This is a genomic window from Pseudoalteromonas sp. BSi20311 (assembly GCF_000239875.1).
Lineage (GTDB): Bacteria > Pseudomonadota > Gammaproteobacteria > Enterobacterales > Alteromonadaceae > Pseudoalteromonas.
Genome location: NZ_BADU01000157.1, coordinates 1 through 57671, shown reverse-complemented (window position 1 = coordinate 57671; position 57671 = coordinate 1). Strand labels below are relative to the sequence as shown.

The window sequence follows — 57671 nt, the reverse complement described above, 5'->3', positions numbered from 1 at the left end:
TTCGTTCAAACGCTTTAGGAGGCGGAGCTTTAGTATTTGGATCAGCAGTAAGTCCTTTGCCACTGCTGCCTTTAGGCTTATTTGCCAAAAGTAGGCTTTTCATGGCTTCAATATTATTTGAAACCTCTTCTTCAATTAATTTCGTTTTGAGAATAGTTCTAACTAAAAACTCAAGATAAGAAGCTATCTGACTCATTCGGTTTGAAGCATGATCGTTAGATACTTTTTGTATTGGTGTTACGCTAGCTGTCGATGCCGCAGCAAACTTAACGACATTCTTCTCGGATGTCTTTAGCCACTTCTTTAAACTCCTTGTATCTAATGTGCAATGATCTCGTATGGAATAAACATCCTCGTCATTTAATAAGCGGCCTTGCTCAAACTCAGAGACAAGATTTCTATCATTAATATTTTCCCAAAGCTTTAGATGGATTAGATGACCAAGTGAATTAGATATTGCTGACTGTGTGTGGGATGTTCTCAATTTTTCAGTAACGTACAACGTCACCCAATAATTAGGTAACCCATTTTCTTCCATTAAGATTGGATATCGCTCACCGTTACTAAAAATCAGATCTCTAATTTGTGACATTGAACACCTCTTTATCAACATTTTATTTATGTATAGTGCCTAGAGAGGTCATTGTCAACATAAAAATTTACAAATACAAAAAAGGGCTTGTAAAAACAAGCCCTTAATAATTTTAATCTACAATTTTTATTTATGTATTCCTCAGAACGGGATATCGTCATCAAAGTCGATTGTTGGTTCCATAGGGTTTGATGCGCCACCTTGCGGTGCATTTTGTGGCTTAGGTGCAAACCCGCCTTGCTGTTGTGGTGCACTATTTTGTTGTGGTGCAAAACCACCTTGCTGCTGTGGCTGGTATTGGTTGTTTTGCTGCGGTGCTGGCTGCTGAGCAGGTGCAGATTGCTGCTGTGGAGCATAACTGCCTTGCTGGCTATTTTGGCCTTGGTTATTTTGACCATAACCACCGCTTTGTTGCCCGCCTTGATAGCCACTACTTTGTTGACCACCTTGGTTACCTTGATAGCCACTACTTTGTTGATCGCCACCGCGTGCACCTAGCATTTGCATTTGACCCGTAAAGCCATCGACAACGATTTCTGTGGTGTATTTTTCTTGGCCTTGTTGATCAGTCCATTTACGGGTTTGAAGTTTACCTTCTACGTAAATTTGTGATCCCTTGCGGCAGTATTCACCCACAATTTCAGCTAACTTGCCAAAAAATACCACACGGTGCCACTCAGTTTTATCAACCATTTGGCCAGTGTTTTTATCTTTATAGCTATCTGAAGTTGCTAAGGTAATATTTGCTACACCATTACCATTAGGCATGTAACGAACTTCAGGATCTTGCCCTAAATTACCAACCAAAATTACTTTGTTCACACCGCGTGCCATGGAACCATCTCCTATAAACGTTAGATTAAACCAGCCACTCTTCGGGCTTGGTCTAGGTCAAATTCTTTATCATTAATCTTTAAGTAGCTACGACTTTCATCGCGAACTACGGTTGCTTCTATTACGCCGGGTAAAGCAACTAACTGAGAAGCCAGTGTTTGTGCCTGCTCTTCAGAATCTAATTGGGTCATTAAACTAATAACTTTGCTTTTCGGTGGGACTTGCATTTTCCACGCAATAATAAGCCATATTACCCCAACAAGTGCCGCCGCCGCAAACACAGCTTGCGTACTGGTGGTTTGTGCTACATACCCACCCAACATACCGCCTAAAAAAGCACCTAAGAACTGGCTCGATGAATACCCCCCCATGGCTGAGCCTTTTTGGCTTGCTGGAGCAATACGCGACACAAGAGCCGGCATAGTGGCTTCTAAAAAGTTAAACGCAACAAAATATAACAGCATACAAACCGCAATGCCAACAACGCTATTGGCCCATATCGACATACTTAACATACTGACTATTAAGACCATCACTGAACCAATAAAGGCTTGTTTTTCTTTCTCTTTTTTAATCGCCACTATCATTACTGGCACCATCAAAAAAAACGCTAAAAATAAAACCGGAATATAAAGCTGCCAATGGTTTTCAGCCACAAGTCCATCTTTAATTAGTTGACTTGGTAATACTACAAAAATAGTCGTTAATGTTAGATGCAGCAATAATACGCCTGCATTTAAACGTGCCAGCTGTGGGTGTTTAATCAATTTTTTGATGTCACTAAAGCTGGCAAGCGTATCGCCTTTAGGGGCTTTATTTATTGCACTGGGAACGAGCATAGTGACTATAAAAATACCACACACAGCCAAAATAGCCGTTAGCCAAAATACGCCTGCAATGCCCCACGAAGCTGCCACTATCGGCCCTAATAACATCGCAAACGCAAAACTCATACCGATGCTCATGCCAATCACCGCCATGACTTTGGGGCGCTGTTCATCTCGGCTTAAATCTGATGCAAACGCTAATAATGCGCTGGCTATAGCTCCCATGCCTTGTAACGCACGCCCTACCGTCACCATTTGAATAGACTCTGCCAAAGCGGCAATTACCGAACCTAAAGCAAACACCGCCAAACCACCGACAATCACTTTTTTACGACCTATTTTATCGGAAAGTCTCCCCATTGGGATTTGTAATACGGCCTGAGTTAAACCATACGCACCAATTGCAAAACCAATCCAGATAGGTGAAAAGCCTTCAAGCTCTTGACCATAAATAGCTAAAACAGGCATCAGCATAAACAAGCCGAGCATTCTAAATGCAAACACACTCGCTAACGATACGGCGGCGCGTTTTTCTCGTGAATTAAGTGAAGATGCGGTCATTATTTGCGTGATCTTACTGTGTTAAAAAATTAGGCAAGGATTCTATCACAAGCTTGGCAATAATTAATCGTCTATAACTAAGGATTTTTTCGATGATCAAGGATTAATATTGCAGCGTATTATGCGATACTGAGCAAATAATTTTGGCAATAAACGAGATAGCATGGAAAACATTGAAGTCCGAGGCGCCCGCACGCACAATTTAAAAGACATCAGCCTAACCATCCCACGTGATAAACTAATTGTTATTACTGGCTTATCTGGTTCAGGAAAGTCATCACTTGCATTTGATACGCTGTATGCAGAAGGGCAACGCCGGTATGTTGAATCACTCTCTGCTTATGCAAGGCAGTTTTTGTCATTAATGGAAAAGCCCGATGTAGATCATATTGAAGGCCTTTCTCCTGCTATTTCCATAGAACAAAAATCAACCTCGCATAACCCACGTTCAACCGTGGGAACTATTACTGAAATCTACGATTATTTACGCTTGATGTTTGCACGCGTTGGCGAACCTCGCTGTCCGACTCATAATTTACCGCTCGCGGCGCAAACAATCAGCCAAATGGTCGATACTGCGCTGGCACTGCCTGAGGGCACAAAGCTAATGCTCTTGGCGCCTGTTATTAAAGACCGTAAAGGCGAACATGTAAAGCTATTAGAGCAGCTTGCAAGCCAAGGCTACATTCGCGCACGTATTGATGGCGAAGTGTGCGACCTATCTGATCCACCACCACTAGATCTACATAAAAAGCACACAATTGAAGTCGTGGTTGATCGCTTTAAAGTCAAAGACGGCCAGCAACAACGTCTCGCGGAATCATTCGAAACAGCACTTGAAATGTCAGGCGGCGTTGCCAACATTGCGTTTATGGACGATAGCAATGCTGAAGAAATGCTGTTTTCAGCAAATTTTGCCTGTCCAACCTGTGGCTATGCGATGACAGAGCTTGAACCGCGTCTATTTTCGTTCAACAACCCAGCCGGGGCTTGTCAAAGCTGTGACGGTTTAGGTGTAAGGCAATACTTTGACCCTAATCGCGTGGTTCATAACCCTGAAATAAGTTTAGCTGGCGGTGCAATTAAAGGCTGGGATAAACGCAGCTTTTACTATTATCAAATGTTGCAAGCAGTTGCACAGCATTACGAGTTTGATTTAGATGTTCCTTATCAAGAGCTTGCAAAAGAACATAAAAAAATTATTTTAGATGGCTCTGGTGATACTAAAATTGCATTTAATTATCGTAATGACCGCGGCGATTTAATTACACGTAATCATGTATTTGAAGGCGTGTTAAACAATATGAACCGCCGCTACCGCGAAACTGAATCAAACTCAGTGCGTGAAGAACTAGCCAAATATCAAACCAGCCAAGCATGCCCTAGTTGTAAAGGCTCACGTTTGCGCCAAGAAGCACGCAATGTATTTATTGGTCAAACTAACTTGCCAACCATTACGCATATGAGTATTGGTGAGGCGATGAGCTTTTTTGAAGGTTTGCATTTAACTGGGCAAAAAGGCCAAATCGCCGAAAAAATTCTAAAAGAAATTCGCGACCGGTTATCGTTCTTAATAAATGTAGGCCTAAATTACTTATCACTTGAGCGCAGCGCCGACACACTTTCTGGCGGCGAAGCACAACGTATTCGTTTAGCGAGTCAAATTGGTGCTGGGTTAGTGGGTGTTATGTATGTACTGGATGAACCTTCAATTGGTTTGCACCAACGTGATAACGACCGTTTATTGAAAACCTTAGTTCATTTACGCGATTTGGGTAACACCGTTATTGTTGTAGAACACGATGAAGACGCTATTCGCGCCGCTGATCATATTATTGATATTGGTCCAGGTGCTGGCGTACATGGCGGCCATGTTATTGCTCAAGGTACGCGCGATGATATTTTAGCAAGCAAAGACTCGGTTACCGGCCAATTTTTATCGGGGGTGCGTAAAATTGAAGTGCCTAAAGAGCGCCATGCTACTAACGATAAATGGTTAGAGCTGTTTGGCGCTACCGGTAATAACTTAAAAAATGTTGATTTAAAAATACCCTTTGGCTTAATGACCTGTATTACCGGTGTATCGGGCTCAGGTAAATCTACACTCATTAACGACACCTTATTTAAACTCGCTCACACCGAGCTTAATGGTGCCACAACCGCAGAAGCGGCACCTTACAAGTCAATTGCAGGCCTTGAACACTTTGATAAAGTGATTGATATTGACCAAAGTCCTATTGGCCGCACACCGCGTTCAAATCCTGCAACTTATACCGGTATTTTCACCGGTATTCGTGAGCTGTTTGCGGGTACTCAAGAAGCCCGTTCACGTGGTTACAAAGTAGGTCGCTTTAGCTTTAATGTTAAAGGTGGGCGTTGTGAGGCATGCCAAGGTGATGGCGTTATTAAAGTAGAAATGCACTTTTTACCTGACGTTTATGTACCGTGTGATGTGTGTAAGGGTAAACGTTATAATCGCGAAACCTTAGAAGTACAATATAAAGGCAAAAACATCAACCAAGTGCTCGACATGACCGTTGAAGATGCCCATGACTACTTTGATAAAATACCGGCTATAGCACGCAAACTTAAAACCCTAATGGATGTTGGACTTTCTTATATCCGCTTAGGCCAAGCCGCTACAACACTTTCTGGTGGTGAAGCACAGCGAATTAAGTTAGCACGTGAGCTTTCTAAGCGTGATACCGGTAAAACGCTATACATATTAGATGAGCCAACAACAGGCCTGCACTTTGCAGATATAGAGCAGTTATTAGTAGTACTGCATCGTCTGCGCGATCATGGCAATACCATTGTAGTGATTGAGCACAATTTAGATGTCATCAAAACAGCCGACTGGATCGTTGATTTAGGCCCTGAAGGTGGTGCTGGCGGCGGTGAAATACTGATTGCAGGTACACCAGAAGAAGTGGCTGAATGCCAGCGCTCTCATACTGGGCACTACTTAAAACCGTTATTAAATAAATAACGGTAATACGCTTTAGATAAGGAAAGTCGGTGTTAAGGTATTTAAAAATTGCAAAATGGCGTGCTAATAAGCAGTTTAAGCAACAGCAAAAAAGCTGGCAACCACACCAAGTTAAACTGCTTAGCCATATAAAAAGCATATGGTTTAACCTTAACACCGCGCAAAAACTTTATCTGCTTGCGTTTATAACTCTAGCCATTTTTAAGTTAACGTGGCTATGTGCCACTATTACTATTATTGCGCTGATCATAAAATTTTGGCCTAAGTTTAATCAACTATGGAATTCACTCGCCGGTAAAGCACTTATTTTGGTATTTTATGCCAGTATTGCTAACTTTGTTTGAGCAAGTACTAGTGGCATTGTAAATGAAGTCACTTAGGTATCAGCTCATCACTTTAATTACACTCGTAACTTTGCCACTTTATTATATTTACCGCCTTAGACACTAGGAATAACTCTGGCAACACTGCTCGGCTTACAACTTATTTTGCCTTTTTACATCATAGTGTTATTACTAATCAAGCCATTTGGATCTGATCGCATAAAGTTTATTAGCCAAAGCTACTCACCACTTCTAACTGTATTAACCCGCTTTTTTTAGCGACGGTAGTGTTTGTAAGTCTGATTGCATTTATTGATGAAAAACCGCCTGAAAAAGTATTAAACGATATAGTAAATAGCTTTGAAAATAGCCAATCGCTCGCAAATAAATCCCCCGCTGAACAAGAGCAAGCCATAGAAAAGTTGAGTGAGCAAATAGAGAAAAAACTCCCCTCTTCAGACAATGACGGCGCTCAGACAAAAACATTTGGTATTCACTTAGAAGGCGAAGATGAGAACACTCAAACGGTTAGGCAGTTTTTAGATACTAAAGGCTACTTTGAACGTAGTAAGCGCTTAATTGCCATGTTTGCCTATAGTTATGAAGCAGACAGTTATTCACGTTGTAAGAAATTAACAGAGAGTAAGTCAATCGAGCTCAATGATTACGAAATTATTGAAATAACGCCTGATCAAAGCATGCCTTACGGTTATAAATTTATAGTTAGAGCCTGTGAGTCTGCGGGTATTTCTGCTACAAACATTAAAATATAAAAAATGCCGCTAAATTAGCGGCATTTTTGTATCTGCAAATTAACGCGCTTATGGGCGTGGAATAAACCCAACCGCATCATAAACTGCTTTTAATGTAGTTTCTGCACGCGCGCTGGCTTTTTCAGCCCCTGTTCTCATGATGTCATTAAGAAGTGTTTGATCTTCACGAATTTCTTTAAAACGTGTTTGAATTGGCTCAATCATGCTGACAACAGCTGCTGCGGTGTCTTTTTTCAAATGGCCATACATTTTGTCTTCGTATTCAGGGACTAACTCTTCAATTGAGCGCTTAGTTGCCACACTTAGTAGCGTAAGTAAATTAGATACACCTGGCTTTTCTTTGCGATCAAAGTAAATACGCGCTTGCTCGTCAGAATCGGTAACTGCTTTTTTAAGCTTTTTCTCAATCTTTTTCGGCTCGTCTAACATCATAATAAAGCCATTTGGATTTTCATCTGACTTAGACATTTTCTTCAGTGGATCTTGCAGGCTCATTACTCGCGCACCAAACTCTGGAATATACGGTTCTGGCAGCGTAAAAATATCGCCGTAAACATTATTAAAGCGAGTTGCAATATCACGCGTTAGTTCAAGGTGCTGTTTTTGATCTTCACCTACAGGTACTTTGTCTGCTTGGTACAGTAAAATATCAGCCGCTTGCAAAGCCGGATAAGCAAATAACCCCACATTAATATTATTAGCATGCGTTGCCGACTTATCTTTAAACTGGGTCATGCGATTAAGCTCACCCATTTGCGCATAACAGTTTAATACCCAGCCAAGTTGCGCATGCTCAGGTACCTGAGATTGTACAAATAATGCCGCTTTTTCTGGGTTAATACCGCATGCCGTATATAACGCAACGCCATCGAGTACACGAGCACGCAATAATTCAGGGTCTTGGCGTACGGTAATTGCATGCAAGTCTGCAAGCATAAAGTAGCTATCATATTCTTCCTGTAGCTTAACCCACTGGTTAATAGCGCCAACATAGTTGCCTATTGTCATACCACCGGTTGGCTGCATGCCACTTAATACTACTGGTTTACTCATGATTTTCCTTTATTTTTACTTAATTAAAAATGCTTAACGCTGTGTTAGTGTCGGTATTATAGCTAAGAAGTTATCGCATAGGTACTGCGGATTATAATCCGCTAACTGCTCTCCCTGGTGATACCCATAAGTGAGCGCTATCACGTCAATGTTAGCGGCTTGCGCTGCGAGTATGTCACTCTTTGAATCACCAATCATAATCGCTTTATCAGGCGTTATATTTAATGCATCGCAAGCAAATAATAGCGGCTCAGGTGACGGTTTTTTTGCCATGTCGTCACCGCAAACAATCACTTCAAAATGACTGCGAATAGCGAGCTTATCTAAAAGCATTTCAGTAAAGCGGCGTGCTTTATTAGTAATAAGTGCTTTAGGCATACCACTGAGAGCAGCAAGACCAGTTTCAACATGCTGATATAACACACTGTATTCACCGACCTGCTCACTGTAATGTTGATAAAACAGATTGATAGCTCGTTCGCTTAAAGCCTCATCGAGGTGCTCACTAATTTGCATATCGCCGCAAAGGGCTCGTTTCACTAACACCTCAATGCCATTACCTACCCAGCTTTCAACTAATCGCTGACTGACAATTGGAAACGCTAAATCGCTAAGTGTTAAATTTAAAGCCATATACAAGTCGTACACGCTATCAACTAGGGTGCCGTCTAAGTCAAAAAACGCTGCATCATATTTCATTATTCAACACTTTCTAATTGCTGACGCATCTCATCAATCACCGTTTTATAATCAGCCTGATTAAAAATAGCTGAGCCTGCAACAAACATATCTGCACCCGCTTCAGCCGCCGCGGCTATGTTATCTACTTTAATACCGCCATCTACTTCTAAACGAATATCACGTCCAGATTCAACAATGCGTTGTTTTGCCTCTCGCAGTTTCTCGAGTGTTTGTGGAATAAAACTTTGCCCACCAAACCCAGGATTTACTGACATTAATAAGATCACATCTACTTTATCCATTACGTGATCGAGGTAACTTAAACTTGTTGCAGGGTTGAACACTAAGCCTGCTTGACAACCTTCATCTTTTATCAATTGCAAAGTACGGTCAATATGCTCGCTCGCCTCTGGATGGAAGGTAATAATTGATGCACCCGCCTCGGCAAATTGTGGAATTAAGCTATCTACCGGTTTTACCATTAAATGCACATCAATCGGGGCTTTAATCCCGTAGTCGCGAAGTGCTTTACATACCATTGGGCCAATCGTTAAGTTAGGCACGTAATGGTTATCCATTACATCAAAATGAACGACATCAGCACCTGCGGCTAACACTTTGTCGACATCTTCGCCTAATCGTGCAAAGTCTGCAGATAATATTGAGGGCGCTATTAAGTATTTTTGTTCACAGTTGAGCATCGCTAATCCGTTAATGAATAATTTATGCCGTTAATGTAACTTAATTAGCGAAGTTACCCAAGTAGCACCTTTAAAAATAGCGCCAAATAAGTAATGTTAAAGCCTTATTGCGGCTATTCATGAAAAAGAATAACCTGCTGAGGATGTAGGCTTTATAATTAAAAAAATCAGTTTTTAAGCGGGTGTCACTCAGTATTTAAAACACAATACAAATAAAAAAAATAAAGTGTATTATTTAAGCAGTTTTTGTTATGCTGCGCGAAGAACTAAATCATTAGGTTTATATTATGCGTGCTTTTAAAATTGGATTATTAATCACGTCGGTAAGTGTTATTATTGGAGCAACATCGCTTTGCTCAAATACTGAGCAAGATTTAGGCTCAGCCAACATTTGTCTTCATAAAGAGCAAACCAACGCTATTAATAATAGCGCAACCCGTTGCATTCAAATTGAAGAAGATTCGTCTTGGGCCTCTTGGTTAACAGGCGATAGTCGTAGCGCTCAGTTTCATTACTTAGACTTGCTAGAGTTGTTAACGGGTACTGATGACAAACACAAGCCCTCTTCAATCAAGCCATTATTTTAATTAAATGCAGCACTTTTTTAGCGCGTTACAAAGCGTACTGGCTGCATTTTTTGGTGTTCAATCTGAAGATAAGCGCAAAACAGACTTTAAGTACCACTCTCCAATTACGCTGATAGCTATTGCCGTAGTACTGTTTGTATTGTTTGTACTGGCTATTTATGCAACCGTGACTTCGGTGCTAAATACATAGCCATTAGCTCATCCACTTTATTTCGTGAACCGCCCTTTGGACTAATCGTACGTTTAACCTGAATTTTATCCAGTGATGCTTGACTGTAAATTTTGCGTGTCCACACGGTATCGTGGTTTGAAATAAGGACTGGCGTGTTATTCTCAAATGCCGCTTGCTCAGCCAAGTTAGCTAAATTAGCCTGATCATCTAAGTTAAATCCGCCTTTAGCGTAAGAGGTAAACGATGCGGTTTTACTTAATGGCACATAGGGCGGATCGCAGTATATCACCGCATTTTTAGGGACCAGTTTAAATACATCATCGTAGCCTAAGCAGGTAAATGTTGCTTTTTGTGCTTTGTTGGCAAAAAAGTACATTTCTTTTTCAGGAAAATAAGGCTTTTTATATTTACCAAAAGGCACATTAAAAATGCCCTTTAAGTTATAGCGACATAATCCGTTATAGCCATGGCGGTTCATATACAAAAATAAAATAGCTCGCTCATACACATCGCTGCTTTGGTTAAACTGCACACGATAATCGTAATACGCATCTGGATGGTTATTTAAATCAACAAATAGTTTTTTTGCATCGCTAATAAACTCATCCGGCGAACGTTTGAGCTCTTTATATAAATTGATTAAATCAGCATTTATATCGTTAAGTACATAGTGTTTAAAATTACTATTTAAAAACACTGAGCCCGCACCAACAAAAGGTTCAACCAAGGTATCTGCATGTTTACTTGCTTGATTTAGTCGCGCGTTAATATCTTCAACGAGGCTGTATTTTCCGCCAGCCCATTTAAGGAAGGCTCTACTCTTTTGCTGCATTGGCTCTTTACTTCAATTCGGTGTTGCGCGATTTTACACTAAAGTCACTGAGTTTACTGATCAACTCGTGCAATTTCTTGTTTTATTTTGCTAATTTTTTTATAGAAAGGTTTATTTTTTCTTACTCCAGCGGGGAGTGCTTGCAGTGCTTGTTTTGCCTCATTTAAGTTAGCAAAACTGCCTGTTGTTACCACCCACCATATTTTACCATTTCGCTTAGTTTGATATGTATTGGTAATACTTTCTAGCTTATGTTCAGCAATAAACTCATTGCCTACCTGCTGCTGAGTTACGGCTAATAGCTGAATAACAAAATTATCTTCAGGTTGTTCTAGGTACCAGTTACTGGGTATTTTTACTATTTGGCTTTGCTGCTTTACCACCTCAGGTACGCTAATGGCTTCTTCAACCGGCGGCGATGCTGGCTTTTCTTGTTCAGTTAAAGTCGATGGCTCAGTTAAACTTCCTACAATTGCTGGCACGTCATTGTGGGCACGCTCATCTGTAGTTGGCTCTTTAGTTATAGGCTGTGGCGAAGTAAACAGGGTTGGTGATTTAACCGGTTGTTGTTTATTTTGAATAGCTTGCTCGGTTGTAATAGCGGTTGTGAGGACTTGCTCATCGCTTTGACGATTAGCATTTTTCCACCATTGGGTCATATCAGCTTTGTATACAACGCCAATAATCAATAACATAATTATGAGTAATAGTGTGAGCAACTGTAAGCGCCAAGATACTTTGTCTTTTACGATAATATCAGCAACTTGTTCGCTAGGCTGCCAGGCTAATAAAAGACTTGGGTTACCTTGGGCTTCAACTAAAAAGGTTTTAAATACAGGGTCTTCATCATAAGGTAGCGCCGTGAAGTACCATCCCATTAGCTGCTTACTTTCAACCAAGTTTAGTGGCTCTAAATGAATATTAACTGCCTCTTTAAACGGCAATTTAGATTGCGATGCAATCATAATGTAAAGCACACTGGGCGCACTTTTTGATAACAGCTCGAGCTCTGCAATTAGTTCTTCAGATAGGTGCCTGCCGCCATCGATAACCCATAAACACGCGCCGCATTGTTGTTGCTTCGCTAATTGATAATAGTTTTGTGATAAGCTCAGGTTGTGATCAATTAAAGGGGCATTAAAGCTTTGCTCTAATAATTGAGTCATCAATTGCACATCAGTCATTTGAGCGCCAACTTGCACAAACGCTTTATTAAAATCGTTATATTTATCAGTGATGAAGGTTTCAAGCAAATAGCTTTTACCTAAACCAGAAGTGCCCAGCAAAACAATTAGGTTTTGACCATATTCAAATTGCAATGCGATTCTATCCACCAAAGCCGCACGGCTCGGTAAAATTTGTGACTGCATTTATTGCTCGATCAATGCTCTGACTTGATCATCAGACACATCATCAACTAATGCACATTGACCAAATTCAGTGGGTAAAATGAATCGGATAGTCCCTTTTTTATTCTTTTTATCTTTTCGCATATGCAGTAAAAAGTGCTCACTGGTCATATCGCTAGGTATCTCGATTGGTAAGCTATATTGCGCTATTAATGCAGCAATACGCTCTACATCTTCTCGTGTTAAATCTTGGCGAGTATAAGCAAGCTTTGCAGCAAGCACCATACCTGTTGCGACTGCTTCTCCATGTAACCAAACACCGTAACCCATTTGTGCTTCAATAGCATGCGCAAACGTGTGCCCTAAATTTAACAACGCACGAAGGCCCTGCTCTTTTTCATCTTGTGCAACAATGAGCGCTTTAATTTCACAGCATCTGAAGATGATGTGCTGTAAACACGTCTCGTCTAATTGTTGTAATTTAGCGATGTTATGCTCTAGATAAGCAAACAGTTCAGTATCGTAAATCAAGCCATACTTAATAACTTCAGCCATGCCTGCAGCAAACTCGCGTGTTGGTAAGGTATGCAACGAACGTGTGTCAATAAATACAGCTTGGGGTTGATAAAAAGCCCCAATCATATTTTTACCTAGCGGGTGATTAACCGCTGTTTTGCCGCCAACTGAAGAATCAACTTGAGATAATAAAGTGGTTGGTATTTGGATAAAAGGGACGCCACGCTGATAACAAGCAGCAACAAATCCAGTTAAATCACCTACAACGCCACCACCTAATGCAATTAAGCAGGTGTCACGGCCGCAATTATTCTCAAGTAGGAATGCCGAAATTTTTTCAAACCAAGTGAGTGATTTATATTGCTCACCATCTGGAATAATAAAATGCAGTGGGTTTAGCTGTGCTAATGAATCAAGCAACTGTTGAAGGTACAGCGGTGCAATCGTTTCATTAGTAATGATGATAGGCCGACAATCACCAATGTGATGGATTAGACGGCCTGTATCTTGAAGTGCAGATTGGCCAATATAAATAGGATAACTTCGCTCGTCTAAATTAACAGTTAATTCAAGCATGCTGGGTTAGTCCTTTTTAATACTGGCTTTTAAAAATCCAATTTCTCGATGATTTGGTTAGCAACAACTTTCGCGCTCTGCTCATCAGTGCGTACAACAAAATCAGCTACTTCTTTATATAATGGTTCACGCTCTTCTGCTAAGCGCTCAAGTACATCACGAGGTGCTTCTTCTGTTTGCAGTAATGGGCGACGCTTGTCGCGTTGCGTACGTGCAACTTGCTTTTCAATCGGTGTCTCTAAGTATACAACAATACCGCGAGCCGAAAGCTTGTTTCGAACTTCTTTACTCATTACTGAGCCACCACCGGTTGCAAGTACAATACCTTGCATTTCGGTTAAGTCACCAATAACAGATTCTTCACGAAGTCTAAAGCCTTCTTCACCTTCAAGATCGAATACCCAGGCAATATCTGCGCCCGTGCGACGTTCGATTTCTTGATCAGAATCAACAAATTCAAGGTGTAATTGGTCAGCGATGTGACGACCAATCGTGCTTTTGCCAGCCCCCATGGGGCCAACTAGAAATATATTACGTTTCTCAGCCATATCTTTTAGTACAAACGAACTCTAAAATTTGAAATAAAACCCCGCCTAACGACCTGGCCCCAAAATTAAGAAAGGGATTATCTCAGTAATCGGTCGGGTATTTCAAGTCAATTAGGATAAAAAGCCATATAACGAGTAATTAAACTAAATAATTACCCACTGGTTAACAAAAAAGCACCTTATTATAGGCAAGTTTATCTTCTAGGGTTAAAATTTATGCAATTAAGGTTACTACATTGTTGCTTCATGAAAGCTTTTGCATGGTAACTTTACAAGAGCCTGAATTACAAACAACATAAACGCAGCCTTAAATACATCCGCAGTACAGTACATGATCAAAATTATATACTGTCTTATTGTACATTTATAGGAAGTGTTCACACCACGATAACTAAATTACATACCCATACTATCTAGGCTGGTATTCAACCTAGATAGCTTAAATATTTAGTCTATTTGGATTTTAGGTGTGACAAAAATCAGCAGTTCGCGCTTTTCATTGAACTCGCTTGTGCTTTTAAATAGTCTTCCTACGTAAGGAAGGTCGCCCAATAAAGGTACTTTTTTGGTCGAATTAATAATTTGCTGTTGGAAAATACCACCCAACACTACCGTTTGTCCATTCTCAACGAGTACTTGAGTCTCAATTTGTTGCGTATCGATGGCAACCGCTGGGCCTGTACCTGTTTGAACCGTATCCCCTCGGGTATCTTGAGTAATGATTAAATTTAAAATAACTTTGTTATCGGGTGTGATATGAGGTGTCACTTCTAGGCTTAGTACCGCCTTTTTAAAACTTACGGTTGTTGCACCACTTGAAGCTGACTCCACATAAGGGATCTCAGTACCTTGCTCAATACGCGCTTTTTGCTGATTAGCAGCAGTAATGCGTGGGCTTGCAATGATTTCACCTTTGTTTTCTTCTTCAAGGGCGGTTAATTCTAAATCAATTAATGTTCCGTTAGCCAATTTAGCAATGTGCATACCTATACTCGCCGATGGATTCGCCACTGGTAAATTAACGTTAAGTCGATCAGAAAGACTAGGAATATTACCATTAGAAATAGTTTCAGCTCCTTCTAATGTGCCAGAAACACCGTCTGAGCCTTGCTGATCACTAAACCCCCAACGAACCCCCAAGTCTTCAGTTACGTTGTCACGTACGGTTACCATACGCGCTTCAATAACCACTTGTTTAACCGGTATATCTAAAGTTTCGACCATACGACGAACACTTTCAATACTTTTTGCAGTGTCTTTCATTAATAACGTATTAGTACGTTGATCAACAGACACGCTCCCTCTGGCTGTAATAATACTGTTGGTATCTGTTTTTAATAAGTCGGCAAAATCTTCTGCTTTTGCATAATTTAAGCGGATGTATTCACTGTAAAGTGGCTCTAAATCCTCAACTTGCTGTTTAGCTTTTAACTCTTTTGCTTCACGGGCAGCCAGCTCTTCAGATGGTGCAACCATTAAAATAGAACCGTCCATGCGTTTGTCTAAGCCTTTTATTCTAAGCACGACATCTAACGCCTGATCCCACGGAACCCCATCAAGGCGAAGAGTAATATTGCCTGTCACTGAGTCGCTTGTTACCAAGTTAAAATCATTGTAACCGGCAATAATCTGTAACACAGCACGAACAGAGATATCTTGAAAATTAAGCGTCATAGGACGACCCAAGTACTCTTTACCACCATCTAAGTAGGCATTTTGCGTTTCATCTTTCTCAACCGTTAAGGTAAAAATATTCTCAATTTGCTGATAGGTATAGGCAAATGCAGTGTTCGGTTCAATCACTAAACGTGTAAGGTTATCTTCTTTAAACGTTTCAATACTGCTCACCACAGTACCAAAATCAAGTACATCTAATTCATACAATAAATCATCTAAAATATCGGTATGATGAAACTCGGCAATGATTTTTCCGCCGCTTTCATGCACCTCTACAGCTGCCTGAGTATCTTGTAGATAAACAAGTACTTTCGCTTCACCTTTTTCTCCACGTCGAAAGTCAATTGCTTGAATACCGTTAATATAATTAGACGTGTAAGCAGGCTTATCTTCGCTGGTTGCTAAAATTTGCTCTGTGAGTGGGTTATCAGAAATTCTAATAGAAACTAAATTATTGTTTACTTCAGTCTCATAAATTTTTAATCGGTCCAAGTTAATGGTCACTTTTAAACCCGCACTGGTCATCATACTCGTGATGTTACTGATACCAGCTTGGTTGATAGCGATATTCGTCAACCCTTCATCTAATTCTACCCCATCAAATAGTAGCTCTATTCTTGCAGGGCTATTAAAAACTTGTACTGCTGGTTGCTGCTGCAACTCTTCATCAAAAACTAGCTGTAATTCGGTTTCACCTTTAAGCAATGGATTATATCGAACGTCATAGAGTAAAGGGGCTGCACTTACGGCTTTTGTCATTAGTAGTAAAAAAACAAACAATAAAGCAGATAAAATACGATGATGCGAACACTCACCTTTGTGCATATAGGGTATACCTTTTTTCTTATTAATTTGCGCCATTGGTTGCCGCCTCTAACATTTCTAATTTGGTCAAACGTTCTTTCCAACAACCTGACCCATCAGGGATTAATTCTACTAATTCAATATAGTCACTATTAACACTGCTTACTTTTCCGTCATAGGTGCCTAAATAGCTTCCTATTGTTACTCGGTGCAAGGTGTCATCAGCAGCTGTAATGAGCGCCCATGTTTTGCCGTTCGATCCTATTGTGCCCCTCATTGCTAAATTATCTAATGGGTACTTCTCCAGTGGCTGACGAACACGCTCTGGATCTGGGTGAAGACAGTTTTTAACTTGTGTTAGCTTGTTTTGAATAATTTCTGGTTCTGGTGCTACAAAAGGGCTACGTAAGTCTTTGGCGTTATACTCAAAGTGCTCAAACTTAACTAGCTCAGGTATTTTTTCAATACGTGCCGTGGTATTTGCCTTAACCTGATCAATAAATTCTTTTTGCTCCGATGTATCCTCGTTACAGCCACTGAGCAAAAACATCGCAGTGGTTAAAAAGAGAAGCTGCTTCATCATCTCACCCCCTCTTCATAACGGTAAGTTTTTGCTACTACACTGAATGTTAGCTGCTTTTCGCCAGATGATAAAATAGAAAAGTCATGTAAACTGACAATTCTTGGTAGTTGAGCCACTTTCCCTACAAATTCGCCAAACTCATGATAAGTACCTACCACTTCAATTTTAATTGGCAACTCGGTATAAAACTCTTTTTCAACTTCTGGCAACCAACCAATTTTTAAAAATGTTAACCCGCTGGTTGTACCCACATAAGAAAGGTCGTCCAATAATCCTGGCGTCTCATTCGAAGTAGGTAGGCGTTTTAATAATTGAGAGAATTTATCTTCCATCTCAACCATTTGCTCACGATAAATATCAAGCTTACTGGCAACTGCATATTTAGTTCGGTAGGTTGTGCGTAACTCAATTTCCTTAGCAACGGCATTGTGGTAGCTGTCTATTTCATCCGACACTAATAAGCTGTAGCTAAAAAACAACACCAAACAAGCTACAAAAGTTCCGCATATTGCTTTTACAATAACGGGCCACTCACCGATGTTATCGAGCTCGATTTCATTCCAATCGATTTCTGTAAACGATTTAAAATCAAGGTTCATTACGTACCTCACCTATTTTGCCAAATGGTTTTACGTAAAACTCCATATTAAAATCGCTGAGTAAACGTGAAGATTGATCACCAGCAACAATACCTTGCATAGTCGGGCGCTCTAATAAGTAAGAGCTTTGTACCTGTCTGAGCATAGTAGATAAACGATTATTAGACTCACTTTTGCCTAACACATGAATTTGATTACCTTTGCGCTCCAGCTTGGTTAAATAAACCCCAGCAGGCACTATTTTTGCCACTTCATCCATTATTTGGGTGCCTAAATTACGACTACTTTGTAACTCTTCAATTAAACGCATACGTTGTTGTAAGTTTTCTTTTTTCTTGTCTAGGTCACGTATGTCGCGAATTTTATTGTCGAGGGTTGTAATTTCTGAACTAAGATAATTATTTTTTAACGTCTGTCCTTCTTTTAGAGCACCATAAAACACACTCAGCATATACATACCAGCAAAACAGACGATAACCACAGCCATAAGAAGTGTTATAAATTTCTTTTTAGACTGCTCACGCTGTAGCTCACGCCAAGGTAATAAATTTATATGTGGCATGATGAAAAGCTCCTCAACGCCAGGCCAGTCGCAATTGCAAATTGAGTGCGGTGGCGCTGTATTATATTACGATCAACACTAGGGGATATTTCCATCTTATCAAATGGTTCAACAACAACTGTGTGTATTCCTAATTCTTCAATCAGCAATCTATCAATGCCTTTAATCATCGCTGAGCCGCCCGTCAATACAATATAGTCCAATTGTTCTTTACCTGTGGTGGTTAAAAACATTTGAACAGCACGACGAACCTGCTGGAGTAACGATGTTTGAAAAGGAGCTAACACTTCAAATGTATAGTTTGGAGGTAAATCACCGGTTGTTTTGCCAATTTCAGCTTCATCAAAGCCTTTGTTATAGTAAGCAACGATACTATTTGTGTATTGGTCGCCACCAAATACTTGGTCACGGGTATAAATTGTCTCACCAGATTGCACTACACTCATCAAGGTGAGTACAGCACCAATATCAACCACTGCAACCGTTTTGTCATATGCATCTGATGGTAACTGTTGGTAGTAAACATCCATAGTGCGACTTAGCGCATAGCTTTCAACGTCCACTACTTTTGCGGTTAAATTTGCAGCACTTAACGCACCGACTCTGGCTTCAACGCTTTCGGTTCTAGCGGCAGAGAGCAGTACATTTATTTTGCTCGGGTCAGCACTATTTGTAGAGAGCTTTTCAAAATCAAGACTCACTTCATCTAGTGGGTAAGGAATTAAGCTGTCGGCTTCAATTTCAATCTGCGACTCTAATTCAGCGTCGCTTAAGGAAACATCCATGAAAATAACTTTGGTAATCACGGTTTGCCCAGAGACGGCAACAGACGCGAATTTTAGCGACTTTGGTAGCTTTCGTTTTAACTTGATTATCACATTACCAATTGCTTCAATATCTTGAATATTACGCTCGCTCATAGCGCCTTTTGGCATAGGTTCAATTGCAAGTGCTTCTAGTCGAAGCCCAGTTTCTGTTTCACTTAAAAGTACGGCCTTGATAGAGTGCGATCCAATATCAATACCTACCATCATTGGTGACGGTTTTTTTATTAGTTGACTTAGCATGTTTGCAACTTTGCCTTTGTTTTAATAATAAACAAGTTATAATTTATATCTTAAAAAATATTATTCAATTTTTAATCAATATATACTAGCAGTCTCAACCTGTAATTGGGAGTCCGTTTAGGGAAATATCAGTGATTTTATTAAAAAGAACTTTACAATTTTTGATCATTTGTGCATTACTTGCACTAATTACATTGCTCAGCCTTTATTACTACGTTAAATCCGATATTCCCAGCGTGCAAGTTTTAAAAAACGTGCAATTACAAACGCCTATGCAAGTATTTACTAAAGATGGGCTTTTAATCAACCAATTTGGTGAAAAAAGACGGATCCCTGTAACTATAGACCAAATTCCCCAGCCTTTATTGCAGGCTTTTTTGGCAACTGAAGATAACCGCTTTTACGATCATATCGGTATTGATCCAATTGGTATTGTGCGCTCAGCGCTAGTACTTATTTCTACTGGTGAGAAAAAGCAAGGTGCCAGTACTATTACCATGCAATTAGCTCGTAACTTCTTTTTAACACGAGAAAAAGCCTACATTCGTAAAGTAAAAGAAATATTTATTGCCATTCATATCGAAAACCTCCTCTCAAAAGATGAAATATTTGAGCTTTACCTAAATAAAATAGAATTAGGAAATCGTGCCTTTGGTATTGGTGCTGCGGCGCAAGTTTATTATGGTAAAGAACTAAAAGAGTTAACTCTTGCGCAAATGGCAATGATTGCTGGTTTACCAAAAGCTCCTTCGGCACTTAATCCTATTCGTAATCCAGAACGTGCTAAAGCAAGAAGAAATGTGGTGTTAGGAAGAATGCTTGAAGAGAAGTATATTTCAAGAGCGCAGTATAACGAAGCCACTAACCAACCAATTACCGCGTATTTTCATGGAGCTGAAATTGACTTATATGCGCCGTACATTTCAGAAATGGTACGAGCAGAAATGGTGTCACGCTACGGTATAGATAAAGCCTATAACTCAGGGTTTAAAGTGTACACTTCTGTTGAATCAGATGTTCAAAAAGCAGCACAAACAGCTCTAGTTAATAACCTACATGCCTACGATATGCGCCATGGTTTTAGAGGCCCTGAAGCCATATTGTGGGATCCGCAAACAGAGCCGCCATTAACGCAGTCGAAATTATTAAACACTTTAAAAGCTGTTAATGAATTTGGCCCTTTAAAAACGGCTGCGGTGTTAAGCGTGAGCGATAAAAGCGCTGAAGTTATACTTAAAAGCGGCGAGCGCACAACCCTTACTTGGGATAACCTAAAATGGGCACGTAAGTTTATTACACGCTATCGCCAAAGCTTTGCGCCTGAAACAGCAAGCGATATATTAACCCCAGGCATGCAAATATGGCTGCGCAAAAATGACGATAATAGCTATATTTTAAGTCAAATACCTGAAGCGGCGAGCGCCATTGTTTCTTTAGACCCACAAGACGGGCGCATAAAAGCCATTGTTGGTGGATATAGTTTTGAACAAAGCCAATATAACCGAGCTGTACAAGCTAAACGCCAAGTAGGCTCAAATATTAAGCCGTTTATATATTCAGCTGCGCTTGAAAAAGGCTACACACTAGCGTCAATTTTAAATGATGCTCCTATAAATCAATGGGATAAGAGCCAAGGCGTTGCATGGCGACCAAAAAACAGCCCAGCTATTTATAATGGTCCAATTCGCATTCGTCGTGCTTTAGCCCAATCTAAGAATGTAATTTCCGTACGCTTATTAAGAGGCGTTGGACTGCAAAGAACAGCCGATCATTTATTAAAATTTGGTTTTGACGATAAAGATATAAATCGTAGTGAGTCACTGGCATTAGGCAGTGCATCCATTACGCCGCTTGAATTAGCTCGTGGGATGAGTGCTTTTGCTAATGGCGGTCACCTAATTGAGCCGTACTTTATTTCACAAATCCAAGATGCAATGGGTAATACGTTATTTAAAACCAATCCCACCATTATTTGTGATGATGAAACGACAACACCTAGCTCGCTAATGCTAGGTGAGCAAGTAGCACCAAATTGTGCGCCGCAGATCATCTCTAAACAAAATGCATTTTTAATTGCCAGCGCAATGAATAGTGCTATTTGGGGTGGCGGTAGCTGGTCACATAAAACCGGTTGGAGTGGAACAGGCTGGCGTGCACAAGCGCTAAAACGTCGCGATCTTTCTGGTAAAACAGGCACGACTAATGATTCTGTAGACACTTGGTTTAGTGGCTTTAACCGCGATGTGATGACATCAGTTTGGGTTGGCTTTGATAACCCAGGTAATACACTGGGACGCTCAACCTACAATAACAACTTAGGAAGTGGTCAAATATCAGGTGCTGAGTCAGGCGCAAAAACAGCTCAGCCTGCATGGGTTGATTTTATGCGCGCCGCACTGGATGGTAAACCTGCTGCGCCAATCGAACCACCTGAAGGCTTAGTTTCTATTCGTATTGATTTAGAAACCGGATTATTAAGTCATAAAAACGATTACACCAGCCGTTTTGAATACTTTGAAAAAGGCACCGCTCCTACCAAGTATGTGTTATCACAACCAAATGATATATTTGAAGAAAACACTAAAACTGAAGAAGAGCTATTTTAAATATAGCGAACAGTAAAAAGGCCGCAAATTAGCGGCCTTTTTGATGGTCTAACTAATATTTTGTACCAACCAGTATAAGTCAGAGTGAACGCCAGCAGCAGTCACTTCTTTACCCGCACCGGGGCCTTGTATCACTAATGCGTTTTGCTTATACCACTGGGTATTAATCACAAAAATATTATCGCCAGGGGTCAAATTCGCAACCGCTTCGCTTTTTGGTACATAGGTAATCCCTACCTTAGCGTTTAACGTGTTGTTTTCAAACTCTAATAACCCGGTGTAGCACAGTGCAGCATTTTGTTGCTGAGCCGCTTGCGCATGCTGCTCAATAAATGCATCTAAACGAGCCTTATTATCAATAAAGTTATTCCAGCTGCCTGCACTTAACTCATCGGGCATCAAAGCGGATAAAGAAATGTCATCAAGTTCCAATTCAATACCTAATTCACGCGCTAAAATAAGCAACTTACGTTGCATATCTCGTCCAGATAAGTCTTCTCGAGGATCAGGCTCTGTGAACCCCAAAGCTTGCGCTTCTAGAACTAAATCTGAAAATGCTTTACTGCCATCATACATACTGCATAACCATGACAGCGTGCCTGAAAACACGCCTTCTATTCGCGTTATTTTATCGCCACTATTTTGTAAATCAGCCAAGGCAAAATTAATCGGTAGTCCGGCCCCTACACTTGCATTATAACGCCAATGTAAGCCACGTTGAGCAAGGCTTTCACGTAGTGTTTGATACCACGAAAGCGATGCGGTTCCCGCGTATTTATTAGCACTAATTAGATGGCAGTTTAATTCAACTAACTTACTATAAAGCTGACTAAAATGTTCACTGGCGGTAATGTCGATCACTATTTTATGTTCATACTCAAGAGTATCTATGTATGACAATAAATCGGCTTGTTTATAGGAGCTTGCATGGTTTTCCCATTGAAGTTGCCAGCTTTCACAGTCTAATCCATTAGCATTCATCAGCATCTGCTCTGAGCGTAAAAGCGCTACTAACTTGACGTTAAAATCGGTTGATAAGCGTGCTAGTTGAGCAGGTAATTGGCGCATAAACTCAGCACCTACATTACCAAGTCCTGCAATAATTAAAGCTATTTCTTGTGCTTTATTAATGAGCTTGTCATGTAACAGGCTCAGCACATCACTTTCAAGTACTTGATCGGTCAATAGTAACGTATATCCCTCACCGTAATGGGTAAACCGAGGCTGGATAGATTGTGTTTGTAATAAGGCTTCACTTTGCTTACCAAGCGGCGCTACCTCTTGATCAGGTGCAATAATCGCCACCCCATTTAAGTTTGACTCACTAATATTGGCGCGGCCAGCAAAATAATTAGCCACCTGATGTGTCGCTGACGCAGGGACTAGTAAGTAGATTTCGCCTTCGTGTTCAAAGTGATGCAAACTATGCTGAATAAGTTGGCTAACATGTGCTACTTCGCCTTCACTCAGATCATCAACAATGAGTAAATCCACATTATTTACTGTGGTTAAAAAGCGTTTTTGTTTACTCATTCCTAGTTTAACTATTTCGGTATGACTGCCTTGAGGATCGTAACTACTGCGAACAACTAATTCTATATCGGTATCTTTTAATGGCGATAATGTTTTAGCGTGTAATACTGGATTACCTAGCCTCGCTAATAAATTCGCTTGATCACGGCACACTCGCGCATACTTAACCGCATTAGCAACCTTACGCGGATCAGTACTAAAAACACCTTGAGTGTCAGTCCAAATAGAGACTTTTTTAGCATTGCAATACCGCGCTAATAAAGTGGCACTGTAATCACTGCCATTTCGCCCTAAGGTCACTGTTTCACCATGTAAATCAGCCGCAATAAACCCCGTAACTACATTAATTTTACTCGTCTCTATGGCTTTTAAGCACTGCTGCTGATTATTAGCATGCTGCAGCTGCCCGGCATCTAACGTAAATAACTGCCTAGCGTCATGGGCACAAGCGCTAACGTTAAGCTGTTCTAAGTAAGCGCTTAGTAACCTTGCAGACCACAATTCACCATGTGCTAATAACGCAGCTTCAGCTAATGTTCCTTGCTTAGCCTGCTTGGTAATAATACTGAGCTCAGTTTCAAGTAAATCAAGCGCATGGTGCTTAGCGTTAGCTATTAATAATTGCTCAATCAGAGCTATTTGATGGTTACTCAATAGCAATACAATATCAGCAATAGCTTGAGTGTCTTGCTGTTGATAGCTTTGCCACAGTTTAACTAAGGTATCGGTGGTTTTACCGGCAGCCGATACCACCACACAATCCCCAGCTTGAGCATGAGTTAAAATAATATTTGCGACACTTTTAAAGCGATCCGCTGAGCTTAAACTCGAACCACCAAATTTATGAACCTGATTTACCATATTAATACCGACTCGCATTTATGTTTTGTATTTTGAAGATTGGTATGCACTACCATAACGCCGGATGCGCCGCGTTTAACTTTGCTGAACCAAATGATTCACTAGCACCACTTTTTGCCGATAGGCCGAGATTGGCTTGCCCTAGGCGCACCAAATTAAATACCCTGTCTAAGTCAGCGAGTAAATCATTTACATCTTCAATACCCACCGAGATACGAATAAGCGTGTCGCCTACTCCGGCTTCTGCACGCGCGGTTGCGTCCATACCGGCGTGGGTCATAGTCGCAGGGTGACAAATCAAACTTTCTACTCCACCTAATGATTCCGCTAAGCTAAATTCATTTAAACGCGTTAAAAACGCTGCAGCATCGTTTATATCGCCTTTTATATCAAAGCTAACCATAGCACCAAAGCCAAGCTGCTGCGCCTTAGCTAGCGCATGTTGAGGGTGTGATTCAAGACCTGGGTAGTAAACTTGGGCAACAAACTGGGAGCGTTCTAAATACTGTGCAATGGCGAGTGCATTTTCTTGGTGTTGCCTTAAACGCACGTTTAAAGTACGTAAGCCTCTGAGCGTTAAATAGCTATCAAATGGCGCGCCGGTGATGCCAATGTTATTTGCCCACCACGCTAACTCTTCACCTAACTCAGCAGTCGCTGCGATAACCGCGCCACCAACAACGTCTGAATGGCCATTGATATATTTTGTGGTTGAGTGCACCACAATATCAGCGCCAAACTTAATCGGGTTTTGTAATGCTGGCGATAAAAATGTGTTGTCGGCGGCAACCAGTGCACCACACTGTTTAGCTGTATCAGTTACCGCTTTAATATCTGTTAAGCGTAAAATAGGATTGCTAGGTGTTTCAATCCAAATCAGCTTAGGTTTAATAGCAAGGATGCGTGTCAGACTGTCGCTTTTGGTAAAATCGACCACTTCTAGTTTTAATAAGCCGCGCTTTTCTAGCGAAGTAAATAAGCGATAGCTGCCCCCATAACAGTCATGAGGGATCACTAACGTATCGTCACTATTAAGTAATTGTGTTGTTAGGTGAACGGCTGCCATGCCTGTTGCGGTAATAATGCCTTTAGCGCCACCTTCAAGCTCCGTGAGCGCCTCAGCCAAAATGTCACGATTAGGGTTACCACTGCGGCCATAATCATATTGGCGCTTTGTATCAAAGTCAGCAAATGAGTAAGTTGTTGATAAATAAAGCGGTGGAACAACCGCACCATGCTGTTTGTCGGCTTCTATTCCACTACGAACAGCAATTGTTGCCTTATTTTTTTCACTCATTTTCGCTACCTTTACTAATTTGGATGTTTAGACGTCTAAAAGGTAGCGCATGCAATTTAAGATGTCAAAACATTTAAATGTCTAGATAGCTAAATAACTAGTATTTGACTATCTTTTTTAAACCGATAGAATTTCACGCATATTTACACGCTTTGATGCTGTGTGAGCAATTTATAATCTGAGGCAACGATACATCTTATGGCTAAATGGAATGGTGAATATATTCACCCATACGCAGAACACGGGAAAAAATCCGAACAAGTAAAGAAGATCACCGTTTCGATCCCGCTAAATGTATTAAAAGTATTAACTGATGAACGTACTCGTCGTCAAATAAACAACTTACGTCATGCAACAAATAGCGAGCTTTTATGCGAAGCGTTTTTGCATGCGTTTACCGGGCAACCGCTGCCTAATGATGATGATTTGCGTAAAGATAACGCAGAAAAAGTACCTGAAGAAGTGAAGAAAATAATGCAAGAAATGGGACTAGAAGTGCCTATTTTAAATGAAGACTAGAAGGGTCTTTATACAAAAAAAACCTCAGCAAATGCTGAGGTTTTTTTTGCGCTAATTTACACTTAACAATTACGCCATGTAGTTTTCTGGCATATCAATTAGTGCCACACCTGAATCAACCGCCGCCTGCGCAACCGCTTTAGCTATACGTGGTAACAAACGTGGATCCATTGGTTTTGGTATAATATATTTAGCACCAAACTCTAATTTGTCGATGCCTGCGGCAGTAAGCACTTCAGCCGGTACGGGCTCTTTAGCAATACTGCGGATTGCTTCTACAGCAGCAATTTTCATCTCGTCGTTTATTTCACTGGCACGTACATCTAACGCACCACGGAAAATAAACGGAAAACACAATACGTTATTAACTTGATTCGGATAATCAGAGCGACCTGTAGCCATAATTAAATCGTTACGTGCAGCGTGTGCTAATTGCGGATCGATTTCAGGATCGGGGTTTGAACAAGCAAATACCACGGGTCTATCAGCCATTAATTTTAAATCTTCAGGGGCTAATAAATTAGGGCCCGATACACCCACAAACACATCGGCATCTTCAATTACATCTTGTAAAGTACGTTTATCGGTATTGTTTGCAAATAATTGCTTATATTCATTCAAGTCATCACGACGCGTATGAATAACTCCTTTGCGATCTAACATATAAATATGTTCACGCAACGCGCCACATTTAATTAAAAGCTCCATACAGGCAACAGCTGCAGCGCCGGCACCTAAACATACAATAATTGCATCTTCAATTGCTTTGCCCTGTACTTCCAGCGCGTTTAGCATACCCGCAGCCGTTACAATAGCCGTACCATGCTGATCATCATGAAAAACAGGAATGCTACAACGCTCTATAAGCGCTTTTTCTATTTCAAAACACTCGGGCGCTTTAATATCTTCTAAATTAATTCCACCAAAGGTGTCGGCAATATTAGCCACCGTGTTAATAAAGTCTTCGGTAGTACGGTGCTTAACTTCAATATCTATAGAGTCTAACCCTGCAAAACGCTTAAATAGTAGCGCTTTACCTTCCATAACGGGTTTTGAAGCCAGTGGACCTAAATTACCTAAGCCTAAAATTGCGGTGCCGTTAGTAATAACCGCAACCATATTTCCTTTACCAGTATATTTGTAGGCATTTGCTGGATCAGCGGCAATTTCACGAACAGGTTCTGCGACACCGGGGCTGTATGCGAGCGCGAGGTCTTTAACCGTCTCAGCGGGCTTGGTCAGCTCAATACTGATTTTACCTGGAACGGGATGGGCATGGTAATGTAGTGCTTGTTCACGAAAATCTGACATAACGCGATTATATCCTGCAATTTAAGTTAAAGTGAGAGGTAGTTTAATCTACGATACCTTTATTATTTTTAAATTCCAAGCAATATCAGGTCTATCCTGTTATATGCTAGAACTGTTAATTTTAAGTTATTTATCAGCAACTTCCCTAGATTATCCTGACATTTTTAAAATATAAATTCGTCATAAAAATGAAAAACACAGGTACTTTTTGCCCTTATTCTATTTTTATAAAGCGTATTTTTTAGTCTTAAATTAAAATAGTGAAATACCGAATTTTATTTAACTTTAAACACAAATAACCTCACGTTACCTGCATTTGAGTACCATCTTTAAAGTTTAACAAATAAAAATATAGAGAATATTGGCTGTTTTGTCTGCAAATGTTTATGCATACTCAGAATAAGAACAGGAAATAGTTATGCAAAAAAAATAAATACAAAATTGCTAAGAAAGCAGGTAGGAAAGTAAATTTTGGCCACAAAAAAAGCACCCTAAGGTGCTTTTTTTACATAGAAACAAAAAATTATTTTTTGCTGCTAAGTGCACCGAAGCGCTTGTTGAAGCGATCAACACGGCCGCCAGTGTCTAAAATCTTTTGCTTACCAGTGTAAAACGGGTGACACGCAGAACATACGTCTAAGTGAATGTCTTTACACAGAGTAGAACGAGTTTCGAATTTGTTTCCGCATGAACAAGTTGCAGAAATTACTTCGTACTTAGGGTGAATACCTTCTTTCATAGGAACCTCTAGTTAAGGCCGCATCGCTCTCCAAACCCGAAGTCTGGCACCATACGTCGTTAAAACAAATTTATTGGTCGCGAATTTTATCCAACAACCCACACACACACAAGCTTTAATTACCCTTTTTGCTAAAAAGTCGGCAAACACCTATTCATTACTGATTTGTCGGTAGGCTTTTAATGCTATTTTTAGTACATTAAACCATTACGTTAATTGGTTGAGTTGTTATGCGTTTTGCTGAAGTTGCAATAAAAGTCCCCTTGCCTCGCACCTTTGATTATAAAGTGGATGAGCAATTAGTACCGCTGACTCAATTACAGCCTGGTATGCGCGTGTTAGTCCCTTTTGGCAATCAACGTAAAGTAGCGGTTATTCTTAGCTTAAAAGCGGAAACAGCAGTCCCCGAAGGCAAAATAAAATCTATTATTGAAGTTATTGACGACTCACCGGTGTTATCTGCGCAGCATTTAGAGCTACTGAAATTTACAGCGCGTTATTATTGCTATCCACTCGGTGAAACTATTCATATTGCATTGCCCAGTGCACTGCGCCAAGGTGAGTGCCCTGATAAAACCAGTATAAACATGGTGACATTAAGCGAAAAGGGGGCACTTTTACCGTCTTTAAAAGCTAAAACACAGCTTAATTTGCTTAAGCAATTATCAGCATCCGGTAAATCATCATTAACCGAACTCAAAGCCCTCGGGTTTAATAAAAAAACCATTGATACCCTTTTAGATAAAGAGCTAATAGTTCAAACCATTGAGCACGACAATCAATGGCAACATACCTCGCCAACGGTTGGCAGCAAACCCCGTTTAAATAAAGAGCAAGCCATTGCCTGCACTGCAATTAATCAAAGTACGGGGTTTACTAGCTTTTTGCTAGAAGGTGTCACTGGCAGCGGAAAAACCGAAGTTTACCTGCAATGCCTAGAAGAAGTATTAAAACGTGGCGAACAGGCGTTAGTGCTCGTTCCTGAAATAGGGCTAACGCCTCAAACGGTCAATCGTTTTAGACGTCGCTTTCCTGACACCCCTATTATGTTATGGCACTCGGCATTAACCGATAACGAACGTCTACAAACATGGCGTTTTTGCGAAAAAGGCAGTTGTGCCATTGTTATAGGCACCCGTTCGAGTATTTTTCTGCCATTTTTAAAGCTTGGGATGATTGTGGTTGATGAGGAGCATGATGCCTCATTTAAACAACAAGACACTTTACGCTATCATGCCCGTGATTTAGCTGCGTATCGTGCCTATCAGCATCAAATTCCACTTATTTTGGGTAGCGCTACGCCAGCACTAGAAACACTGCATAAAGCTATTAATAACAAATACCAGTTGCTTACATTAAGTGAGCGCGCACAAACCGCCACCGATAATCAGTTTAAGCTGCTCGACATGAAAGGTCAGCCTGATAGAGCCGGTATTGCGCATGCCAGTCTTGCAATAATGCGCCAGCACCTGAATAGAGGAAAGCAGGTGATGGTATTTTTAAATCGCCGTGGGTTTTCTCCAACTTTGATTTGTCATGAATGTGGTTGGTTGAGTGAATGTAACCGCTGCAGCACCAGTGCGACTTTTCATAAGGCAATAGGCCAAATGATTTGCCACCATTGTGGCGATCAATATCATGTACCGCATCAATGCCCTGACTGTGGTAGTACGCAAATATTTCCTAACGGCAAGGGCACCGAGCAAATAGAAGAGTTTTTAAGTAGTGAATTTGCAGACACCCCGATCAGCCGTATCGACCGTGACTCAACTCGGCGTAAAGGTAGCCTTGAAAAAGCACTGGATGAAATAAACCAAGGCGGCGCACGTATTTTAGTTGGTACGCAAATGCTGGCAAAAGGTCACCATTTTGCTGATGTTAGCTTAGTACTTATTTTAGATGTCGATAGTGGTTTGTATTCGTGTGACTTTAGGGCTACTGAGCATTTAGCACAATTAGTAACACAAGTTGCAGGACGCGCGGGACGTTCTGGCGAACCCGGTGAAGTATTATTACAAACGCACTTTCCTGAGCACCCGTTATTACAAGACTTAGTTAATAATGGCTATCAAGATTTTGCCCGCTTTGCACTCACTGAGCGAAGTGATGCACAGTTGCCACCTATTACGAGTATGGCAATTGTTCGCGCACAAGGGCATAACATAAAGCAAGTCGTCGACTTTCTAACGGATTTGGTTCCTGTCAATGGGGTATCTGGTATACAATTGCTCGGACCGATCCCCGCGCCTTTAGAAAAAATTGCGGGAATGTATCGTTTTCAATTACATATTCAAGCGCAAGATCGACGCATACTACATCAGTATCTCGCGCAAATGGTTGATTATCTCAGCACTAGCAAACTTGCACAAAAAGTTCGCTGGAGTTTAGACGTAGACCCTACAGACATGATTTAGGTAAGGCCACATATAACACCATGGCACAGCACGATTATATTAATAAAAAACCAAAAAATAGAAAAAACACTAAACAAGAGCCGGCTAAAAAACCCTTCCCGTTTTTGTTAATCATTATTGCCTTGTTACTAATCGGTGGTTTTGCATACGGACTCTGGTTTGTTAAAAACAATGCCGATCCAGAGCTTGTTGAAAAGCAAGCAAATCCAACACCCGAAAAACAAGTAGAAATAGCTAAACCGCGGCCACCTAAATTTATTAAAGAAATTAAAGAGCATGAGATTCAGGTTGAAGTAAAAGAACTTGAACAAAAAGGCCCTTATGTCATGCAATGTGGTTCATTTAGAACCCATCAGCAAGCTGAAACCTTAAAAGCTAAAATAGCCTTTGCAGGATTAATTTCAGAAATCAAAAAAACCACAGGCAGCAATGGTATTTGGTACAAAGTGCGTTTAGGGCCTTATGAAACCAAGCGTCATGCAGAAAGTGACAAGAACAAACTTAAACGAATTAATATTGTCGGCTGCGGAATTTGGGGCTGGACTTGAATTTAAACCATTCACCCATATAACCTCTTCATAATCGTTTTTTACGCGCTGCCCCTTGCAGCGCGATGATGAGGAATAACATGACTACAATCGTAAGTGTACGCCGTGATGACAAAGTTGTTATTGGTGGTGACGGCCAAGTATCTCTTGGTAACACAGTAATGAAGGGCAATGCCCGAAAAGTTCGACGCCTTTATAATGGCAAAGTTATCGCTGGGTTTGCTGGCGGCACTGCTGATGCCTTTACTCTTTTCGAACGTTTTGAAAGCAAATTAGAAATGCACCAAGGTAACCTCACTAAAGCTGCTGTAGAAATGGCTAAAGATTGGCGTAGCGATCGTGCCCTGCGTAAACTTGAAGCTTTACTTGCTGTTGCTGATGAAACAGCTTCGCTAATTATCACCGGCAACGGTGACGTGGTGCAACCAGAAAACGACCTAATCGCAATTGGCAGCGGCGGTAACTTTGCGCAATCAGCTGCAACCGCCTTATTAGAAAATACCGACTTAAGTGCTCGTGAAATTGTAGAGAAAAGTCTAACAATTGCTGGCAACATCTGTGTATTTACGAATAACTTCCAAACTATCGAAGAATTGTAATAGGAACTCGCTATGTCTGATATGACCCCAAGAGAAATTGTTCATGAGCTAGATCAACATATTATTGGCCAAGCTAAAGCGAAAAAAGCGGTTGCTATTGCCCTTCGTAATCGCTGGCGCCGTATGCAGTTAAACGAAGACTTACGCGCAGAAGTAACGCCAAAAAATATCTTAATGATTGGCCCTACGGGTGTAGGTAAAACTGAGATTGCTCGTCGTTTAGCAAAGCTTGCCAACGCACCTTTTATTAAAGTTGAAGCTACTAAATTTACAGAAGTAGGTTATGTCGGTAAAGAAGTTGAAACTATCATCCGTGATTTAGTTGATGTTTCAATTAAAATGACACGAGAGCAACAAACTAAAAAGTTCAAACATCGCGCTGAAGAAGCGGCTGAAGAACGTATATTAGATGTATTACTGCCTCCAGCGAAAGATCAATACGGTGAAGTTCAGCGCGATGAAAATTCATCGACACGCCAATCGTTTCGTAAAAAGTTACGCGAAGGCCAATTAGATGACAAAGAAATTGATATTGATTTAGCCCAAGCTCAACCTAATATTGAAATTATGGCTCCTCCTGGTATGGAAGAAATGACCAACCAGTTACAGGGAATGTTTCAAAACATGGGTGGTGATAAACGCACTAAGCGTAAGCTTAAAATTAAAGAAGCGTTTAAGTTACTTACTGAAGAAGAAGCCGGTAAACTGGTTAATCCTGAAGAATTAAAAGAACAGGCTATTTTTGCAGTAGAGCAAAACGGCATTGTGTTTATTGATGAAATAGACAAAATTTGTAAACGTGGTGAAGCCTCTGGCCCAGATGTAAGTCGTGAAGGTGTACAACGTGATTTACTTCCGCTTATTGAAGGCTCTACCGTTAATACCAAGCACGGCATGGTAAAAACTGACCACATGTTGTTTATTGCCTCAGGCGCATTCCAAATGTCTAAACCATCAGACATGATCCCTGAGTTACAAGGCCGTTTACCTATTCGTGTTGAACTTGAAGCACTCACAGCCGATGACTTTAAACGTATATTAACTGAGCCACACGCGTCACTTACTGAGCAACAACGCGAGCTACTCAAAACAGAGCAAGTCGCTATTGAATTTAGCGACGACGCAATTGAGCGTATTGCTAAGGCAGCATGGCAAGTAAACGAAAAAACCGAAAATATCGGTGCGCGTCGCCTTCATACAGTTATGGAAAGGCTAATGGAAGAGATTTCATATGACGCTTCTGAAAAAGCGGGTTCAAGTCTTGTTATCGATGCCACCTACGTTGAAAAACACTTAGGTGCGCTAGTTGAAGATGAAGACTTAAGTCGTTTTATTCTTTAATTGAAAACACAAACAGTTATACTAAAAGCCTCCAATATGGAGGCTTTTTTGTAAGCGAGATGACGATGAAACAAGTTACAAAAGTGCACTATCATAGTGTGAGTAAAAATTTAGATGTTTATTTTGATGATAACTCTGAAGTTATATTTAGCGCTGAGTTTTTACGGGTACACTCTCCCTCAGCAGAGGTTCAAGGCCATGGATCTGAGCCTATGAAGTTAGTACTAAATAAACAAGCAGTGGGCATTAAAACCATTACGCCGGTAGGGCATTACGCGTTACGTTTAGAGTTTGACGATGGCCATAACAGCGGGCTGTTCAGCTGGCAATATTTTGCTAAGTTACAAGCTGAACAAACAAGCTTATGGGATACGTATTTAGAGCGTGTTAAACAACATGAAAACAACAAAGACAGCGTACCCATAAAGTTTGTCCCCTAGTATTTAGTCTGAACTTATACTCTGTGAATGAGAAAAAAGCGGCAATTAAGCCACTTTTTTCTGTTAGTAGTTAAACCTTATATTTTGAAATTGCTTGATGAAGTACCCTTGCTTGCTCAGAGACCTCTTCACTGGTTTGCGCATTAGTTTGTGAGTGAGCCGCAGCCCCCTCGGCAATATCTCGAATACGGACCACGTTTTTATTTACCTCAGAAGCCACCTGACTTTGCTCATCAATAGCGGTAGCAATATGTGTACTCATTTCCATAATAGTTTGCACATCAATGGTAATTGATCCTAGCAGCTCACCCGCTTTTGTTGCTTGTGTAGCACTTTCGCCACCTTGAGTACGACATTGGTGCATGATACTAACAACTTCTTGAGTACGCTGTTGTAGGGTGTTAATAATGCCTTCTATTTCGCTGGTTGACTCCTGCGTACGCTGTGCAAGTGAGCGCACTTCATCTGCAACAACCGCAAAGCCACGACCTTGTTCACCCGCTCTCGCCGCTTCAATGGCAGCATTTAAAGCAAGTAAATTAGTTTGCTCTGCAATCGCACGTATCACATCAAGTACAGAACCTATGGTTTCACCATCTTTTTCTAGCTGAGACACCACGCTGGAAGCTTTACCAAGTGAATCAGATAAGGCATTAATATGCTTAATAGTTGACTCTACTTCAACCTGACCTTGCTGGGCGCTTACATTGGTCGATTCAGCTTTTTTAGCGGCGGCTTCCGTATTGTGTGAAATATCTTGAATCGTTGCCTGCATTTCTGTAGCAGCGGTTGCTACCATATCCGCTTCATGTAATTGCTCTTGCATACCGGAGCTAGTCGCTGAGGTTGTTTCAGATAGATTCCCTGTTGCTATATTAAGCGTTGTTAGAGCCGTATTTACTTCATAGATGAGATCTTTAAAGTCACTAATTAAACTATTAAAGTCTATGGTCATCCTCGTTACTTCATCTTTCCCTTTATGCTCTATAAACAAGCTTAAGTCATTGCTTTGTCTGATCTTACCTATTGCTTGATAAACTTTTTCTATAGGTTGGATAATTGAACGACTGGTTAAGTACACAAGCAGCATAACGATAATACTTGCAATTATAAAAATGACTATTGCTAATAATTGCGCCTGCTGCGCCGTTTCAGCTACTTGCTCTTTAGTCGCATTAGTGATCAAAGTAACCACTTCATCACTTTTCTTAACACTTATTCTCATTTTCCCTAGGGCACCCGAATTTAAATCGACGCCTAATTCCACCTGCGCCTCTACCAATGCAGTAAATTTATTTTGGTAGTTGGTCATTAAGGAGGCTAATTGATTACGTGTATTATTGGGTAGCTCTGCAGCATTTACTTGTTGTTTTAACTCGCTTGCTAATTTATTAAATCGATCTAAATACTTGGTATCTAAACGTAGCATAAAATCTTTTTCAGCTCGACGCAGCTGTAGCATAGTGGTGAGTAATTGGTAATTATTTTGCTCACTAAGCAATGTTTCTATTTTATGAACTGCTTCTCGCAGCTCGCCATATAAAGCGTCTTTTGGGTGCAACCCGATTTTACGCTGTAGTTTTACAACATTTTGAAAGTCGTCATAGTACTGTTGGGCTAACGTAGAAAATTGATTGACCTGAGTCGTAGCAATATTTAAATCTGCAGATAAAACAGATAGCTTTTCTAGTTTAAATTGTAGTTTTTTATATTCTTGTGCAAATAGCTCTAAACTAGACTCATCTTTGTAAAACAAAAAGTCTTTTTCGTATTTACGCATCGAAAGCTCATGCACATCTAGCTCTTCAGCGTACTGAATAGTTTCATTTAATTTAAGCATAATACGTGCTTCATAAATGATGATGCACAGCATAACAATCATGGCTAAGCCAACGATTAATGCGTTAAATTGTAAACGACGTTTAATCGTTAGATTCTGTAAAAAGTTCATTGTAAATACCTATATTAAATTTACCAGTTCAGTATAACGTGATGCTTTCTTGTCTTAACATAATTTTGTTACATGAAATAAACAATAATGCCTATCATTAAAAACCATAAAAAAGGGCTACCAGTAAAATTTAACCATTAACAAACTCCCTTTATACAAATGGACAATATAATCATCCACAGTATTGTTTAATTTTAACAGTCTCGCCAATCAGAACTTAAATCTCTCGCACTTATAAACGCTCAGTCCATAGCTTTAAAAATATTTATTTATAAAGATGACAATTTTATTAAAAAATTATGAGTCGTGTTATTGATTTAGTTCTATTTCTGGCTAAATTTACTGCAATTAAGTCGTTGTTATTGAATATAAGGAGGGTATACTAAGTTACTAACTTATGTATCTTTTGAGGATAAAATAATGGATTACAGCACTTCTGATTTATGTGACCATTTCGCTGATGTGGTTGACGTGCTTGAACCTATGTTCATCAACTTTGGTGGTCGACACAGTTTTGGTGGCCGCATTAAAACGGTAAAATGTTTTGAAAATAATGAACTGATCCGTCAATTGCTTTCTCAAGATGGTACAGATCAGATTTTACTTATTGATGGTGGAGGCTCCACTCGTAGAGCCTTAATTGATATTGAACTGGCTGAGCTGGCACTTGAAAACAATTGGCAAGGTATTATTGTATATGGTGCACTGCGCCATGTTGATGAACTTGAAGAACTGGATTTAGGAATTCAAGCCATTGGATCAATTCCGGTTGCAGCTGACAGTGAAGGCGCGGGTGAAAGCGGCATAGGCGTTAACTTTGCGGGTGTATCATTTTTCGATGATGATTTTGTTTATGCCGACAGTACAGGTATTGTACTTTCTGCTGAAGAATTAGAGCTAGAAATAATAGAACTGTAGCGTGACAGCACACCTTAAAGTATATAACGAAAGCACACTCAAGCGCATTTGTTCTAACCGTGCAGGTGAACAAAAAGCGTGGCAGTCAATGGCATTACTTGACGCAAACGTTAATATACAACAAGCGCTTACTGATGCTGCACAATTTGGTATGCGCTTTGTTTTACTGGGCGTTTGCGAAGACATTGGACCTAGAGCCAATTTAGGTAAAGGCGGAGCACAGCATGCTTGGCCCGCTTTTTTACAACACTTTTTAAACCAACCTCACAATCACGCTATTGCCATGCAAAAAGTGTTACTGCTTGGTGAAGTAAACCTCGATGACTTAATGGAACAAGCACACTCGCTTGATAACCAAAATCCTCTCGATTTAGACCAATTACGTCAGTTGTGCGCTGAGATTGATGTGCGGGTTGAAGCAATTTTAAGCATGATTTTTAAAGCCGGTCTTGAACCCATCATTATTGGTGGCGGACATAATAACTGCTTAGGTATTATTCGCTCGCTTGCAAAATATAAAAACAGCGCAATTAACGCCATTAATTTAGACCCCCATGCCGACTTTAGAGAGTGTGAAGGCAGACACAGTGGCAATGGTTTTCATTACGCCTATCAAGAGCAGCACCTTAACAGTTACCATGTAATTGGCTTACATGAGCTTAAAAATAATCAACAAATTTTTAATGCGATGCAAAGTGCAAAATTTAGTTTCACCAGCTATCAAGCGATTAATGTTAGGCGAGAAACAAGTTTAACGGAGGCAACTAACAATGCACTAAACGCATTTGATAACGCACCGTTAGGAATAGAAGTTGATTTAGATAGCCTAACCAACATACCTGCAAGCGCATTTAATTATTGCGGTTTTGATGTTAGCGATGGCGAGCATTATGTTTATTTAGCTGCAAGTAATCATCACAGTGCTTATTTACATTTATGCGAAGCAGCACCGTCGCAACATCCTCACTCTCTTGCTGCGGGTAAATTACAATGTGGTCAAGTAATCAGCGCCTTAGTAAATACCTACCTCCAAACAAAGCAAAAAATCTAATTAGTCTTCTTGTGCCTGTAACCACTGTTTAAACCAACTCATTAACCCTAAGCTACTTAAAGGGTGTCCGAAGTAGTAGCCTTGTGAGGCATAAGCTTTCAAACTTTTCACAAATTTAAGTTGGTCCAGTGTTTCAACACCTTCAAAAATCACTTTTGTTTGTTGCTGATTATGCATTTCTACCATGCCGCTTACTAAGCTGCGTATATTATTTTGATTACTAAAGTCAGCAGTTAAGGCCGGAGATACCTTAATATACTCCACCGCTAAACTTGGTAATTTAGACAGTAATACGGGGTTATCTCCCAAGCCATCAACGCATACTTTTAAACCTAAACTGTTAAGCCTTGCGATCATGGCTCTGCCTTTATCATCTAGGCTGGTAAAAACATGAAGCGGACATTCAATAATTAAATCGCCTGGTCTTAGTTGATGCTCACCAATTACTCCGTAAACAAAATCAACAAACTCTTCATTGAGCATTTCTGGGCCAAATAAATTAACACTCAAAGGCACCGACATCCCTTCCATACGAAGTGCCATGGCTAATTCGCCAGCACGCTCTATAACAAAGGTAGCCAGTGAATAACCAAGCCCTGCAATTCTAATATCATTTATAAATCGGCTTGCCGATAAGGTGCCTTGCGTGGGGTGTTGCCAACGCAATAACAATTCTAAAAATTCAATTTGGCCATCGCCGTTGCGAATAACGGGTTGAAAAAACAGCTCAAACTCATCAGCAAAGCTGATATTCGCAAGCTCTGTTAATCGCGCTTGTTGCTCTAAATGCTCAACCGTCATTTGTTGATGATAAGCCACTATTTGTTTGCTTGGCTGACTATCAAGTGCCAAGTAAGCATGACTAATTAAATCATCAAAGTTCGTACTTTGTTGATCGCAATGAACATAACTGGCTCTTACCTTTACTTCAATAGTGCAATTTGCCACGTTAAAGGGCTTTAATGTAGCGCCAATAATTTGCTTGATAAGCTGTTGATGTAAATGATTATGGCTTTGTAGAACACAAATAAACGCGAAATTTAACCCGCCTAAATGCGCTAATTTAGCATGCGGAGCAAGGAACAACACTTCATCACTGTCTAGTAAGTTTTTTATTCGATTTGCCGACTGCGACAACAATAAGTCACCAAAATCTCGTCCAATATGCTGATTTACCTGCGCAAACCCCTCTAGCCTTAATACAATAAGTGCGGCTCTGAATGAACCTTCATTGGTAAGCTCATTATACTTTTGACGTAACTGTTGTTTATCGGGGAAGCTGGCTAAGGGTGAGTTTTCAACATACACCTCAGGCTCGGTTTGTGGCTTTAAAGGCGTAGTAGCTTTAGGCTCATTATCAGCTAAAAAACCACTGACTGAGAGCAGTAAAATAGCCATGAGCAACCACGCTAAATGCAGCGTAAAAAAGAGATACCCTATTAACAATAAAGCAAGTAATGCGCTTGCACAGGCACTGATAAGAAATGGTTTTTTTTGCTTTTGTAATTTCGCTTGATATAAATTAAAACCAAAACCTAGCGCTAGTAAAATAGCGAGCCAAGGTATTGCACTACTGACCATAGCTAAGCCAATGAGCCCAGTACATAAAAAGCTGAGTCTCATTACGTTACTTTTAACGGTTAATAGCGTGGCAACCATTGCCATTAAAAGTGCACCACTTAAAAAAATAGCTAAATTGCTGTAGCTCAATAACGTTCCATCCATAGCTGACGTACTCACTGACATTAAATAAAACATAGGTTTAAGAGTTAATTTTATACAAACTAACTAAGTTTACCCAATATCCATAGATTTAACAGTTCATTTACCCCAAACTGATAACTTAATTGTGCAGGATGGTCAATTTGCCAATGAGCGATATCTGCGCGAGCGCCAACTTTTAATACCCCTCTATCAGTAAAACCTAGAGCCCGAGCCCCATGTGCCGTAACTCCCATTAATGCTTGCTCTGGAGTAAAATTAAATAAAGTACAAGCCATATTCATCATTAATTGCAACGAACATAACGGTGATGTGCCGGGGTTGAAGTCAGTGGCAATTGCGATGGGGACCTTGTATTTATTTAACAGCTCAATTGGAGGGTATTTCGTTTCTTTTAAAAAATAAAAAGCGCCAGGGAGCAATACCGCCACAGTGCCTGCATTGGCCATAGCTTTAACACCTGTTTCATCAAGGTATTCTAAATGATCCGCAGACAAACCATTGTATTGCGCCACCAGCGCAGCACCTTGTTGATTAGATAACTGCTCCGCATGGCACTTAATTGCTAACCCCAGTTTTTTAGCCGCATTAAATACCCGCTGCGTTTGCGCATAACTAAAGCCAATATCCTCACAAAATACGTCAACCGCATCCACTAAATCATGTTCAACAAGGGTGTTAAGCATTTCATTACACACTAAATCTATATAATCATCACTGCGATTTTTAAACTCTAAAGGTAATGCATGCGCGCCTAAAAAGGTGTTAATTATTTCAATTGGATGATGTTGGTTTAACAACCTAGCCACCTCTAATATTTTTTTCTCATTTTCGATATCAAGCCCATACCCTGACTTAATTTCAACTGTAGTTACGCCTTCTGCTAACAGTGCATTTAAACGTTCTTTTGCGGCTACAAACAGTTGTTCATGATCAGCCTCTCGGGTTGCTTTTACGGTACTTGCAATTCCGCCCCCTTGCGCAGCAATTTGCTGATAACTCACTCCCTGCAAACGCTGCTCAAACTCCTTCGCACGAGAACCGGCAAACACTAAGTGAGTATGACAATCAATTAAGCCAGGCGTTAACCACTGCCCTTTCACACTTAATGTCGGAGTGGCTAACACATCAAAATCAGGTAACTCAGTTTGTTCACCTAGCCATACTATTTTGCCATTTTTAATTGCTAAAGCCGCATTTTCTATCGCTCCATAAGGCGCATCAATGTTGCTATCCATAGTGGCAATATTGGCATCGGTGAGCAGTAAATCGATATCATTTAATTGCTCTGTGGATTCTGTAGCTTGCATAAATTTCTCCGCGATAGTGTTCAAACGAGTTTAACAACACATCTTGTATATACAAGATGATTGTGCCATCTTACTAGGTATTGTTTATTTTTAATATACTAAAAGTATTTATGCCAACACCTAAGTTTACGCAAATAAAGCAGTTTATTGTGGACAAAATACGCAGCGGACTTTGGCTTGAAAACCAACGCGTACCCTCAGAAAATGAACTAGCAAAACAGTTTACGGTAAGCAGAATGACCGCACGTCGAGCCCTCAGTGAGCTCACTGATGCGGGCATTTTAACTCGTAGCCAAGGGTTAGGCACGTTTGTAGCAAGCTTCAAATCACAGTCGTCATTACTTGAAATTAAAAACATCGCCCATGAAGTAAAAGAGCGAAACGGAAACTACAGCTGCACAGTGCAAGTATTGGAATCAATTAATGCCGTCGCGCCAATTGCAATTGCTTTAGGTGTGGAGGTAAATAGCGTGGTATATCGCAGTGTCATTATTCATAACGAAAACGACAGCCCCTTACAAGTCGAAGAGCGCTTTGTAAATCCGCCCCTTGCAAAAGATTATTTACAACAAGATTTTACCGCCCTTACCCCACACGAATACTTATCAACAGTTGCCCCTTTAACACAAGCAAGGCACACGGTAGAGGCTATTACACCAAGCAGTGAAATGTGCCAATGGCTTAACTTATATAATGAAGAGCCCTGTTTACAAGTAATACGCCGTACTTGGTCGGTAAACGGAATTGTAAGCTTTGCACGACTTATATCGCCGGGCAGTAAGTATCGCTTAGGCGGACAATTAACATTTAAAAATAATAATAAAAGCGCATAACGCTTAACACTATTTAACAGGAGTGAAAAATGAATCATCGACTGGACACACAGCGCACAATACGCGCACAGCATGGTAATCAAATAACCACAAAAAGCTGGCAAACTGAAGCAGCTAAACGCATGCTAATGAATAATTTAGACCCTGATGTTGCCGAGCACCCTCAAGCTTTGGTGGTGTATGGCGGGATTGGCCGTGCTGCGCGTGACTGGCCAAGCTATGACAAAATAATTGAAACGCTTGAACGCCTAGAAGATGACGAAACCCTATTAGTGCAATCTGGCAAACCGGTGGGTGTATTTAAAACTCATAGCAATGCACCGCGGGTATTAATTGCAAATTCTAACCTTGTTCCGCACTGGGCAAACTGGGAGCACTTTAACGAGTTAGATAAAAAAGGCTTGATGATGTACGGTCAAATGACCGCTGGCTCTTGGATTTATATTGGTTCTCAAGGGATTGTTCAAGGCACTTACGAAACCTTTGTAGCTATGGCAAAACAACACTTTTCAGGCGATGCCAAAGGTAAATGGGTGTTAACTGGTGGCCTCGGAGGAATGGGCGGTGCACAACCATTAGCTGCAACCATGGCAGGCTTTAGTGCCTTAGTGGTGGAATGTGATGAAAGCCGTATCGATTTTCGAATAAAAACAGGGTACGTCGACGTAAAAGCCACAGATCTTGAGCATGCATTAAAATTAATAACCGATGCCTGTGTAAAAGGTGAAGCGCTTTCTGTGGGTTTACTTGGTAACGCGGCTGATGTTTTTAGTACCTTAGTAAAAAGTGGTATTACTCCCGATATAGTCACCGATCAAACCTCAGCCCATGATCCGCTTAACGGCTACCTACCACAAGGTTGGAGTATGGAGCATGCAGCAAAAATGCGAATCGATAATCCACAAGCAGTGGTCAAAGCAGCCAAACAATCAATGGCAGTTCAAGTAACAGCGATGTTGGCACTACAAGATGCAGGCGCAGCAACTACCGACTATGGCAACAATATTCGTCAAATGGCGCTCGAAGAAGGCGTCACTAATGCATTTGATTTCCCTGGGTTTGTACCTGCTTATATTCGTCCATTATTTTGTGAAGGTATTGGTCCATTTAGATGGGTAGCACTCTCAGGCGATCCCGAAGATATTTACAAAACAGACGCAAAAGTAAAAGAACTAATCCCTGATGATAAGCATTTGCATAACTGGCTTGATATGGCGCGTGAGCGAATTCAATTTCAAGGCTTGCCTGCACGTATTTGTTGGGTTGGCTTAAAAGACCGCGCGCGTCTAGCGGTTGCCTTTAATGAAATGGTTAAAAACGGTGAGCTTAAAGCACCGGTGGTTATTGGCCGTGATCATCTTGACTCAGGCTCAGTTGCCAGTCCTAACCGTGAAACAGAAAGCATGCAAGATGGCTCCGATGCAGTCTCTGATTGGCCTTTATTGAATGCCCTGCTCAATACCGCTGGCGGTGCTACTTGGGTATCGCTTCACCATGGCGGTGGTGTAGGTATGGGCTTTAGTCAACATTCAGGTGTGGTTATTGTTGCCGATGGTACCGATGAAGCAGAGCAACGCCTTGCAAGAGTGCTGTGGAACGATCCTGCTACCGGTGTAATGCGCCATGCCGATGCCGGTTATGACATTGCAAAAAACTGTGCACAACAACAAAACCTAGACCTACCTATGCTTAACAAGGATAAGTCATGATTTCATACACTCTCACACCAGGTCAGCTTGAATTAAATACCTTAAGAAAAATTAATCAATCACCCATAAATTTAACTTTGGCAACTGAGGCCGCCACGCAAATAGCAGCCAGCGCACAAACCGTTCAAGACGTAATAAACGAGCAGCGTACTGTATATGGTATTAATACCGGCTTTGGTTTATTAGCCAATACTAAAATAGCGAATGATGAGCTAAAACTATTACAACGCAGTATTGTGCTTTCACACGCTGCGGGCATTGGCGAATTAATGGATGACAGCACGGTCAGATTAATGATCACCCTAAAAGTAAATTCTTTATCACGGGGTTATTCTGGTATTCGTTTAGCAGTAATTGAGTTTTTTATACAGCTACTTAAAAATGAAGTGTATCCATGCGTGCCTAAAAAAGGCTCAGTGGGCGCATCGGGCGATTTAGCCCCCCTTGCCCATATGTGCTTGCCTTTATTAGGTGAAGGGAAAATGCGCTATCAAGGAGAGCTAATAAGCGCAGAACAGGGGTTAAAAATTGCAGGGCTAGAGCCACTGACATTAGCTGCTAAAGAAGGCTTAGCACTATTAAATGGCACACAGGCCTCTACTGCATTTGCACTGCAGGGATTATTTAGAGCAGAAGATTTGTACGCACAAAGCTGTGTTATTGGCTCTATAAGTATTGAGGCCGCCATGGGCAGTCGCGCACCATTTGATGCACGTATTCATGAGGTTCGTGGTCAACAAGGGCAAATTGATACAGCGCAGGTATTTAGAGAGCTATTAAGCACCCACTCACAAATTAGTGACTCACATATTAATTGTGAAAAAGTACAAGACCCTTATTGCCTGCGCTGCCAACCGCAAGTACTTGGTGCGTGTTTAACCCAAATACGCCAGGCCGCCGAGGTATTACTGTGTGAGTCAAACGGGGTAACCGACAATCCACTCGTTTTTGCCGATGTAGGGGATATTATTTCAGGCGGAAACTTTCATGCTGAGCCCGTTGCTATGGCCGCTGATAATCTTGCGATTGCCATTGCCGAAATTGGCGCCTTAGCTGAGCGACGTATTGCCCTACTGATTGACTCTAATTTATCAAAATTGCCGCCATTTTTAGTTGAAAACGGTGGGGTAAATTCAGGATTTATGATTGCTCAAGTGACCGCAGCTGCGCTCGCCTCAGAGAACAAATCACTAGCACACCCGGCCTCGGTAGATAGCTTACCGACCTCAGCTAACCAAGAAGACCATGTCTCTATGGCAACCTTTGCCGCTAGGCGCTTAGTTGATATGGCTAATAATACGCAAGGCGTGTTAGCTATTGAATGGCTGAGTGCTTCTCAAGGGCTAGAATTTAGAGCGCCACTACATGCGTGTGAGCAGGTAGAAAATGCAAAAGCACTACTACGCCAACATGTTAGCTATTACGATAAAGACCGCTACTTTGCCCCCGATATTGAAGCGGCTAACACACTACTAAGTGAAGGTAAGTTGTGCGACTTTATAAAAAACTCGCCCTTACCTTCTTATTAAATACCATACTGATAACTAAAACCCAGCGCTTCTATCGCTGAGCCAATAACTTTGCGCTCAGCGACTTCATCACTACTAAAGCTTGGCATTTGTGTGCCATACAGCTCACACTTTTGTGCATAATAATCTGCTTTGCTCGGGTGCGCAGGGTTAACTACATTATAAATACTTTGCCCTTGTGACCAATTGTTAAGTACCGCATAAATGGCATTGATCACATCTTGTTGATGCACCATGTTCACCACTTGCTGACTTGACGTATTGAGCTCTTTACCTGCCACAAACCGACCCGGCTCTCGATTTGGCCCCAACAACCCGGCTAACCTAAGCACTTTACCTTGCTGCTCTAGCACTTGCTCTTCTGCATCATAGAGCTTTATTTGTCGCTCATTAGTGCCTGATATATCGCTACTTTCACTATAAACTCCGGGCTCTTGATCATACACCCCAGTCGATGAGCACAATAAAAAACCTTTACAATTAAGCTTAGTTGCCAGCTTTAATCCCTGTTCCAGCACCTGTGCATAATCACTTTCGCTGTCACGACTGCGCGGCGGTATAGCACACACCCAATACGCATTTTGTAAATCCACTTGGTGCTGCAGCTCGCCGTTTTGTAAAACAAACTGACGCTCAAAATCAAATTGATGGGTGTCACTACGATGAGTCCCTTGCACTTGCCAACCTTGTTTTTGTGCATCAATACATAAGGCTTGGCCAAGCCAACCTGCGCCAAGAACTACTAAGTTACCTTTGTTGGTTTGCACTTTATTTACCCTTTATTAAAAGCATAATCACACTTATTAACGCGTTTTATAGCGATAAAAAACAAAATATGATTAGATAACGATACTAAAAATAATAACAATACGTACACTTATGCTGAATAATCTCTCTTTACGAAAAAAAATATTATTACTAATTGGTGGTACGATTACCGTGCTGCTGATTCTCGCCTCCACATTTTTTATCAAACATATCGCCGACCTATCACGCGTTAATATTGAACGCGAAGCACAAAGTTACCTGCAAAGTGAGCAGTTATCAATGCAAGGTTACTTTGCTAGGTACGGAAAAGTGGTATCTACTTTTGTAAATAACCCACACTTAGTTAATTTTTTCGAGGCATGGGAACAACGTGATCAACCTGTGGCAAACGCTCCCGGTTACAGTGAAATAAATCAAGACTTTGTGCGCATTAGCGCCCATGATGAAAATATTCTCTCAGCATTTTTTGCCTCAGCAATTACAGGCGAATACTTTAAAGAAAACGAACGCACGTCGGATTATAACGGCCAACCTTATTACGCATATAAGCGTGGTTGGTGGCAAGAAGCCATGCAACTAAACAAACTATACGTAGGCCCTATTTCAGTTGATTTAACAACAGGCGATGCCTCAGCCGTAGTACAGCAACCTGTTTATAATGAGCAAAAAAAACTAATTGGTATTGGTGGCGTAGACCTGCAGTTAAATAAAATTAATGCCATGGTAGAAAGCATTCGCTTTAATAATCAAGGCTACGGCTTCTTATTAGACAGCAACCAAAAAGTGGTGCACCTTTCGAAAGCAACCAAACACAACTTGTCAATTACTGATGACGGCACTAAGAAAAAGCAAGGTTTAGATGGGCTAGAGCAACAGTTTGAAAACACTTCTGGCTTTGAGACACTTAATCAACAGATGCAAAAAAACCTACAAGGTAGTCACACGGTTACTTTTAAAGGAGAACAATACTATGTTGTTTATAGTCGCCTACAATTGGAGCAACCCTTCTTAGATTGGTATGTTGGGCTATTAATTCCAACAAGCTTAATTGAGGCCCCAGTAAACGATGCCGTTAAAAGCACCGTCACCACAGTAGTTATTATGTTGTTTATTGTGATTGTTATGATCATTTGGGCAACGCAGCTGATCTCTAAACCAATTGTAAAGCTAACGCATATTATGCGCGATATAGCCTCGGGTGATGGCGATTTAACCCAAAAAATTGATATCAATAGCCGTGATGAAGTCGGTCAATTAGCCAATCACATGAATACCTTTATTGATAAATTACGCTTGATGATGCGTCAAACCGCTACCCAAGCAGAGCAACTCAATGAGGCTGCCAATCAATTAAAAATAGTCTCTAGGAAAACCAACTCGGAAATTCAACAAGAGAAACAACAAGTAGATAGTGTCAGCGCCGCAGTAACCGAAATGGCCAGTACCGTGCTTGAAATTTCTCGCAATGCACAATATACCAATACCGCTGCCGAAGAAGTACAAATAATAACTACACAAGGTACCGAGCGTTCAACGCAGGCACAAGATGTAATGAGCGCATTGGCACTTCATATAGGGGAAGCATCTAAGGTTGTTACAGGTCTAGAACAAGAAAGTACCAACATTGGTGCACTCATTGATGTCATCAATTCTATTGCTGAGCAAACTAATCTTTTAGCCCTTAATGCTGCCATTGAAGCGGCTCGTGCAGGTGAGCATGGGCGAGGCTTTGCTGTAGTTGCTGATGAAGTACGCTCACTTGCAAGTCGTACTCAAGAGTCAACCGACGATATTCGTAATATGATTTCTCGTTTACAACAAATTGCGCAAAAGGCTGCCGTTATGATGCAGCAAGGGCAAGATCAAGCGCAAAGCTCTGTTACTCAAACCAAGGAAGTACTGGGCTCATTACAAAGCATCAAACAGTCGGTCACTAAAGTGCAAGATCAAAGCCATCAAATTGCCACCTCCACCGAGCAACAAACAGTCGTTGCAGAAGATATTAACACGAGCCTTACTGCTATTAATAACTTAGTTAATAGCACCGCTCACCATGCACACACTCTCGCCGATGAAGCACATGATTTAAGTGACTTAGCTGGGGCGCTCAATAAAACAGTTGCTCAATTTAAGCTTTAAAAATCGATGCCTGTAAACAAAGAATTTAAGGGTGAAATTTAAGCGTTTTACCCTTGTTTTTAATTTATTCAGCACCATATCCTTAGGGTCTGTTTATCTGCAGTTTTAATCAAATTTAGCAATAGAACACTATTTTTATGAGCACGATCTAATTTTTCTGTTTTAAATGAAGATCTTTTTCTTGAGGTAGTTTGATGTTTAGCAGAGTCTGGTATAGTAGCGCAGGTAATAAACAGTGCTTTTAAAGCAGCTTAATACAAAATTGCTAATTAATGTGTCCTAAAGGTTAATTCAAAGAATACATTAATTATCAATTGTAAAAAATGGGTTAGCCGATGCACGGCTAGCAAAAAAACACATTGTAACGGTTTTATCATGATATCTAATTTATTTACCAAGATTTTTGGTAGTCGCAATGACCGCACTATTAAAAACCTAAGAAAGACGGTCGCACTGATCAATGCACTTGAAACGCAACTAGAAGCGCTTTCAGATGAAGATTTAAAAGCTAAAACAGCTGAGTTTAGAGAACGTTACGATAACGGACAAAGCTTAGGCGACATTCTACCAGAAGCATTTGCTGTGGTACGTGAGGCGTCAAAGCGTGTAAACGGTATGCGTCACTTCGACGTGCAATTATTAGGTGGTATGGTTTTACAACAAGGCCGTATTGCAGAAATGCGTACTGGTGAAGGTAAAACCCTAACCGCGACACTTCCAGCATATTTAAATGGCTTAACAGGTAAAGGTGTTCATGTTATTACCGTGAATGACTACTTGGCCAAGCGTGATGCTGAAACCAACCGCCCTTTATTTGAATTTTTAGGCTTAACCGTTGGTTGTAATGTTCCGGGCATGATGCCGCAGCAGAAAAAACAAGCTTATGAAGCCGACATCACATACGGTACCAACAACGAATTTGGTTTTGACTACCTACGTGACAACATGGCATTTAGCATTGATGAACGCGTACAACGCCCATTATTCTATGCCGTAGTGGATGAAGTGGATTCAATCCTAATTGATGAAGCGCGAACGCCGCTTATTATTTCTGGCCCAGCTGAAGACAGCTCAGAGCTTTACACTGAAATAAATACCATTGTTCCTTTACTTGAACTACAAGAAAAAGAAGATGAGGAAGGGATTGAAGGTGATGGCGATTTCACTATCGATGAAAAATCTAAGCAAGTTCACCTAACTGAGCGTGGGCAAATAAAAGTTGAAGAGCTACTTACAGAGCGCGGCTTAATTGAAGAAGGTGATTCACTGTACTCAGCAGCGAGCATCACGCTACTCAGTCACGTTTATGCAGCTCTTCGTGCGCACAAGCTTTACCAAAAAGATGTTGACTACGTTATTAAAGAAAACGAAGTTATCATTATTGATGAGCACACAGGTCGCTCTATGGAAGGACGCCGTTGGTCAGAAGGTTTACACCAAGCTGTAGAAGCAAAAGAAGGTGTGAAAATTCAAAACGAGAACCAAACGTTAGCTTCTATTACGTTCCAAAATTACTTCCGCTTGTACGAAACGCTAGCAGGTATGACAGGCACAGCCGATACAGAAGCGTTTGAGTTTCAGTCTATCTACGGTTTAGACACAGTTGTTATGCCAACCAATAAGCCAATGATCCGTGATGATCGCGCTGATTTAGTTTACTTAACGCAAGAAGAGAAGTACGAAGCCATTTTAGCAGATATTAAAGACTGTCAAGAACGTGGTCAGCCGGTACTTGTTGGTACTATCTCAATTGAAAGTTCTGAGTACTTATCGCAGTTTTTACGTAAAGAAAAAATTAAGCACAATGTACTGAACGCTAAATTCCACGCACAAGAAGCTGACATTGTTTCTGATGCGGGCTTACCAGGGACTGTTACCATTGCCACTAACATGGCCGGTCGTGGTACCGATATCGTACTGGGTGGTAACTGGAACAGCGAAGTTGAAAAGCTTGAAAACCCAACGGCCGATCAAATTGCTGAAATTAAGGCGGCATGGAAGATTCGCCATGACGCAGTAATTGATGCCGGCGGTTTACATATTATTGGTACAGAGCGCCATGAGTCACGTCGTATTGATAACCAATTACGTGGTCGTTCTGGCCGTCAAGGTGATGCTGGTTCAAGCCGTTTCTACCTATCGATGGATGATGCGCTGATGCGTATTTTTGCTGGTGAGCGCATGACTAACATGATGCGTAAACTAGGTATGCAACGTGGCGAAGCCATTGAACACCCATGGGTTAACCGCGCAATCGAAAACGCTCAGCGTAAAGTAGAAGCACGTAACTTTGATGTGCGTAAACAGCTACTTGAGTACGATGATGTAGCAAACGACCAACGTCGTGTTGTTTACTCTCAACGTAATGAATTGCTGGAAGAGGGTGATATTTCAGAAACGATTACTGCTATCCGTGGTGATGTGCTCGCTGGTGTAATTGATCAATACATTGCCCCACAAAGCTTAGCTGAGATGTGGGATATACCAGGGCTTGAAGAACGTTTAAAGCAAGATTTCTTAATTGAGTTACCAATTACTCAGTGGTTAGCTGATGACAATAAGCTATACGAAGAAAAACTTCGTGAGCGTATTGAAGAAGCGGTTGAACAAGCCTACAAGCAAAAAGAGGAAATGGTCGGCGACTCTGTACTGCGTCATTTTGAAAAAGCAATTATGCTTCAAAGTCTTGACCAACATTGGAAAGATCACCTTGCTGCAATGGATCACTTACGCCAAGGTATTCACTTACGTGGTTATGCACAAAAGAATCCTAAGCAAGAATACAAACGTGAGTCGTTTGAATTGTTCTCTGAAATGCTAGAAAACTTAAAAGTCGATGTCGTCGGTATTTTAAGTAAAGTGCAAGTTCGCGCTGAAGAGGATGTTGAAAAAGTAGAAGAGCAACACCGTAAAAGTGAAAATGCCCCTCGCGAATATCAACATGAACAAGCAGAGCACGTAGGTGGTGAAGCACCACAAAGCGCTCAGGTTATGGCGCGTAGCGAGCCAAAAGTTGGCCGTAACGATCCATGTCCGTGTGGCTCAGGTCAAAAATACAAGCAATGTTGTGGAAAATTAAAATAACACAACTTTGAAAATAAAAAGCGACGCTTGCGTCGCTTTTTTTATGCTATAAAAGGGAGAAATAATGACTAAGGTAATCATCAATGTCGCAGTCGGTGTTATTAAAAAAAATAACGCATTGTTTATTTGTAAACGAGCAGATGAGCAACATCAAGGTGGATTATGGGAATTTCCTGGTGGCAAAGTTGAAGCCGGAGAAACCGTGTTTCAAGCTCTAAAACGTGAGCTTCTAGAAGAAGTAGGCTTAACTATTCATAGTTCAAGCGAGCTTATCACCATTGAGCATGACTACGGCGATAAGTGTGTACGACTTAATGTACACGTGGTCAGTAACTTTAATGGCCAAGCCCATGGCGCAGAAGGGCAACCCTGTGAGTGGGTAAGCATAGACGAGCTTGATAACTATGAATTTCCTGCTGCCAATGTTGAGATTATTAGCGCCATAAAAACGAAATATAGCTAGTTTTATCATCAGGTATAAAAGTAACTAAAAAGCCAGTGAGCATGATGCTCACTGGCTTTTTATTTTGCGATTAATGGCTCTAACCGCTTAAGTTAATTTTAGCTCAAATTACCAAATTTTTACGCGATCTTCAGGCTTGATATACATTTTATCGCCCTCTTTAACATCAAACGCTTGGTAAAATTCTGGCATGTTCGACAAAATACCAATTACGCGATAATGACTCGGTGAATGTGAATCGGTCATTAAACGATTACGCAATGCTTCATCACGGTATTTACGACGCCAAATTTGCGACCAGCCCATAAAGAAGCGTTGATCGCCCGTATAGCCTTCAATAATTGGCGCTTTCGAATCACCCAGCGATAACTGATATGCTTTATAAGCGACGGTTAAGCCACCTAAATCACCAATATTTTCACCCAGTGTCAGCTCACCATTAACGCTGGCATCTTCAAACGGTTTATACTGATTATACTGCGCAACTAAGGCAGCACTTCGCTGTTCAAACTGCTTAAGGTCTGACTCGCTCCACCAATTACGTAAATTGCCATCACCGTCGTATTTTGCACCTTGATCATCAAAGCCATGGCCTAACTCATGGCCAATAACTGCACCAATAGCACCATAGTTAACCGCATCATCCGCTTCTAAATTAAAGAAAGGAGGCTGCAAAATCGCCGCAGGGAATACTATTTCGTTGTTCACTGGGTTGTAGTAAGCATTTACTGTTTGTGGCGTCATATGCCACTCAGATCGATCAACTGGCTTACCTAATTTAGCAATCATATCTGCATAAGCCCATTCACTGTATCGAATATAGTTGCCGACAAGTTCATCAGGGTTAATCGCTAAATCTGAGTAATCTTTCCATTTATCTGGATAACCAATTTTAGGGGTAAACTTATTAAGCTTTTCTTGTGCCGCCACTTTTGTTTCAGGGCTCATCCATTCAAGGTTGTCAATTGCCACTGAATAACCTTTGATTACGTTATCAACTAACTCTTCCATACGCGCTTTGGCTTCTGGTGGGAAGTTTTCTTTAACATACACTTTGCCTAAAATTTCACCCAGCACACTGTTTGATGCATCAACAGCTTGCTTCCAAAGTGGTGCTTGTTCTTCAACACCGCGCAAGGTAGTGCTATAAAAATTAAACTTCAAGTCTACTAAATCTTTATTAAGCAACTGCGCGTAATTACTAACAAAATGGAATTTTAAATAATTTTGCCACACAGTTAAGTCGGTATTTTTGAAAATAGCTGCAAACGCTTCAAAGTAACTTGGTTGGCGCACAATCAACTCTTGAGCATCAACACCGACCGCTTCAAAATAAGCGCTTAAATCAAACTCACCCATTAACTCGTTAGCTTCAGCTACCGTCATTTTATTATATGACTTAGTTGCATCGCGGCTTTGTACTCGACTCCACTGCGCTTGGGCAATAGTTTTCTCAAGCTCTATAATCGCATTAGCGGCATTTTCAGCGCTTGTAACACCCGCCTTTGCTAAAATGTCACCAATATAAGTTTGATACGCAGCACGAATTTTTGTGAATTTTTCATCATCTTTTAAGTAATAATCGCGATCCGGTAACCCTAAGCCAGCTTGGTACGCATATAAAGCATTTTCACTAGAGTTTTTAGCATCATTATTTACATACCAACCAAACGGTAAGTCCCCGCCTTTTACTTGTAACTGAGCCATTAACGTCACTAAGTCAGCTTTATTAGTCACTTTATCAATGTCCGACAATGACTCTTTAAGCGGAGTAATACCAAGCTCTTCACGCGCATTTTTGGCCATATAACTGGTATAAAAAGCCCCCAACTTATACTCATCGCTGCCCACTTCTGCATCAGCATTAGTCGCAGCGCGCTCAAGTACCGTCTTCATTGCTTTTTGTGATTCATCATATAACTGAGAGAAGGATCCATAGTTAGACTTATCACCTGGAATTTCGGTTTTTGCTAACCATTGACCATTAACATGATAATAAAAATCATCCTGTGCACGAACACTTTCATCCATATTTTGTAAATCAACACCTAGCGCACCTGGGGTTGCAACAGGTGCAGTCACTGTTGTTGCTTCTGCTTTCATTTGTTGTGGCTTTTCACCGCAGCCAACTAAACCTAACGCCAGTGCTATACTAGCGGCAGTTATGGTTATTTTTTGCATAAGGATCCCGTATATTAATTAATATAAATACGCATTTCATTAAGCTTTATGGGATACATGTAACTTAATAAAATACGTATTGCGAGCACCTTAAATAAAGGCACTGATCCAGCATCATAAACCTGATTTAAATAACAATAAAATCGAATATGTAACAAAGTATTTTACGCTTCTTCAGAGCGAGAAAAGGAGTTTAAGGTCTGTTGACCTTTGTGGATTGAAATTTGTTCAAACTAGGAGCGGTTTAATCGCGGCGCGAGGTTTGTAACCTAGTGGGCTAAGTCAAAACCGAGCAACAAAGAGTAAATCGCCCCTAGGCAGAACCCTTCGGGCAGCGCCTGTTTGGTATTGATGCTGCGTTATCGCCTATTTATGGGGAATAACCACACCACATAGGCTCTGCCTTGCCTTAAAACCAAACAGACTGCTACAAATTTAATCTTAAAAGGTCAACAGACCCTAGTGCGAGGGCTAGCTAGGGCTTATTTTTACCGTGCAAAGCCAAGCGCTGAAGCTTTTCTTTTAATGACGGAGGCGCAGAATCGGCGATAGCATTTAAATAATCAGCCGTTTGTTCACTCATTGTAAGGGAGTTCGTTGGTTTGCCATCAACCGCTTTAGGTCGGGTGCTTAATCGTTGAGTTGCTTGTGGATTGGCGGTAATTTTTATTTGCCCAAGCTCTGCCATACCAGCTGCTCTAAAATGAGACTGCATATCCATTTTTAAATAGTTAAGTCGAAGTGCAATAGGAGCAGAAACAGCCTCGATCATCAGCGTACCATCACGATAATTACTTACTCGGCATTTATCGCCTAGCTTAGGGCCTAAGAAATCGCGTAACAACTGTTGCTGTGTATCCAGTGCTTGGCTTTTTCCCGCATAGGCTGCTAAACGGTTGTTCAGCCCGGCCATAATGTCGGTTAATGGTTTTGGCGCATATCTATCTTTAGCCATATCACACCTTAAAAACATCAAAAGAAAGTTTGCTTAAATTAAGCTTAATTTAAGCAAACAAAGTGGGGTTATACCAATTCGCTGAATTAAGTACTATTGCAGTTCGGTATTAAGCACCCGCGACCTGCATTTGTTCAATCAGTACCGAGCCCGTTTGAATACCACCACGTCGCTCTATATCGCCACCAATGGCTGAAATACCTTTAAACATATCTTTTAAATTTCCAGCAATGGTAATTTCACTTACTGGGTACTGTATTTCACCATTTTCAACCCAAAAACCCGCAGCACCGCGAGAGTAGTCACCGGTCACGGTATTTACACCCTGCCCCATAAGTTCAGTGACTAATAAACCTGTGCCCATGGTTTTTAATAGTGCGGCTAAATCTTGATGGGTTTGTTCAACTAACCAGTTGTGGATACCACCGGCATGACCTGTTGGCGTCATATTCATTTTACGCGCTGCGTAGCTCGCTAGTAAATACGTTTGCAACTCACCACCGTGTATTATTTCTCTGTCGAGGGTTTTAACCCCTTCACTATCAAATGGTGATGATGCTAACCCTTTTAGTAGGTGTGGGCGCTCTGAGATATTAACGGTTTTGCTAAAAACTTGCGTACCTAAGCTGTCCAGTAAAAAGCTGGATTTACGGTACAGTGCGCCACCACCAATCGCTGACACTAAATGACCAAATAATGAGTTAGCAATATCGGCTCTAAAAATAACCGGTACTTTCATAGTACCTAGTTTTTGGCTGTTTAGTTTTGCTAGGGTTTCTGCTGCTGCTTCAAGCCCAACACTTGCAGCGTCTTTTAGTCCTGCTTGATCGCGGGAAATCGTATAGGCTGAGTCGCGCTGCATATGCTCGCCCTCTTTGCCTATTACCATAGTGCTTATGCTATGACGTGTACGCGGATAACCGGCGATTAAACCATGACTATTACCATACACGCGCAGCCCTTGGTGCGAAGAAAAGCTAGCACCATCAGAGTTCACAATTCGCTCATCCGCATTTAATGCGGCTTGCTCTGCAGCATGACATAAGTCGATTCCTTGCTCAGGGCTTACATCCCAAGGGTGAAATAAGTCTAAATCTTTAGGCGAAAACTCAAGCAATTCTTTATCAGCAATACCATTACACGGATCATCTGAGGTGAATTTAGCAATATCTATGGCTTTTTCGACCACAGAGCGCAATGTTTTTGGATTTAAATCAGCCGTTGAAGCAGAGCCTTTGTTATTACCAACATACACACTAATGCCTAAACCACCGTCTTGGTTAAACTCAATGGTTTCTACTTCGCCCATGCGCGTACTTACCGATAGTCCTGAAGTGCTCGACATAGCAGCTTCTGCAGCGGTAGCGCCTAGCTTTTTAGCGTGTTCAAGTACTTCTGAAACGGCGTCTTTTACTTGAGAAATTTGCGAATAAATTGGATCTTGGTGTTGGCTTTTCATAAATTCTGTCCTGAGCCCTGAAGGCCATGTTGCACACATTTTTTATATTTAAATGCTAACACACTCACTGCACCACATCAGCTAATATTAATCACTAAAAGAATCGCGTATAATAGATGAAGTTATTTTTATTTAAGAGCACCCCATGGCGAAGAAAAAAGGCAAGCCTGCTGAAATTGAAGAAGAAATTATATATGTATCAAAAAGTGAACTTAAGCGTGAAGCGCAAGAGTTTCATCAGTTAGGATCTGAAATTGCCAAAATGGGTAAAAAGCAGCGCGAACGCTTGCCGCTCAATGATGACTTAAAAGAAGCAATGGTAGTTGCCGATAAAATTAGTAACAAAAGTGATGCCTACCGCCGCCACTTAAATTACATTGCAAAAACGCTTCGTACCGTAGAAAACATTGAAGATATTAAAGCGATCATTGATGTAATGCTTAATAAAAATAACCAAGCAGAGGTTATGATCAAAAAAATTGAGCAGCTGCGCAGTGATTTAATTGAGCAAGGCGATGACTTGATCAACGAAACCATTGAACAATACCCTGCTCTTGAGCGCCAAAAAATGCGCCAAATGGTGCGAAATGCGGCTAAAGAAGTAAAAGCAGAAAAACCAGCCAAAGGCTACAAAGAGCTATTTCAGTATTTAAAAGACGCCATTATGTAGCGCAGCTGCGTTACATACTAAAAAGGTGCTGCGGCACCTTTTTTTGTTGTAGATCAAAACCTCCTCCCCTTTCCTTTTTTACAATACGCAGCAACTTAAAAGATAAGGTGCGCGTGATGATTAAACTTCCTCAATGGGATCAAACTTTAATAAACAAATACAATGTATCGGGCCCGCGTTACACGTCTTACCCGACAGCACTTTCATTAGCTGACGGCTACCAGCAACAAGATTTGATCAGTGCTATTGAATCATCGCAAACCCGTGCTTTGTCTTTGTATATTCACATCCCTTTTTGTAGCCAGCTTTGCTATTACTGTGGCTGTAATAAAGTTATTACTCGCCATCAATCTAAAGCCGATACCTACTTAGATTTTTTAGCTAAAGAAATCGCGGCACAAGCGCCGCTATTTCAAGACTATCGGGTCGAACAATTACATTTAGGTGGCGGTACTCCAACCTTTTTAACCGCAGCCCAAATGACTCGCTTAGTAAAGCTACTAGAGCAACACTTTAACTTTAGCGATACCTGTGAGCGCGGTATAGAAATAGACCCTCGCTCACTGGCTGACAATATGCTGATTGACTTAAGCGAAATGGGATTTAATCGTGTGTCGTTTGGTATTCAAGACTTTAATGATCAGGTTCAGCTAGCTGTTAACCGCCCTCAACATGTTGATGAGGTAAAGCAGTTAATTACCCAAGCAAAACAATTGGGTTTTAAATCAATTAATGCAGATATGATTTATGGGCTCCCACTGCAAACACCTGAAAGCTTTCAGCAAACTATTGAGCAACTGATTGCCTTAGACCCCGACCGTGTTTCAGTATTTAACTATGCTCATTTACCTGAGCGCTTTGCTGCTCAACGTAAAATAAAAGATGCTGATTTACCCAGTGCCCATAATAAGCTCACTATGTTCAAAAATACCCTAGAGCAAATGACACAGGCGGGCTATCAATTTATAGGTATGGATCACTTTGCAAAAGTTGATAATGAATTGGCTATTGCTCAAAATAGCGGCCAACTGCATCGTAACTTTCAAGGTTACACTACCCATGGAGAATGTGATTTACTCGGCTTAGGGGTCTCGTCTATTTCGCAAATAGGTACGGCCATATTACAAAATAAAAAAGAGCTAAAACACTATTACCAAGCAGTCGACGAGCAAGCAGGCAGTGCCATTAATAAAGGGATGCATTTAACACTAGATGACCTTATTCGTGCGGATGCAATTAAGCAGCTTATTTGCCAGTTTGAGCTTGATATGGGCCAATTTGCTAACCAACATAAGATAGACTTTAGCGATTACTTTAAAGATGCCTTAGAGGCGCTAGCACCATTAATTGCCGATGAGATGGTAACAATAGAAGATGACATCATTAAGGTGACGCCAAAAGGGAATTTATTTATTCGTATTATTTGTATGTGTTTTGATGCGCATTTACAAAAACAACTGAATGCGACGCGCTTTTCACGGGTTATATAATTTAAAACTAGCGCGCATAAAAAAA

Annotated in this window: 48 protein-coding genes (1 of these 48 running past the window's edge); 22 read left to right on the top strand and 26 right to left on the bottom strand. The window is 40.9% G+C overall.

Annotated features, from left to right (window positions below):
• The 3 genes from P20311_RS16655 to P20311_RS16645 form a co-directional block, all read right to left on the bottom strand.
• On the bottom strand, nucleotides 1-592 hold the start of the coding sequence (locus P20311_RS16655) for a site-specific integrase (RefSeq protein ID WP_008115066.1). 704 nt of this gene lie to the left of the window's left edge; only the first 592 of its 1296 coding nucleotides appear in the window; its start codon is at nucleotides 590-592; its stop codon lies beyond the left edge, outside the window.
• Between the two features lie 141 nt (nucleotides 593-733).
• Nucleotides 734-1426, bottom strand: a complete 693-nt coding sequence (gene ssb / locus P20311_RS16650; protein WP_008115065.1) for a single-stranded DNA-binding protein — start codon at nucleotides 1424-1426, stop codon at nucleotides 734-736.
• Nucleotides 1427-1446: 20 nt separating this feature from the next.
• Nucleotides 1447-2814, bottom strand: coding sequence for an MFS transporter (locus tag P20311_RS16645; RefSeq protein WP_008115064.1), 1368 nt, complete (start codon nucleotides 2812-2814; stop codon nucleotides 1447-1449).
• 163 nt (nucleotides 2815-2977) lie between these two features.
• Here P20311_RS16645 and uvrA point away from each other — a divergent pair, with 163 nt between their 5' ends.
• The 3 genes from uvrA (at nucleotide 2978) to P20311_RS19360 (ending at nucleotide 6899) form a co-directional block, all read left to right on the top strand.
• Nucleotides 2978-5803, top strand: coding sequence for an excinuclease ABC subunit UvrA (uvrA, locus tag P20311_RS16640; RefSeq protein WP_008115063.1), 2826 nt, complete (start codon nucleotides 2978-2980; stop codon nucleotides 5801-5803).
• Nucleotides 5804-5832: 29 nt separating this feature from the next.
• Complete coding sequence (locus P20311_RS19365) at nucleotides 5833-6147, top strand: hypothetical protein (protein WP_008115062.1); 315 nt, start codon at nucleotides 5833-5835, stop codon at nucleotides 6145-6147.
• 266 nt (nucleotides 6148-6413) lie between these two features.
• Nucleotides 6414-6899, top strand: a complete 486-nt coding sequence (locus P20311_RS19360; RefSeq protein ID WP_008115061.1) for a hypothetical protein — start codon at nucleotides 6414-6416, stop codon at nucleotides 6897-6899.
• A gap of 48 nt (nucleotides 6900-6947) precedes the next feature.
• On the opposite strand, the gene trpS is transcribed toward P20311_RS19360, so the two are convergent.
• The 3 genes from trpS to rpe are packed head-to-tail and all read right to left on the bottom strand — an operon-like array spanning nucleotide 6948 to nucleotide 9334.
• Complete coding sequence (trpS, locus tag P20311_RS16625; RefSeq protein WP_008115060.1) at nucleotides 6948-7952, bottom strand: tryptophan--tRNA ligase; 1005 nt, start codon at nucleotides 7950-7952, stop codon at nucleotides 6948-6950.
• Nucleotides 7953-7985: 33 nt separating this feature from the next.
• Complete coding sequence (locus P20311_RS16620; protein WP_008115059.1) at nucleotides 7986-8651, bottom strand: phosphoglycolate phosphatase; 666 nt, start codon at nucleotides 8649-8651, stop codon at nucleotides 7986-7988.
• Nucleotides 8651-9334, bottom strand: coding sequence for a ribulose-phosphate 3-epimerase (rpe, locus tag P20311_RS16615; protein WP_008115057.1), 684 nt, complete (start codon nucleotides 9332-9334; stop codon nucleotides 8651-8653). Before rpe ends, P20311_RS16620 begins: the two co-directional genes overlap by 1 nt.
• A gap of 287 nt (nucleotides 9335-9621) precedes the next feature.
• On the opposite strand from rpe, the gene P20311_RS16610 reads away from it, so the two are divergent.
• Both P20311_RS16610 and P20311_RS16605 read left to right on the top strand, forming a co-directional pair.
• Nucleotides 9622-9921 carry a hypothetical protein gene (locus P20311_RS16610; protein WP_008115055.1) on the top strand — a complete coding sequence of 100 codons (300 nt, stop codon included), beginning with the start codon at nucleotides 9622-9624 and terminating at the stop codon, nucleotides 9919-9921.
• A 4-nt stretch (nucleotides 9922-9925) separates the two neighbouring features.
• Nucleotides 9926-10111, top strand: coding sequence for a DUF2970 domain-containing protein (locus P20311_RS16605; RefSeq protein ID WP_008115053.1), 186 nt, complete (start codon nucleotides 9926-9928; stop codon nucleotides 10109-10111).
• On the opposite strand, the gene P20311_RS16600 is transcribed toward P20311_RS16605, so the two are convergent.
• The 9 genes from P20311_RS16600 to P20311_RS16560 form a co-directional block, all read right to left on the bottom strand.
• On the bottom strand, nucleotides 10074-10925 hold the full coding sequence (locus tag P20311_RS16600) for a Dam family site-specific DNA-(adenine-N6)-methyltransferase (protein WP_008115051.1): 852 nt from the start codon (nucleotides 10923-10925) through the stop codon (nucleotides 10074-10076). The genes P20311_RS16605 and P20311_RS16600 overlap by 38 nt on opposite strands.
• Nucleotides 10926-10978: 53 nt before the next feature.
• Nucleotides 10979-12295 (bottom strand): SPOR domain-containing protein, encoded by a 1317-nt coding sequence (locus P20311_RS16595; RefSeq protein WP_008115049.1) that lies wholly within the window; start codon nucleotides 12293-12295, stop codon nucleotides 10979-10981.
• On the bottom strand, nucleotides 12296-13366 hold the full coding sequence (gene aroB / locus P20311_RS16590; RefSeq protein WP_008115047.1) for a 3-dehydroquinate synthase: 1071 nt from the start codon (nucleotides 13364-13366) through the stop codon (nucleotides 12296-12298).
• A 29-nt stretch (nucleotides 13367-13395) separates the two neighbouring features.
• Nucleotides 13396-13914, bottom strand: coding sequence for a shikimate kinase AroK (gene aroK / locus P20311_RS16585; protein WP_008466255.1), 519 nt, complete (start codon nucleotides 13912-13914; stop codon nucleotides 13396-13398).
• Between the two features lie 447 nt (nucleotides 13915-14361).
• Nucleotides 14362-16452, bottom strand: a complete 2091-nt coding sequence (locus P20311_RS16580) for a type IV pilus secretin PilQ (RefSeq protein WP_036955760.1) — start codon at nucleotides 16450-16452, stop codon at nucleotides 14362-14364.
• Nucleotides 16439-16975 carry a pilus assembly protein PilP gene (locus P20311_RS16575; protein WP_008115036.1) on the bottom strand — a complete coding sequence of 179 codons (537 nt, stop codon included), beginning with the start codon at nucleotides 16973-16975 and terminating at the stop codon, nucleotides 16439-16441. Before P20311_RS16575 ends, P20311_RS16580 begins: the two co-directional genes overlap by 14 nt.
• Nucleotides 16975-17577 (bottom strand): type 4a pilus biogenesis protein PilO, encoded by a 603-nt coding sequence (locus P20311_RS16570; RefSeq protein ID WP_008115035.1) that lies wholly within the window; start codon nucleotides 17575-17577, stop codon nucleotides 16975-16977. Before P20311_RS16570 ends, P20311_RS16575 begins: the two co-directional genes overlap by 1 nt.
• The gene (locus P20311_RS16565; RefSeq protein WP_008115031.1) at nucleotides 17567-18139 is read right to left on the bottom strand and encodes a PilN domain-containing protein; all 573 of its coding nucleotides are present in this window, start codon (nucleotides 18137-18139) and stop codon (nucleotides 17567-17569) included. The genes P20311_RS16570 and P20311_RS16565 overlap by 11 nt, the downstream gene beginning before the upstream one ends.
• Nucleotides 18127-19206, bottom strand: a complete 1080-nt coding sequence (locus tag P20311_RS16560; RefSeq protein ID WP_008115029.1) for a pilus assembly protein PilM — start codon at nucleotides 19204-19206, stop codon at nucleotides 18127-18129. Before P20311_RS16560 ends, P20311_RS16565 begins: the two co-directional genes overlap by 13 nt.
• Before the next feature lie 131 nt (nucleotides 19207-19337).
• Between P20311_RS16560 and P20311_RS16555 the strand changes: the two genes are divergently transcribed.
• Complete coding sequence (locus P20311_RS16555; RefSeq protein WP_008115027.1) at nucleotides 19338-21812, top strand: penicillin-binding protein 1A; 2475 nt, start codon at nucleotides 19338-19340, stop codon at nucleotides 21810-21812.
• A gap of 48 nt (nucleotides 21813-21860) precedes the next feature.
• Here P20311_RS16555 and metL read toward each other — a convergent pair whose 3' ends face one another.
• Together metL and metB are read right to left on the bottom strand one after the other, a co-directional pair.
• A complete protein-coding gene (metL, locus tag P20311_RS16550) occupies nucleotides 21861-24206 on the bottom strand; it encodes a bifunctional aspartate kinase/homoserine dehydrogenase II (RefSeq protein ID WP_008115025.1) in 2346 nt (781 codons plus the stop codon).
• Nucleotides 24207-24255: 49 nt separating this feature from the next.
• The gene (gene metB / locus P20311_RS16545) at nucleotides 24256-25503 is read right to left on the bottom strand and encodes a cystathionine gamma-synthase (RefSeq protein ID WP_008115023.1); all 1248 of its coding nucleotides are present in this window, start codon (nucleotides 25501-25503) and stop codon (nucleotides 24256-24258) included.
• 198 nt (nucleotides 25504-25701) lie between these two features.
• On the opposite strand from metB, the gene metJ reads away from it, so the two are divergent.
• Complete coding sequence (gene metJ / locus P20311_RS16540; RefSeq protein WP_008115021.1) at nucleotides 25702-26022, top strand: met regulon transcriptional regulator MetJ; 321 nt, start codon at nucleotides 25702-25704, stop codon at nucleotides 26020-26022.
• A gap of 69 nt (nucleotides 26023-26091) precedes the next feature.
• Here metJ and P20311_RS16535 read toward each other — a convergent pair whose 3' ends face one another.
• Together P20311_RS16535 and rpmE are read right to left on the bottom strand one after the other, a co-directional pair.
• Nucleotides 26092-27333 (bottom strand): malic enzyme-like NAD(P)-binding protein, encoded by a 1242-nt coding sequence (locus tag P20311_RS16535; RefSeq protein WP_008115020.1) that lies wholly within the window; start codon nucleotides 27331-27333, stop codon nucleotides 26092-26094.
• A 523-nt stretch (nucleotides 27334-27856) separates the two neighbouring features.
• The gene (gene rpmE / locus P20311_RS16530) at nucleotides 27857-28072 is read right to left on the bottom strand and encodes a 50S ribosomal protein L31 (RefSeq protein ID WP_008115018.1); all 216 of its coding nucleotides are present in this window, start codon (nucleotides 28070-28072) and stop codon (nucleotides 27857-27859) included.
• Nucleotides 28073-28302: 230 nt separating this feature from the next.
• On the opposite strand from rpmE, the gene priA reads away from it, so the two are divergent.
• The 5 genes from priA to P20311_RS16505 all read left to right on the top strand — a co-directional run bounded on the left by priA (nucleotide 28303) and on the right by P20311_RS16505 (nucleotide 33414).
• A complete protein-coding gene (gene priA, locus P20311_RS16525; protein WP_008115016.1) occupies nucleotides 28303-30486 on the top strand; it encodes a primosomal protein N' in 2184 nt (727 codons plus the stop codon).
• Nucleotides 30487-30506: 20 nt separating this feature from the next.
• Nucleotides 30507-31034: an SPOR domain-containing protein gene (locus P20311_RS16520; RefSeq protein ID WP_008115014.1), complete on the top strand. Its 528-nt coding sequence runs from the start codon at nucleotides 30507-30509 to the stop codon at nucleotides 31032-31034.
• Nucleotides 31035-31114: 80 nt separating this feature from the next.
• Nucleotides 31115-31633: an ATP-dependent protease subunit HslV gene (hslV, locus tag P20311_RS16515; RefSeq protein WP_008115012.1), complete on the top strand. Its 519-nt coding sequence runs from the start codon at nucleotides 31115-31117 to the stop codon at nucleotides 31631-31633.
• Nucleotides 31634-31645: 12 nt separating this feature from the next.
• Nucleotides 31646-32974: an HslU--HslV peptidase ATPase subunit gene (gene hslU / locus P20311_RS16510; RefSeq protein WP_008115010.1), complete on the top strand. Its 1329-nt coding sequence runs from the start codon at nucleotides 31646-31648 to the stop codon at nucleotides 32972-32974.
• A 65-nt stretch (nucleotides 32975-33039) separates the two neighbouring features.
• Entirely contained in the window at nucleotides 33040-33414 is a 375-nt protein-coding gene (locus P20311_RS16505) for a gamma-butyrobetaine hydroxylase-like domain-containing protein (protein WP_008115008.1), read from the top strand.
• Between the two features lie 70 nt (nucleotides 33415-33484).
• Here the strand turns inward: P20311_RS16505 and P20311_RS16500 are convergent, their stop codons facing one another.
• Nucleotides 33485-35365: a methyl-accepting chemotaxis protein gene (locus P20311_RS16500; RefSeq protein ID WP_008115005.1), complete on the bottom strand. Its 1881-nt coding sequence runs from the start codon at nucleotides 35363-35365 to the stop codon at nucleotides 33485-33487.
• A 420-nt stretch (nucleotides 35366-35785) separates the two neighbouring features.
• On the opposite strand from P20311_RS16500, the gene rraA reads away from it, so the two are divergent.
• A complete protein-coding gene (gene rraA, locus P20311_RS16495) occupies nucleotides 35786-36283 on the top strand; it encodes a ribonuclease E activity regulator RraA (protein WP_008115004.1) in 498 nt (165 codons plus the stop codon).
• A 1-nt stretch (nucleotide 36284) separates the two neighbouring features.
• Entirely contained in the window at nucleotides 36285-37334 is a 1050-nt protein-coding gene (locus P20311_RS16490) for a formimidoylglutamase (RefSeq protein WP_008115003.1), read from the top strand.
• Here the strand turns inward: P20311_RS16490 and P20311_RS16485 are convergent, their stop codons facing one another.
• Both P20311_RS16485 and hutI read right to left on the bottom strand, forming a co-directional pair.
• Nucleotides 37335-39059, bottom strand: a complete 1725-nt coding sequence (locus tag P20311_RS16485) for a GGDEF domain-containing phosphodiesterase (protein WP_008115002.1) — start codon at nucleotides 39057-39059, stop codon at nucleotides 37335-37337. It lies immediately after the preceding gene.
• A gap of 59 nt (nucleotides 39060-39118) precedes the next feature.
• Nucleotides 39119-40366, bottom strand: a complete 1248-nt coding sequence (gene hutI, locus P20311_RS16480) for an imidazolonepropionase (RefSeq protein WP_008115001.1) — start codon at nucleotides 40364-40366, stop codon at nucleotides 39119-39121.
• 110 nt (nucleotides 40367-40476) lie between these two features.
• Here hutI and hutC point away from each other — a divergent pair, with 110 nt between their 5' ends.
• Genes hutC through hutH form a run of 3 tightly spaced genes read left to right on the top strand, consistent with a single transcriptional unit; the run spans nucleotide 40477 to nucleotide 44437 of the window.
• On the top strand, nucleotides 40477-41199 hold the full coding sequence (hutC, locus tag P20311_RS16475) for a histidine utilization repressor (RefSeq protein ID WP_008115000.1): 723 nt from the start codon (nucleotides 40477-40479) through the stop codon (nucleotides 41197-41199).
• Between the two features lie 29 nt (nucleotides 41200-41228).
• On the top strand, nucleotides 41229-42908 hold the full coding sequence (gene hutU / locus P20311_RS16470; RefSeq protein ID WP_008114999.1) for a urocanate hydratase: 1680 nt from the start codon (nucleotides 41229-41231) through the stop codon (nucleotides 42906-42908).
• Nucleotides 42905-44437, top strand: a complete 1533-nt coding sequence (gene hutH, locus P20311_RS16465; RefSeq protein WP_008114998.1) for a histidine ammonia-lyase — start codon at nucleotides 42905-42907, stop codon at nucleotides 44435-44437. The genes hutU and hutH overlap by 4 nt, the downstream gene beginning before the upstream one ends.
• Here hutH and P20311_RS16460 read toward each other — a convergent pair.
• Nucleotides 44434-45204: a hypothetical protein gene (locus P20311_RS16460; RefSeq protein ID WP_008114997.1), complete on the bottom strand. Its 771-nt coding sequence runs from the start codon at nucleotides 45202-45204 to the stop codon at nucleotides 44434-44436. The genes hutH and P20311_RS16460 overlap by 4 nt on opposite strands.
• A 112-nt stretch (nucleotides 45205-45316) precedes the next feature.
• On the opposite strand from P20311_RS16460, the gene P20311_RS16455 reads away from it, so the two are divergent.
• The 3 genes from P20311_RS16455 to mutT all read left to right on the top strand — a co-directional run bounded on the left by P20311_RS16455 (nucleotide 45317) and on the right by mutT (nucleotide 50891).
• Nucleotides 45317-47344: a methyl-accepting chemotaxis protein gene (locus tag P20311_RS16455; protein ID WP_008114995.1), complete on the top strand. Its 2028-nt coding sequence runs from the start codon at nucleotides 45317-45319 to the stop codon at nucleotides 47342-47344.
• 375 nt (nucleotides 47345-47719) lie between these two features.
• Nucleotides 47720-50428 (top strand): preprotein translocase subunit SecA, encoded by a 2709-nt coding sequence (gene secA, locus P20311_RS16450; protein WP_008114993.1) that lies wholly within the window; start codon nucleotides 47720-47722, stop codon nucleotides 50426-50428.
• Between the two features lie 64 nt (nucleotides 50429-50492).
• Nucleotides 50493-50891: an 8-oxo-dGTP diphosphatase MutT gene (gene mutT / locus P20311_RS16445; protein WP_008114991.1), complete on the top strand. Its 399-nt coding sequence runs from the start codon at nucleotides 50493-50495 to the stop codon at nucleotides 50889-50891.
• A gap of 108 nt (nucleotides 50892-50999) precedes the next feature.
• On the opposite strand, the gene P20311_RS16440 is transcribed toward mutT, so the two are convergent.
• The 3 genes from P20311_RS16440 to pmbA form a co-directional block, all read right to left on the bottom strand.
• On the bottom strand, nucleotides 51000-53072 hold the full coding sequence (locus tag P20311_RS16440) for a M13 family metallopeptidase (RefSeq protein WP_008114989.1): 2073 nt from the start codon (nucleotides 53070-53072) through the stop codon (nucleotides 51000-51002).
• Nucleotides 53073-53547: 475 nt separating this feature from the next.
• On the bottom strand, nucleotides 53548-54027 hold the full coding sequence (locus P20311_RS16435) for a DUF721 domain-containing protein (RefSeq protein WP_008114984.1): 480 nt from the start codon (nucleotides 54025-54027) through the stop codon (nucleotides 53548-53550).
• 109 nt (nucleotides 54028-54136) lie between these two features.
• Nucleotides 54137-55486 carry a metalloprotease PmbA gene (pmbA, locus tag P20311_RS16430; protein WP_008114983.1) on the bottom strand — a complete coding sequence of 450 codons (1350 nt, stop codon included), beginning with the start codon at nucleotides 55484-55486 and terminating at the stop codon, nucleotides 54137-54139.
• 145 nt (nucleotides 55487-55631) lie between these two features.
• Here pmbA and yjgA point away from each other — a divergent pair, with 145 nt between their 5' ends.
• Both yjgA and hemN read left to right on the top strand, forming a co-directional pair.
• Entirely contained in the window at nucleotides 55632-56156 is a 525-nt protein-coding gene (gene yjgA, locus P20311_RS16425) for a ribosome biogenesis factor YjgA (protein WP_008114981.1), read from the top strand.
• A 116-nt stretch (nucleotides 56157-56272) separates the two neighbouring features.
• Nucleotides 56273-57646, top strand: coding sequence for an oxygen-independent coproporphyrinogen III oxidase (hemN, locus tag P20311_RS16420; RefSeq protein WP_008114979.1), 1374 nt, complete (start codon nucleotides 56273-56275; stop codon nucleotides 57644-57646).
• Nucleotides 57647-57671: the final 25 nt, after the last annotated feature.

Excerpts from the sequence above, each read along its gene's own strand:
- ssb (WP_008115065.1), bottom strand. The coding sequence starts at position 1,426 with ATGGCACGCGGTGTGAACAAAGTAATTTTGGTTGGTAATTTAGGGCAA.
- P20311_RS16645 (WP_008115064.1), bottom strand. The coding sequence starts at position 2,814 with ATGACCGCATCTTCACTTAATTCACGAGAAAAACGCGCCGCCGTATCG.
- uvrA (WP_008115063.1), top strand. The coding sequence starts at position 2,978 with ATGGAAAACATTGAAGTCCGAGGCGCCCGCACGCACAATTTAAAAGAC.
- trpS (WP_008115060.1), bottom strand. The coding sequence starts at position 7,952 with ATGAGTAAACCAGTAGTATTAAGTGGCATGCAGCCAACCGGTGGTATG.
- P20311_RS16620 (WP_008115059.1), bottom strand. The coding sequence starts at position 8,651 with ATGAAATATGATGCAGCGTTTTTTGACTTAGACGGCACCCTAGTTGAT.
- rpe (WP_008115057.1), bottom strand. The coding sequence starts at position 9,334 with ATGCTCAACTGTGAACAAAAATACTTAATAGCGCCCTCAATATTATCT.
- P20311_RS16610 (WP_008115055.1), top strand. The coding sequence starts at position 9,622 with ATGCGTGCTTTTAAAATTGGATTATTAATCACGTCGGTAAGTGTTATT.
- P20311_RS16605 (WP_008115053.1), top strand. The coding sequence starts at position 9,926 with ATGCAGCACTTTTTTAGCGCGTTACAAAGCGTACTGGCTGCATTTTTT.
- P20311_RS16600 (WP_008115051.1), bottom strand. The coding sequence starts at position 10,925 with ATGCAGCAAAAGAGTAGAGCCTTCCTTAAATGGGCTGGCGGAAAATAC.
- P20311_RS16595 (WP_008115049.1), bottom strand. The coding sequence starts at position 12,295 with ATGCAGTCACAAATTTTACCGAGCCGTGCGGCTTTGGTGGATAGAATC.
- aroB (WP_008115047.1), bottom strand. The coding sequence starts at position 13,366 with ATGCTTGAATTAACTGTTAATTTAGACGAGCGAAGTTATCCTATTTAT.
- aroK (WP_008466255.1), bottom strand. The coding sequence starts at position 13,914 with ATGGCTGAGAAACGTAATATATTTCTAGTTGGCCCCATGGGGGCTGGC.
- P20311_RS16580 (WP_036955760.1), bottom strand. The coding sequence starts at position 16,452 with ATGGCGCAAATTAATAAGAAAAAAGGTATACCCTATATGCACAAAGGT.
- P20311_RS16575 (WP_008115036.1), bottom strand. The coding sequence starts at position 16,975 with ATGAAGCAGCTTCTCTTTTTAACCACTGCGATGTTTTTGCTCAGTGGC.
- P20311_RS16570 (WP_008115035.1), bottom strand. The coding sequence starts at position 17,577 with ATGAACCTTGATTTTAAATCGTTTACAGAAATCGATTGGAATGAAATC.
- P20311_RS16565 (WP_008115031.1), bottom strand. The coding sequence starts at position 18,139 with ATGCCACATATAAATTTATTACCTTGGCGTGAGCTACAGCGTGAGCAG.
- P20311_RS16560 (WP_008115029.1), bottom strand. The coding sequence starts at position 19,206 with ATGCTAAGTCAACTAATAAAAAAACCGTCACCAATGATGGTAGGTATT.
- metL (WP_008115025.1), bottom strand. The coding sequence starts at position 24,206 with ATGGTAAATCAGGTTCATAAATTTGGTGGTTCGAGTTTAAGCTCAGCG.
- metB (WP_008115023.1), bottom strand. The coding sequence starts at position 25,503 with ATGAGTGAAAAAAATAAGGCAACAATTGCTGTTCGTAGTGGAATAGAA.
- metJ (WP_008115021.1), top strand. The coding sequence starts at position 25,702 with ATGGCTAAATGGAATGGTGAATATATTCACCCATACGCAGAACACGGG.
- P20311_RS16535 (WP_008115020.1), bottom strand. The coding sequence starts at position 27,333 with ATGTCAGATTTTCGTGAACAAGCACTACATTACCATGCCCATCCCGTT.
- rpmE (WP_008115018.1), bottom strand. The coding sequence starts at position 28,072 with ATGAAAGAAGGTATTCACCCTAAGTACGAAGTAATTTCTGCAACTTGT.
- priA (WP_008115016.1), top strand. The coding sequence starts at position 28,303 with ATGCGTTTTGCTGAAGTTGCAATAAAAGTCCCCTTGCCTCGCACCTTT.
- P20311_RS16520 (WP_008115014.1), top strand. The coding sequence starts at position 30,507 with ATGGCACAGCACGATTATATTAATAAAAAACCAAAAAATAGAAAAAAC.
- hslV (WP_008115012.1), top strand. The coding sequence starts at position 31,115 with ATGACTACAATCGTAAGTGTACGCCGTGATGACAAAGTTGTTATTGGT.
- hslU (WP_008115010.1), top strand. The coding sequence starts at position 31,646 with ATGTCTGATATGACCCCAAGAGAAATTGTTCATGAGCTAGATCAACAT.
- P20311_RS16505 (WP_008115008.1), top strand. The coding sequence starts at position 33,040 with ATGAAACAAGTTACAAAAGTGCACTATCATAGTGTGAGTAAAAATTTA.
- P20311_RS16500 (WP_008115005.1), bottom strand. The coding sequence starts at position 35,365 with ATGAACTTTTTACAGAATCTAACGATTAAACGTCGTTTACAATTTAAC.
- rraA (WP_008115004.1), top strand. The coding sequence starts at position 35,786 with ATGGATTACAGCACTTCTGATTTATGTGACCATTTCGCTGATGTGGTT.
- P20311_RS16485 (WP_008115002.1), bottom strand. The coding sequence starts at position 39,059 with ATGGATGGAACGTTATTGAGCTACAGCAATTTAGCTATTTTTTTAAGT.
- hutI (WP_008115001.1), bottom strand. The coding sequence starts at position 40,366 with ATGCAAGCTACAGAATCCACAGAGCAATTAAATGATATCGATTTACTG.
- hutC (WP_008115000.1), top strand. The coding sequence starts at position 40,477 with ATGCCAACACCTAAGTTTACGCAAATAAAGCAGTTTATTGTGGACAAA.
- hutU (WP_008114999.1), top strand. The coding sequence starts at position 41,229 with ATGAATCATCGACTGGACACACAGCGCACAATACGCGCACAGCATGGT.
- hutH (WP_008114998.1), top strand. The coding sequence starts at position 42,905 with ATGATTTCATACACTCTCACACCAGGTCAGCTTGAATTAAATACCTTA.
- P20311_RS16455 (WP_008114995.1), top strand. The coding sequence starts at position 45,317 with ATGCTGAATAATCTCTCTTTACGAAAAAAAATATTATTACTAATTGGT.
- secA (WP_008114993.1), top strand. The coding sequence starts at position 47,720 with ATGATATCTAATTTATTTACCAAGATTTTTGGTAGTCGCAATGACCGC.
- mutT (WP_008114991.1), top strand. The coding sequence starts at position 50,493 with ATGACTAAGGTAATCATCAATGTCGCAGTCGGTGTTATTAAAAAAAAT.
- P20311_RS16440 (WP_008114989.1), bottom strand. The coding sequence starts at position 53,072 with ATGCAAAAAATAACCATAACTGCCGCTAGTATAGCACTGGCGTTAGGT.
- P20311_RS16435 (WP_008114984.1), bottom strand. The coding sequence starts at position 54,027 with ATGGCTAAAGATAGATATGCGCCAAAACCATTAACCGACATTATGGCC.
- pmbA (WP_008114983.1), bottom strand. The coding sequence starts at position 55,486 with ATGAAAAGCCAACACCAAGATCCAATTTATTCGCAAATTTCTCAAGTA.
- yjgA (WP_008114981.1), top strand. The coding sequence starts at position 55,632 with ATGGCGAAGAAAAAAGGCAAGCCTGCTGAAATTGAAGAAGAAATTATA.
- hemN (WP_008114979.1), top strand. The coding sequence starts at position 56,273 with ATGATTAAACTTCCTCAATGGGATCAAACTTTAATAAACAAATACAAT.